This is a genomic window from Parabacteroides sp. D25 (genome assembly GCF_000307475.1).
Classification (GTDB): Bacteria; Bacteroidota; Bacteroidia; order Bacteroidales; family Tannerellaceae; genus Parabacteroides; species Parabacteroides distasonis.
The window spans coordinates 57,672-115,342 of the sequence record NZ_JH976505.1; the positions used below are offsets into that span (position 1 = coordinate 57,672).

Here is a 57,671-nt window from a genome sequence, read left to right on the forward strand (position 1 = left end):
GCCGTTAACCAGCAAAACGCTGAGAGTCCTCTTACGGATACGCATAAACTATTGACAAATGAGCAACCGATACTTGCGGTTAATCCGAACGACTCTGTTCTGTACGTCAAATTGGAAGATTATTTGTTTTTGCCTTCCGCCTGTTGGACAACAAAAGACCGGGCTTTAAATTGGCAACTGACTTATGATCCGACTCAACAACCAGTTGTTGAAAATCGGAAATCAATTTATTCCTTATATTTACGGGCTGCCGCTACGACCGGAAAGCCGGAGGACAAGGCAGAAGAGGCTATCGCGGTTATCAATGCCTTTAATCTGGGGAACTTTATCAAAGATATGCGAGAACAAGGTGGACGTGATGCGGATATGTATGTTCGGATTCATTATATCGATCAAATTAATCCGAAAGATAGTACCCAGTTTACATGGGGAGTAACAGATCCTTTACTTATAAACTAAAAAAGATGAGAAAGCGAATTTTATACGGCTTATTTTTATCCTTGTTTTTCTTAATGACCTCTTGTATGGGGGATGGAAGTAACTCCATCAATTATCATCGGGTAGGAGTGATACGTGAGAATCCTATGCGATGTATCTATACGGCAGATGATCAAGGGAATATCTTTATCGTCTCTTCCTCTGAGTTTGAGAACCGGACGGATTTGAAAGAGGGTGACTGTTGCGTGGTTGATTTCAAGACGAATTTTAGCGAGGAATTGGGCAATGGTGTTTACAACGCTGAGATTTATAAGTATGATTCGGTCGCTGTATGGCCTTTGCATGAGACATTAACTGATACTACGGTCGTATTGGACAAGGAGCGTCTGGTTACGCTGGACTTTAAGAAAAGTATTTATTTGGAAGGACGTTTCTTCTTGCAAACCCAACATATAAATCATCAGGTAGACCAAAAGGATATTTTCAATTTATCCTATAACCCTGATCAGGAGGTGGAAAAAGATGATGACGGACAACGGATCTATAACCTATATCTCCGGGTAACCCAAGAGGGGGGTACCGGCGATTCCACTAAATGGATCAATACGACCGCTTTTACGATCGATAAGTTTTTGGACCAAGCCAAAGCGATAGAGAGCAGGGAGGGGCAAAATGAGATAAACTTTAAAATAAATTATGCCGAACGCTATAATGCGGATACAACCGCATGTGTTTGGGGGGCTACCGACGTATTTACGTTGCGTTTTACGAATTAAATATATACTTTTGCTATTTAAAAGTAAACAGAGATGTATAAGGAGATATTTAGGTGGGTAATCGCTATCATCTCACAGCCAGCGAAGGCGTGGGTCTTGTTAGCGAAAAAAGGAGAGAAGCAGGAGGAGTTCTTATCCCGATTCGTGTATCCTTTGATCGGCTTCGTTACTGTTGCGGCTTTTCTGGGCGTATTGTTTACGCGGAAGGAGTTTGATTTAGAGCTGGCCTTGAAGTCGTCTATCCGGACATTGGTGTCCTCGTTCGGTGGTTTTTACCTCGGGGCTTATCTGATGAACGAGATATGGCAAGGTATATTTAAACGGGAGAAGGATTTGAAACTGTGGTTGCGCTTCGTCGGGTATTCCTCGTCGTTGATGTTCGCTTTGAATATCGTATTGATGTTGCTTCCCGAGTTTTTCTTCTTGCGGATATTTATCCTTTATACATTCTATATTGTTTGGGAAGGCGCTGGTCCGTATATGGGAGTCGAGGAGAAGATCCGCTTGAAGTTCGTAGGATTTACAACCGCCATTATATTACTGACTCCGGCAGTTATCGAGATTTTGTTATCGATGCTGATGCCCGGTTTGAGTTTTTGACAGAATAACACAAGATGAAGGAGAAGATTAGTAATAACATACAGATAAAGAATAAGCGGGCGACGTTCGACTACGAGTTGCTCGACACTTTTACGGCCGGGATCGTACTGACCGGAACGGAGATTAAATCGATCCGTTTAGGGAAGGCGAGTTTGGTAGATACGTTTTGTATCGTGGAAAAAGGGGAACTGTGGGTGAAGAATATGTACATCGCCGAATATTTTTACGGTACGTACAATAATCACAACGCACGGCGGGACCGGAAATTACTTCTTACCAAAAAGGAATTACGAAAGATCGAGGGTGCGGTTCGTGCTAGTGGTTTTACGATCGTTCCCACTCGTTTGTTTATCAATGAGAAAGGATTGGCGAAAGTAGTCGTCGCGATCGCACGAGGTAAAAAGGAATATGATAAGCGAGACTCCATCCGGGAACGTGACGACCGACGGGAGATGGATCGGGCTTTCAAACGATAAGTCGAGATGGAAACAGGGCAAGGCGTGATCGGTAGGGTTTGGGGATGTATCCTGAAAGCTCTGCCTAAAGCAGGCAAGACGTGTTTATGGCTGCTAAAGATTATTTTGCCTATTTCTTTATTGGTCCGTATATTGCAATATTCCGGAATATTAGGTCAGATCTCGGATTGGTTAGTGCCCGTGTTCTCGTTGGTGGGTCTGCCGGGGGAGACAGCCATTGTTTTTATAACCAGTATATTCTCCCCATTATATGCTCCGATCGCTTTGATCACCTCGATGTCTTTAGGAGTCCGTGAAGCTACGATATTGGCATTGATGTGCCTTACTTCCCATAATCTAATGGTAGAATCCTCCGTACAGGCAAAGACCGGGTCTTCTTTCTGGGAGATGACGCTGCTCCGTTTGATCATGAGTTTCGTGATCGCCTTTTCTTTGAATTGGGTAATGCCCCATGAAGGATGGGGACAGGTCGGGATCGCTCAAAGCGCGGCTGTATGCGATAATTGGTTGGAAGTATTCGTACTTTGGTTTACCAGCTCGATGAAGGTGGTGATTTCTATTTTGATAATTGTTACGGCTTTAATGATCCTTCATTATATATTGGAAGAGTTTAATCTAATGAAAGGATTGTCCTCGGTCTTTTCTCCGCTGATGCGATTATTTGGCTTGCCTCAAGATGCCGCTTTTTTGTGGTTGGTAGGTAATGTGGTCGGACTGGCTTATGGCGGGGCTATTATGGTAGAGCAAATGGAGCAGAGGAAGTTGTCTTACGGTGACGGCAACTTGCTGAACCATCATTTGGCCGTGTGCCATTCCCTGTTGGAAGATACGATCATCTTTGCCGCGATAGGGGTACCCGTTCTTTGGGTGGTGCCTACCCGTCTGTTTTTCGCCATCGCTGTGGTATGGATCCTCCGGGGATATAGTTATATGTACGCAAGAAAGGTAAAACATATTTATGAATAAGGAACGATTTCTGCGACTCTTGAATGAGCGCATTTTGATCTTGGATGGTGGTATGGGTACCATGATCCAAAGTTTCAAACTAAACGAACAAGATTACCGAGGCGAACGTTTCGCCGATTTTCCGGGACAGTTGAAGGGGAACAATGATTTATTGTGTATCACCCGCCCGGATGTAATCCAGTCTATTCATCGTCAGTATTTGGATGCGGGAGCGGATATCTTCGCTACGAATACGTTTAACGCGAACGCTATTTCCATGGCAGATTATGCGATGGAGGCCTATGTACGTGAGATAAATCTGGCCGCCGGACGATTGTCGAGGGAAGTGGCGGATACCTATATGGCAGAGCATCCGGATCGTACGATCTTCGTGGCCGGATCGATCGGTCCTACTAATAAGACAGCTTCTATGAGTCCAGATGTAAGTGATCCCGCTTATCGTGCCGTAACTTATAAAGATTTGTATAATGCCTACAAGGAGCAAGTCGAGGGACTTGTTGACGGCGGGGTGGATATCATCCTTTTCGAGACTACTTTCGATACGTTGAACGTAAAAGCGGGATTGGAAGCGGCTGAGGTCGTGTTGAAAGAGAAAGAAAAAGACCTGTCGATTATGTTGTCTTTGACTTTGTCCGCACAAGGTGGACGAACATTTTCCGGACAGACTTTATTGGCCTTCTTAGCTTCCATACAGCATACACATATTGTTTCGGTTGGCTTAAACTGCTCTTTCGGAGCGGCGGATATGAAGCCCTATTTACAAGAGTTGGCGAAGTATGCCCCCTATTATATCAGCGCTTATCCGAACGCCGGATTGCCGAATAGTTTTGGTACCTATGACGAGACGCCGGATAAAATGGCCCAACATGTGAAGCCTTTTGTGGAAGAGGGATTGGTGAACATTATCGGAGGCTGTTGCGGAACGACTCCAGCGCATATCTCCCGGTATCCGGAGTTGGTGAAAGGAGCTAAACCGCATATCCCGGCTCCGAAACCGGATTGCCTGTGGCTGTCGGGCTTGGAACTGCTGGAGGTGAAACCGGAGAATAATTTCGTGAACGTGGGAGAGCGTTGTAATGTGGCCGGTTCTCGGAAATTCTTACGCTTGATAAAAGAAGGCAGTTATGAGGAAGCGTTGACGATCGCTCGTAAGCAAGTGGAGGATGGCGCCCAAGTGATCGATATCAATATGGACGATGGTATGTTGGATGCCGTGAAAGAAATGAAGACATTCTTAAACTTGATCGCCTCCGAACCGGATATTGCCCGTGTACCCGTCATGATCGATTCTTCTAAATGGGAAGTGATCGAGGAAGGCTTGATGTGCGTGCAAGGAAAGAGCATCGTGAATTCCATCTCCTTGAAAGAAGGAGAGGAGGTCTTCCTTAAACATGCCGCCCGTATTAAGCAACTGGGTGCGGCTGCGGTCGTGATGGCTTTCGACGAGAAGGGGCAGGCGGATACCTATGAAAGAAAGATTGAGATTTGTGAACGGGCCTATCGCCTATTGATCGAGAAGATCGATTTCAATCCCCAAGATATTATTTTTGACCCGAACGTATTGGCGATCGCTACCGGTATGGAGGAACATAATGGCTATGGTCTGGCGTTTATCCGTGCCGTTGAATGGATCAAGAAGAACTTGCCGGGTGCGAAGGTGAGTGGTGGTGTAAGTAATTTATCTTTCTCTTTCCGGGGGAACAATCATGTACGCGAGGCTATGCATTCCGTATTTCTATATCATGCGATCGGGAAGGGGATGGATATGGGTATCGTGAATCCGTCTACCTCCGTACTTTATGAGGATATAGAGCCGGAGTTCCGTACCTTGTTGGAAGACGTGATCTTGGCACGCCGTCCGGAAGCTGCCGAGGAATTAATTACTTATGCTCAAAATTTACATGTTCAAGCTTCCGGAGAAACTCCGGAGAAGCATGAGGCTTGGCGTGAGCTTTCATTGAAGGAGCGTTTGGAACATGCCTTAATCAAAGGGATCGGAGACTATTTGGAGGACGATTTACAAGAAGCCTTGCGGATTTATCCGCATGCCGTGGATATAATTGACGGTCCGTTAATGAGCGGAATGAATAAGGTCGGCGAGTTATTCGGTGCCGGAAAGATGTTTCTCCCTCAAGTCGTGAAGACCGCACGTACGATGAAAAAGGCCGTGGCTATTTTACAACCGGCCATTGAATCTGAAAAGAAAGCTTCCGGCTCCGCGAAGGCCGGTAAAGTGATTTTCGCTACGGTAAAAGGGGATGTACATGATATAGGTAAGAATATCGTCTCTATCGTATTGTCTTGTAATAACTACGAGGTGATTGATTTAGGGGTAATGGTTCCCGCAGATGTGATCATAAAGAAAGCGATCGAGGAGAAACCGGATCTGGTTTGCTTATCCGGCTTGATAACCCCTTCTTTAGAAGAGATGGCGCATGTCGCAGACGAGATGCAGAAAGCGGGACTTACGATTCCTATGATGGTGGGTGGCGCTACGACCTCCAAATTGCATACGGCGGTGAAGATCGCTCCGCATTATGATTATCCGGTGATTCATGTGCTGGATGCCTCACAGAATCCGTTGATCGCCGCCAAACTATTGAATCCAGATACCCGTGACGCTTATATCAGGGAGTTGGAACAAGAACAAGAAGCCTTGCGTGCCTCTTTAGGGCAGAAGAAAGAGACCTTGGCTTCTCTTTCAGAGGCTCGTAAGCATCCGATAGAAATAGATTGGACCGGGTATACACCGGTTGTTCCGGCCCGGATGGGGGTACATGTTATCCCTTATATCCCCTTGGAAGAAGTGATTCCTTATATCCACTGGACCTTCTTTTTTAGCGCATGGAAATTGAATGGCCGTTTCTCGGAAATCTCCCAGATACATGGTTGCGATTCTTGTCGTGCCTCTTGGTTGGCCGGATTCCCGGAAAAAGATCGTGCGAAGGCTACCGAGGCGATGCAATTATACAAGGATGCTGTTAGGTTATTGGATCGGCTGGTCAATATGAAGGTTGAATATTGTAAAGCGATTTACGGATTTTTCTCAGCGAATAGTGAAGGGGATACGATCCGAATGGGTGATATAGCGCTGCCTTTATTACGTCAGCAAGTAAAAAAAGAGGAAAATATTTATAAATGTCTTTCCGATTATGTAATACCGGTTTCCGAGGAGCGAACTGATTATGTAGGGGCGTTTGTCGTTACCGCTGGAGCTGGCGCTGATTGTTTGAAGGATAAATTTGAGGAAGAAGGCGATACCTATAATTCAATGTTGCTGCAAACCTTGACCGATCGCCTAGCGGAAGCTACAGCCGAATATCTTCATGAGAAAGTACGTAAAGAATATTGGGGATATGCTAAAGACGAATCCTTGTCTATCCCGGATCTTTACAAGGTGAAATACCAAGGAATCCGTCCGGCTATCGGTTACCCTTCTCTACCGGATCAATTATTGAATTTCACATTGGATGGATTGCTCGATATGTCGCGAATTGGTGTTTCGTTAACCGAGAATGGTGCCATGTATCCTACGGCTTCGGTCAGTGGAATTTATATTGCTCATCCCTCTTCTCAATATTTCATGATCGGTTCTATCGATGAGGAGCAATTGAAAGATTATGCGAGCCGCCGGAATTTAACGGAGGAGCAAGCCCGAAAGTTGTTGAGTAAGAATATTGGATAATTTAGTAGCGTCACTGCAACCCGGGTTGCAGTGATGCTGCAATGCTTGTGCAGTAATACTGCAACACCTATTGCAGTAACACTGCACAGGCATTGCAGTAAAAAACAATCAATACGATCTATCTGCCATAGTAATGCTTGGCGGAAGGAACCATGATAACGTTCAATTCCGGATCAGCCATGTCTGGATCGATCGGGAACATCGGTCTCACAATATTCTTATAGGGAAGTTTCTTGAAGTCCTGATCCACGCCTCCCCTTGTAAAAGCCATCACCCAATCCGCTTGTATATTGTACCATTGGGTTACAAGGTAACCTTGTTTAACCATTACGATATCCATTTCCTTCGGATCGATACCTGAACCCTCTAGGTTTGGAGTGGGAGACGATGTGCCTACTACCACATAAACGCTTCCGGTCTTTACGATAGCGATATCCCTTTTCCGTCTCCATGATTCTGCGTTCTTGTCTTCTTCCGGGCTGACATAAACCACGGTACCCGACAATTTCACGGGACCTTCGTAGGAATTATCGACCATGGCACCTACCATGCCTTCTACGTGTCCGCCTACGCCGACCTTACGTGCCTGCTTAACCACTTCTTCTCCCGGGATGGAGCAATAAAGAACGCTCTTTCCCTTATCGGTCTGGAATTCCGGGCGTTTCAAGAGCCTCGCCAAAGTCCAAGTGACCTCACCTGAACCACCTCCACCGGGATTATCTCCCATATCACTGATAAAGAAAGGCTTCTTTTTACTTGCTACTGCCAGATCGATACATTTCTCGAGCGAATATCCCGGAGCTTCCAGCGAGAACTGCTTACGGACATCCCAGAATTTCTGGGCGAGTTTCTTCGCCCCGGCTTTAACCTGCTCCTCATCGTCACCGTAAACCATCACGGTTCCTTGGTTCCGTGGGTTGTCTCCCCAAACATAACCGATCCAGATCCCCGCGTCTATCACTCCGGGCATGGCTTCAACCTCGGGAACCAATGCGTACAGCGATTTCGCAGGCTCGACACGGGTACTCGACCATTCGCCGGAAACTAGGACAGGAACAGCAACCCATGCCTTGTATGCCGGACGCCCTTTCCCTGATTCAAGACGTTCCAACAAATTGACAACCCCTCGCCGATGTGATTCACGAGAATCCGCATGCGGTGCTTGACGATAAGTCGTAATCAAATCGGAGTTGAGAGCTACCAACCAAGACGTATTTCCGTGAAGGTCCATCGTGGTGGTAGTCAAGACATCGTTTCCGATCAAGCTACGCACCTTCTCCATGAATTCGCCCTCGGGATCGGCTACGCCTTCCACGCTACAAGCTCCGTGGTTATAAAACCAGAAAGCGTCATAGGGCATATTGGCCTTGATCATCTCCAATGTTTTTTCCACAAACGCGTCGTACGATTCTTTTGTCACGGGGCCTCTTCCACCGCCATAGCCAATCTGCGTGGGAAGCCAAGTGGCCGCCTGTCCCATTGCGGAGTCTGGGCTGAGATAGTCCGGCATTCTTACGGGGTGTCCTACGAGCGGCTGCCTATTCGGGACGAACACGCTGTTTTCTATCTGTATACCGGCAATACCGATACGAGGTTTTTTCTTCTGTCCAAAGACCTCTCCAACGAACGATACGGCCAAGAGACAGATTCCGAGCAATACTAAATTCCTATTCATACTATTATGATTTTTGCGAATTGTTATTTCCTTATTAATTAGTTATTAAACCGTCACTAATATCAATCTCGGTTTGAGGTATAGGCAATACTTCCGCACCGGCGCTGAAAGGAGTCTTAGCTCCAAATTCCGCCTTCTTGGTTCCGTTAAATACTTTCTCGCCCCATCCTACACGTACCACGTCAAAGAACCGGAAGCCTTCCATTCCAAACTCCAGATGACGCTCGTTCATGATGTCTTCAAACAATTGGCTTCCTGTATGGTTTTTAGGAGCCAAGTTGACATGGCTTCTTACCTCATTCAGATACTTTTGCGCATTAGCGATATCGCCGCTGAAATAACAAGCCTCGGCATAGTTCAAATATACCTCCGCGAGGCGGATAAGCCTGAGGTTCGTGGGTTGGTTATTTCCCCGGTTCTCCTCTCTTTGTCCGGGCGCAAGATATAATTTGCGATTGTACCAGCCCGTTCGGTCGTCCGTAACGGGTGCCACATCGCCTTTGGCTGCGGTCTCGATCTCTATGGCCTCTTCCGTGGAAAGGAGAGTGGTCTTCTTTCGTATGACATCCCCCTCGGCATCATAAGCGTCCGCCAAGGCCTGTGTAGGTTGCGCGCAACCGAAGCCGATCGTCATGTTTCGGGGCATAGACATCAATACGTGGCGGTTACCGTTATTTACGTTATACGAGCTTTGAGTGGAAGAGTTATACATATTCACTTCTAGGATCGATGAGGAACAATGCTCGCCGTCCAGTGAGAATTGCCAAGTGTAATCTTCCGGAGCTACTAGGCTATACTCTCCCCCGCACTCATTCTGGAATTTCTCGAAAGCCTTTTTTACCTCATCGTATTTTTTCTCATACAGATAAATACGTGTTTGCATAGCGATGGCCGCGCCTTTGGTAATCCTTCCCGCATAGCTTGACTCGTAGTTAGCCACCTCACTTTTCTTAGGTAATACGCTAACCGCATCGTTCAGGTCTTGCTCGATAACCGAGTATATCTCTTCGACAGACGCACGTCCGAGTCTCTCATGATCGAGATCCAAGACTCCCGTATAGCAAGGAACACCACCAAAGGTTTTCACAAGCTCGAAATAAGTATAGGCGCGAATAAACTTGGCCTCACCGATCATCTGTTCCTTGTCATACTTCGAGAATAGGGCATCGTCTGCCATTTCCATATCCCGTATAAACAAATTGGCCTTATTGATACATTGGTAAGAATACCGATATTTGTTCAAGATCTCGGTATGATCCGCTTGATACTGATAATTCTCCAGTAACGTGAAGGTTTGTGCGTCGTTCGAAGAACCGCTGTAGGTCGCATCATTCGACAACACGTCGCCGAAACATTGCATCGACCATGTGTAACGGAAGTCCTTCATGACAGAATAGACAGCGGTCAGACGCAAGAAAGCTTGTCTTTCCTCTGATATCTCTCCAGCCTCCGGACTTCCTAACGGAGCTAAATCCAAATCTGCGCAACTGCTGAATCCTGTTAAAATCGCTAGTACGATTCCTATGATATATTTGTTTTTAAACATGACATTATAAATTTTAAAAAGTAACATTAATACCTCCGGTGAATGAAATGTTCTGAGGATAGATACCGTAATCTATGCCTCTAGACAAAGAGCTGGATTGACCCACTTCCGGATCCATACCCGAGTAACTAGATATCGTAAACAAGTTCTGGCCGCTTACATAAAAACGTACCTTCTGTAGTTTTATCCTCTGCGTGAGAGAAGCGGGCAGGGTATAACCTAGCTGGGCATTTCTCAAGCGGAAATAAGTCCCGTTTTCTACGTACATGTCCGAGAAGCGGTCATTGTCGTTTACGTCCGTAGCCGTCAGGCGAGGGATGTCCGTATTTGTATTATTTGGCGTCCAATAGTTCATTAACGCTCTATCCTTGTTCGTTATATCGTTCGGGAAGTAGGTGTAATAACGCATCGCGTTAAATATCTGATTACCGATTGTTCCACCAAACTGCAAATTGAGGTCGAAGCCTTTCCACGCCATACCCATGTTGATACCGTATATGATATCCGGAATAGGATTACCGATCATGCATCTATCACTTGAGTCTAACTTGCCATCGCCATTCGTATCTACGAACAATACATCGCCCAATTCGGCATTAGGTTGGAAATCCGCCCGCTTAACGGCATTCAACTGTTCCTGTGTTTGGATAAGCCCGTCTGTCTTATAGCCCCAGAACGCACCGATAGGCATACCTTCATTCGTATAGGTGAGGTACATGCTTCCGTTTCGGAATGGTCCATCGGAGATTGGTGTGCCACCATTCAATTTCGTCATGCGGTTACGGATGGTCGACATATTTACTCCCACGTTGTATTCGAAACCGCTTTCGGTCTTGTCTCTCCACTCGAGATTCATCTCGATACCGCGGTTGTTCGCCTCGCCGATATTGGTGTAGGTGTTGCTGGCATATCCCATGTAGATAGGCATAGGAGCGGCCAGCAGCATGTCCTTCGTTGTCTTGTAATAATACTCGAAGCTGAAGACCATGCGGGTGTTAAAGAAGCTTGCGTCAAGACCGATATTCAGAGATTCAGTGGTTTCCCATTTAATATCCGGATTGCCCAATCTGCTCACGGCAATACCTTGATACAAGGTCTCATTCTCTCTCGCTCCGAATAAAGCGCCGTATTGCGTACTCAATGACAGCAAACTACGATCCACATAATTGGTGATATTCTGATTTCCGATCTGTCCCCAGCCCCCGCGGAGTTTCAAGGAGGAAACCCATTCGGCGTTCAATTTCTGGAAGAACGGTTCGTTGTCGATTCTCCAACCTAGAGCGAACGAGGGGAAGTTACCCCAGCGATTCTTGGAAGAGAATTTAGAGGAGCCGTCTCGCCGGAAAGTGGCCGTAATAAGGTATTTGTTATTGTAATCGTAGTGTAGGCGGCCCAGATAAGACATCAAACCATATTCCGTAGCGCTATTGCTGGCCGTGGTCTTGTTCTTGTCCAGCGTAGCGTCTATATAATGCAGGTTATCCGACTCTCCGATAAGATCTCTCGCGTTTACGCTCAAGGTTTCCTGCTTACCCCATTCGTTGGTATAACCTACGAGAGCGGATATGGAGTGCTTCTCGGCAAACGTTTTCTCATACGAAAGGGTATTCTCGAACGTATAGTAGTGCCCTTTGGTCTGCGACTTCGATAAACTACTCTCTAAATTTCTTTGGCTTGAGGATACCTCATAGACAGGCGAGAAGGTTTTATTGTCTACCCTTCTGATTTCCGCTCCGAAGCTACTCTTGAACTTCAATCCTTTTATAATCTGCCATTCCCCATACATATTGCCGATGAAAGCAAGTTTCTCCCGCTGATTATCCCGATACATGATACTTGCCAATGGGTTATAGTAGTCAATATAAGGAGAGTAACCATATGAACCGTCTGCGTTTTGGGCGGGAGTTACCGGATCCAAACGGATTGCGTTACTTACGACACCATAGTCGGAGTCGTACACATTACTACTGTTGCGCTCACTAATACTTGCGTCGGTAGATCTCGCGATCGACGCGTTGGTACCCACTACCAAATGATCTTTGAGCACCGTTTTTTCCGTGCTTTGACGGACACTGAACCGTTCGTAGTTGGATTTCTTGATCGTTCCATCTTGGTTGATATAGTTCAAGCCCAGATTGAATTTATAGTCGTTCTCTTTACCACCGCTTATGCCGACACTGTAGTTATGCATAAAGGCCGTATGCGTAATCTCGTCCATCCAATTGGTGGAAACATTACGATTAACAAGGGCCAAGTTGATGGGAACGCTCCTCACTGTGTTCAACTGTTCCTGATAGTCGTACCATTCTGGACCTGACATCAAATCGAGATTATTCAATATTTTGTTCATACCCCAATACGCATCGAGCGTAACGGTGGTTTTTCCAGCGGCGCCTTTTTTCGTAGTGATAAGGATTACGCCGTTCGCACCGCGGGAACCGTAGATAGCGGAAGCGGAAGCGTCTTTAAGCACCTCCATAGACTGTATATCCGATGTGTTCAGGTAGTTTATATCCGTCACGGGCATCCCGTCCACGACGAACAATGGTTCCGCGTCGTTTACCGTACCGACACCTCTGATACGGATCGTGGCGGCGGAACCCGGAGATCCGGAACTGGAAGTGACGGATACACCGGTAGCCAAGCCTTGCAATGCGGTAGAAACATTGGCCACTGCTTGGCGAGCGATTTTCTCCTCGCTCACGGACGAGATAGCCCCCGTGATATCACTTTTCTTCATCGTACCGTAGCCAATCACTACCACCTCATCCAACTTTTGTGTGTCCTCTTGCAAGGAGATGCTTAAAACCGATTTATTGCCTACCGGAATCTCCTGGTTCATATAACCGATATAGGACACTTGTAAAATAGCGTCTTTGGCTACTTCTAACGTGAATTTTCCATCTATATCCGTTATTGTCCCGTTTGTTGTCCCTTTTACCATCACATTGGCGCCAATTATCGGCATACCGGTAGCATCAATCACGGTTCCGGTGATCTGACGGGTGTTTTGTTGCGGGGTGGATACGATTGATGGTTTCTCTATAATCATGATGTCGCTTTTAATGCGCATGTTTGGGGAGTGTACGGAAGCGTATACACCTGTGGTAAAAACAAATAGCGGGATTGAGGTTAACTTCATGACTCTGCCCAATTTAGTTTTTGTGTTTAATCGGGGGTTAGGATTCCCCTTACAAATTTCATTCATACATTTGTAATGTTTTAGTGTTAGTATTAATTGATTTAAAGGCGTTTAGAAACTTGTTTGGCTGGATTATAAGCCATATCTTCCAGCCAGTTTCCTTGCTAGATATGGTTCATGATGGCTCCTGTTTCATAGGCTCTCCTTTCTTTAAGATTAACTTTAGTAAACTGAATATGTTTATTTGGTTGTTTGATTTGCAATATTCGTGAAAAAAAACGACACCTGCAAGCAAGTCTCTGCTAATTTAATATTGTGTATTCAATTGATAGAAGTCATTAATACGGCTTAATTATGTCAATTTGTCATTTCTCTCTCCTTCTGCTTCTTGTATTTGAGATAGGATAGGGTGTGTGTTTATTATATGCGATTCTCTGGTAGTTAAGCCCTGACGAATAGAATGTGTATGAAGGAAAATACTTGCAGTTTGCCTTCTTTTTATCAATATCCGCCGAATTATTATATCTCTTGTTTCAGAAAACTAATAAATGCTTCCTGAATAGTATTTGAAAATCAATTGACTTTTTTGCCGTTCTAGGGTGCAAAGGCTCTAATATAGTCTCGATTTTCAGTGTACAGAAGATTATGATTAAAAGTAGATCCCAACTAAATTAGAGTAAGTGCCGGATAATTCGAACTAGGTGCCGGGTAGATGTCGGTTATCTGCCGGGAAATAGAAATTATAAGCCGACTAAATACATACAAGTTTAGGATATATCCTAAAAAATGTGCTGTTTTGGGTACTAAATTCCATAATAATCGGTTTAAAAGCAATTGTTTTGAAAAAGTCTGTGTTTGAAATATATTTAAAAAGTTAACATTATGATAGTGTTTCGGTAATTCTTTTTGCATTCAGATAGTATGAGTTACATTTGTCAATTCATTTCAAATATTATTTAAAAACAGAGAGATATGGATGAGAAAGGATTCGTGGAAGGGGTGAGAAGGTATATGTCCCAGTTACGAGAGGAAAAGCGTTATTCCTCCGCCAAAAGTTATCAGGATGCGTTGAACTCCTTTATAAAGTATAGTGGAACAGAGAACATTTCCTATTCGGATATCAATAAGGCCAATCTTCACCGATATGAGGCTTATTTGCTGGAGAAAGGCTGCATGTGCAACACGGTTTCCACTTATATGCGTCGTATCCGTTGCGTCTATAACAAGGCGATCGAAGATGGTGATGCGGAATATATCCCTGGTTTGTTCCAAGGAGTTTTTACGGGAGTGGAGAGTAAGCGCAAGAAATCCCTATCCTTAGAGAACCAACATAAGTTGATGACGGTGAAGGTAGAGAGTGAGGTGCTAAGGGAGACACAACTGGTCGTTTGTCTGTTGTTTCAGTATGCAGGAATGTCGTTCGTGGACTTCGCCCACCTAAAAGAAAGGAATATCAAAAACGGGATATTGGACTATAATCGGCAGAAGACAGGCACACCGATGAGACTGGAAATTTTGGATACGGCAGAATTGATGCGCAAGGAATTAATGGGTGACAAGAGGCCGGCCTCAGGCTATTTATTCCCTTTTTTGAGTGGAACGAAGACGGGCTATGAGGCATATCTCGAATACAATGCGGCCCTATCCCGGTTCAATCGAAATTTGAAGGCGTTGAAAAAGGCCGCTGGAATAGCATCGGATGTTACCTCTTATACGATCCGCCATTCCTTCGCCATGGCATTGAAAGAGCAAAATGTCCCTATAGAAATGATCAGTGAATTATTGGGGCATAAGTCCATCAAGACCACCCAGATTTATCTGAGAAGTTTCTCTTTGGAAAAAATGACAGAGGTGAATAGCACTTGCTTTGGTTGTGTCTATAATTATGTGTCGAAAGTGGGATGAGGCTACTTAGTGAGTAGCGTTTGTTTCACGCCGCAAATGTAGTAAAAAATAACAAAAAACAAGCAATCATTAGGGTTTGTTTGTGTTTCCAGTTGGATTCTCGTTAAATATTCGTTCTTATTTCTGATGTATAGACATGGCAATAGAGACGAAATGGCCTCGTATTTCCGAAATCATCACGTCCCCCCCTAAAATCGAACATACATTCTTGTAGAGATGGGTATACCCCGTCTCATCCCCTCTAAAAGATGTTTTAAATTACTGTCAGACGGTGGGAGATGGAGCATGCTCCGTCTCTACAACTTGGTAATAACCATTCTCCCACCTTTTGCGCTACTCACTAAGTAGCCTAATTTCTCACATGGCGAAAAAGGGTTATGGTGTATATATCAAACTATCTCTTTTAAGCAATCAACGAGATGCGAGCGAATGTTGTAAAAACGGTTGTAAATTCGGTACCTCATGAGGGTATCGACGCCGTAGGCGTTGAAAGAACCATTCCTGAAAACCCGTTACGGCGAAAATCTGATCAGAAACATTGGTACATCGCTATCGTCAACAACAAGTCCGAGAAACTATGCCGTGACAAGCTGGAAAAGCGCATAGCCAGTCAGCCGGAAGGCGAGAAGGACTATGAGGTTTATATAGCCTCCCAAAAAGAGATGTGTCTTCTGCCAAGCGGCAAGCGTAAGCAAGTAGACCGGATCGTCTTCCGTTCCATTGTATTCATCCGTTGCACCGATGTCTTGCGTAGGAAGGAGATCGTGCATCTTCCTTATATCAAACGTTTCATGGTAAACATAGCTGGCGAACGGTCTGGAGGCATACGCCCCGTAGCCTTCATTCCGGATGAGCAGATGGTGAAACTCCGTAGGATGCTGGACGATTCCGAAGAGCCTGTCATTATCGATCCCCGTCCGCTGCCTCTTGGAGCGAGGGTACGCATTAACGGCGGTAAGTTGCATGGTCTAGAAGGTAACGTGCTGGAAGTGGAGGATGGCAATCTTAACTTTGTGATCCGTGTAGATCTACTGGGATGTGCCAAAGTAAATATCACCCGTGACCTGCTAGAGCTATTATGATACACATAGATGGATACGCACTATGGTAAAAAAGAGGATAGATCCGGAGTACGCCTTATCTCGTTGTTAGGAAACCATTTGAAAGAGATTCTTAAGCGAGAGTCGGATAATCGTGCCTTCATCCATCTTTACTGTACGGGTCCGTATTGGGTGGCGTTCGAGAAATCAGCTTACCTGTTACGCCAAATATCTTCCCGTACCTTAGTGACCCCGTTAAGCCTCACCACGTACCCGTTTCCAATCGTGATGGTCTCTTGGACAGATGGCGAGTTACGTTCCTATACACGTAACCATCTTTTCCATTGCGAAGGCAATGACTACGGTCGGTTATCCGTCCCTACTCGTACGCTTGACGGTTACAAGGAGTGGCATAAGGAAGAGGTGAGGTATTTTCCGATGCAGGAAGTAAAAAACACGTCCATGGATCGTGACATGGAGATTGATTAAAGATACTTCTGAGGTTCAAGAGAGCCTCCAATCAAGAATATATTATCGCTAGGTCGCAATTAGAAAATGAGAATTAGGCGGCCGATATCGATCAAGAGGTCAGCTATCTCTAGTAGCGAGGAGAGTCCCTTTTTCTTTAACCGATAGACTAGACTCTTGCTTTAGCTTATACCACTCCAACCACTTGAGAGGTTCGGTCGCTTATTATTATAGTTAGATAGATATGAATAAAACAAATATGGAAAAGGTGAAATATCGTTATAATCGCTGGCGTTTAGCGCTGGGGCGTCTGGTAAATTTGCGGTATATCAACCGCTGGATCATTTTTTGTGCGGATCTTTTCATTTCCCTATGTGTATCTTTGATAGGAGTGCTGGGATTATTGTCCATCATGCATGTATACATAAGCGGGATTAGTGTATTAAAGGTAGGAATAGCTTCCTTTGTGGCCAGTATCCTTTCTTTTCTTACGTTCAAGGTTTATCACGGGGTGATCCGTCATTCCACGCTACGTGGACTATGGAGGATTGGTGGTGTCGCCATCACAAAATCCATCCTCATGTTCATACTGCTTCATCTTTTGAGGGCGGATTTCAATTCCTCTATATATTGGGTGGGAGGGATAACCGATTGTATGTTGACGATTGTTCTGCTGATCACCTTACGTGTATTCGTGATTAATGTATATAATAGCGTGTTGTCCCAACTTGGAAAAAAGCGCAAGCGTGTACTGGTGTTCGGTATGGATGAGGATAGCGTGATGATAGCCACATCACCCAATCGGCAAGTATTCATGCAAAATTATAGCATCATCGGCTTCTTGACGTTTGGTAGCGCTAAAAAGAACCTTCGCATAGCGGAACTTCCCGTTTACCAGATCGAGGACATTGATGACTTGTTGCGTCTGATCCCCAGAAATAACTTGGATGGTATCCTTTTCCCGAATATAAAGACCGTCCGACGAGAACGTGATCGTTTGATTCATTATTGCGAGCAGGCCTCCTTGAAGCCTCTCGTGGTTCCTGATATGGAGGAGGTCCATGAGGGCGGAATGAAGCGTTCAGTCCGTGAGATCCGTATTGAGGACTTGCTGGGTCGTGAGGAGATCAGTATAAATCTGGGCGAGATCGGTCTCTTATTGAAAGATAAGACGATCCTTGTTACGGGAGCGGCCGGTAGCATTGGTAGCGAGATCTGCCGCCAGCTGGCGCATTTCCCGATCAAGAAACTGATCTGCCTTGATGCCGCCGAGACTCCGATGCATGACTTACGCCTGGAATTGGAGGAGAAGTATAAGGAACTGGATTTTGTACCTATCATAGGCGATGTCCGGAATCCGGACCGTGTAGATTACGTATTCCGCAATTGGCATCCCCAGGTAGTATTCCATGCGGCAGCTTATAAGCACGTCCCCTTGATGGAAGAGAACCCTTGCGAGGCTGTTCGTACCAACGTGTTTGGTACCCGAGTGATAGCGGATGCCGCCGTAAGCTATGGTGTAGAGAAATTCGTGATGATCAGTACGGATAAGGCCGTTAATCCAACGAATATCATGGGATGTAGCAAGCGCCTCGCTGAGATATATGTGCAGAGCTTGAGTGTGGCGATCAGTAAGGGGGCTCTAGCGGGAAACACTAAGTTTATCACGACCCGTTTCGGTAATGTATTAGGAAGTAATGGCTCCGTGATACCTCGTTTTCGCGATCAGATCGCCAAAGGAGGCCCAGTTACGGTAACCCATCCCGATATCATCCGCTACTTCATGACAATCCCCGAAGCCTGCCGTTTGGTGTTGGAAGCCGGTACGATGGGCAAGGGCGGCGAGATATTCATCTTTGATATGGGTGAGCCGGTCAAGATCGCTGACTTAGCGAAGCGTATGATCGAGCTTTCTGGTTTGCAGGTGGATAAAGACATAGAGATTAAATACACAGGTCTTCGTCCCGGTGAGAAATTATATGAGGAACTATTGAGCAACAAGGAGAATACGAAGGAAACCCCTCATGAGAAGATTCGTGTGGCAGCAGTCCGGGAGTACGCCTACAAGGATGTGGTAGAGCACATTGATCTATTAGCTGAATTATCCCTTCATGTACATATTCTTCCTATGGTGAAAGAGATGAAATCCTTCGTCCCCGAGTTCAAGAGCCAAAACTCTCAATTCACGAGATTGGACGGAGTGAATTAGTAATTTAGTTGGTAGTTATAAATCTGAATTATAAATGATTATCGCAGTAGATTTTGACGGAACAATCGTTGAGCATAAATATCCGGCGATAGGGAAGGAGATCCCTTTCGCTTTCGAGACATTGAGAAAGTTACAAACAGAACACCACAAGCTGATCTTATGGAGTGTGCGAGAGGGCAAGCTTTTGGATGAGGCTGTCACCTTTTGCCGAGAGCGGGGCTTGGAGTTTTACGCCGTGAACCGAGATTATCCGGAAGAAGAGAAAAACCTGAACAACCATTTCTCCCGTAAGCTGAAGGCCGATATTTTTATTGATGACCGTAATCTTGGTGGTCTCCCGGACTGGGGTATGATTTACGAGATGGTGAGTAAAAGACTTTCCTATGAGGATTTAATGCGGAAATACGAGTCGGAATACGAACCGGAGAAACCGAAAGGCCTTTTCTCTCGTTTGTTTCGCTAAATCCATATCATTCTGTGTTCAATGAAATAAAAAAAGAAAACAAAATAATATGAAAATCAAAAGATTACTACTTTTATTAGCTCTACCTCTATTGGTAGCGAGTTGTACTTCTTACAAGAACGTACCATATCTCCAAAACCCAGAGGCAGTGAACGATTTTGAGGAGACCCTTCCGTTGTATGACGCCAAGATCATGCCAAAAGACTTGTTGAGCATCACGGTCAATACGACAGACCCGAAGGCTGCGACCCCATTCAACTTGACGGTACAGACTCCAATCAATGCGGCTTTGACAAATATCAGTACGACCACGCAACCGACCATGCAGCAATACTTGGTGAATAATAAAGGAGAGATCGATTTCCCTGTTATCGGTCGCTTGGAAGTGGGTGGTCTCACCAAGAACGAGGCGGAGGACTTGATTCGTGAGCGTTTGAAACCTTATTTGAAGGAATCCCCGATCGTTACGGTCCGTATGTCTAATTACAAGATCTCCGTGTTGGGTGAGGTGGCCCGTCCGGGTAGCTTCACGATCGGCAACGAGAAGGTGAACGTTCTGGAGGCTTTGGCGATGGCAGGTGATATGACGATTTACGGTGTCCGTGATAACGTCAAGCTGATCCGTGAGGACGTGAACGGTAAGCGTGAGATCATTAACTTGAATTTGAATAATGCCGAAGTCGTGACTTCCCCGTATTATTACCTGAAGCAAAACGATATTATTTACGTGACCCCGAACAAGACGAAGGCTAAGAACTCCGATATCGGTAACAGCACGACCCTTTGGGTAAGCTCACTCTCGATTCTGGTATCTATTGCCGGCCTGTTGGTAAACATACTTAAGTAATTGAAAATTGAGAATTGAAAATTAAGAGAGATGATAGACGAACGGATAAATAATAACACTGGGATAGAGAACGAGGAACAAGAGATTGATTTGGTCGCTCTTTTATTTAAATACCTTTTTTATTGGCGTTGGTTTGTGGCTAGTATATTGATATGTTGCATCGCCACTTACCTGTTTCTTCGTTATCAAACGCCTGTATATAACATTTCCAGTTCCGTGTTGATAAAGGAGGAGGATAAGCGAAGCGGTTCGGGCAACAATCCGTTGGCGGCCATTCAAGACTTGGGAATGTTTTCCATGACAAATAATTTTGATAACGAGGTGGAGATATTGAAATCCCGTACATTGATAAAAAAAGTCGTGAACGACCTGAATTTATATGTTCGTGTAGCGGAAAAGCGAGCGTTCGGTTATGCGATGCCTCTTTATAAGAATAGTCCGGTGCGGATTTATATGACACCGGAAGAGGCCGATAAATTGGAGGAGCCGATTAAGCTGGATCTTACATTTACAAAAACAGGAAAATTGTCTGTTAAGGCTGAATATGTGCAAGATAAGGAAGAGCAAGAGATAGAACAGGCATTTGATCAATTGCCGGCGGTGTTACCAACACCTGTGGGTGTTTTAAGCTTTACGCAAGGCGATACCTTGTATATGGAAGAAGAGGAAATCGCTTTACGTGTTACCATAAATACGCCGACGGAGACCGCCGAGGATTATATGAAAGACTTGAGCGTGACCGCCTCTTCCCAGACCACGACGATAGCGAAGATCAGCGTGAACAATACAGTAAAGGAGCGAGGCGTGGATTTCGTGAATCGTTTGGTTGCGTTCTATAATCAAGATGCGAACGATGAGAAGAATGAGGTAGCTCAGAAAACCGCTGAGTTCATAGAGGAGCGTATCGGTATAATTAACCATGAGTTGGGTACGGCGGAGAGCGAGTTGGCGGATTTCAAGCAACGATCCGGTCTGACGGATTTGACAAGTGATGCCCGTCTAGCCTTACAAGAGAGTTCCAAGTATGAGCAGCAACGTACGGAGAACGCTACACAGATCAGCTTGGTTCAATTTCTGCGTACCTATATCAACGATCCGGTCAACAAGGAAGAGGTAATTCCTGCAAACGTAGGGTTACAGGATCAAAACCTCACTAGGGTGATTGAACAATATAACACGATGATCATCGAGCGTAAACGTTTATTACGTACCTCTTCGGAAAATAACCCGGCGATGATAAACATGAACACCGGCGTTGAGGCGATGAGACGCAATGTCGAGACAACCGTGAATAGTGTCTTGCGAGGACTACAAATCGCCCAGAAAGATATTGAGCGTCAGGCTAGTAAATTTGAGAGCCGGATTAGTGATGCTCCAAAGCAAGAGAAAGAGTTCATGACTATTTCTCGCCAGCAAGAAATCAAGGCGACTTTATATATCATGCTGTTGCAGAAGCGGGAGGAAAATGCGATCACATTGGCAGCCACGGCTAATAATGGTCGTATTGTAGAGGAACCATTACCCGGGAAGGATCCTGTGGCTCCCAAGAAGCTCGTGTTTTTATTGGCTGCGTTTGTGGTGGGCCTGTTTATTCCGGTGGGAATCATCTTTGTCGTGGAATTATTGAAATATAAGATCGAGAATCGTGGCGATGTGGAGCAATTGACGAATGTTCCGATTTTGGGCGAATTGCCCTTGTGTGGTCATAAATCCTCCGATAAGGGAACGATCGTGGTGCGCGAGAATAAGAACGACATGATGGAGGAGACCTTCCGAGGTTTGCGGACCAATCTGCTCTTTATGCTCCGGAAAGATCAAAAGGTCATACTTTTTTCTTCTACGCAGCCCGGAGAAGGTAAGTCTTTCGTGACCGGAAATCTCGCTGTCAGCTTGGCTTATTTGGGAAAGAAGGTGGTAGAGGTTGGTATGGACATCCGTAAGCCGGGCTTGAATAAGGTCTTCGATTTATCGAAAAGGCAGGAAGGAATATCTAATTATCTGATGGATCCGGAGGATAAGGATCTTTTTGACCTTGTGCAGCCTTCCGGCATCAGTCCGAACCTGGATATCCTTTTAGGAGGAACGATTCCCCCGAACCCGACGGAACTGGTAGCCCGTGATACCTTGGAGAAGGCGATAGAGCAATTGAAATCCCGTTATGACTACGTGTTGCTGGATACAGCCCCGATCGGTATGGTAACTGATACGGCCATAATAAGCCGTGTGGCCGACATGTGTGTTTATGTCTGCCGTGCGGACGTGACCCCGAAAGCCGCGTTCTGCTACATTAATGTTCTTAGGGACGAGCATAAATTTGACAAGTTGGCGGTAGTGATCAATGGAATCGACCTGAGTAAACGTAAGAACACCTATGGTTACGGTTATGGTAAGAAATACGGTTATGGCTATGGTAAACATTATGGTTATGGATACGGCTATGGGTATGGTTTTGAGGCGGAGAATAAGAAAAAGGGGTGAGTCTCTATCGAATTATTAAATTATAATCTTTTTTAATCGCAATTAAATAATATGAATATACCCAAAATCGATATAATTGTACCAGTGTATAAGGTCGAGCCATATTTGAGAAAATGTGTTGATTCTTTATTGAATCAAACTTATGATGATTATATAATCTCTTTGGTAGATGATGGTTCTCCAGATGAGTGTCCTGCCATCTGTGATGAATATGCAATCAACTATCCGGAAAAAATCAGGGTTTATCATAAGCAGAATGGGGGATTATCAGATGCGAGGAATTATGCGGTAGAAAGATCAAAATCAGAGTTTGTGATTTTTGTGGATTCCGATGATTGGGTATCGGAGCATTTTATTCAGAATCTAGTTGAAGGACTCGCCTCTAGTGAAATTGATATGGTGGTTTCTCCGTATTACAGGGCAACAGAAACATCGGAAGGAGTTTCTATACGATTGAGTATGCCAACAAAGGCTCCTTGTTGTATGGGAGTGGAAGAAGCTCTAATAGAGTTATGTAGAGAGGAATATTATGGGAATCATGCTTGTTCTAAACTTATCAAACGAAGCTTGATCCTAGCTTATTTATATCCGATAGGTAAATATTTTGAGGATTCTTATACTACATATAAGCATATTGCTCATTCAAGAAAGGTGTCATATATACCTAATCCCGGGTATTATTATCTCCAACGTGAAGGTAGTATCGTACGCTCTGAATTTCAGAGAAGGCATTTAGATCTCATTTATGCAACTCAAGAAATGGTTGAGTATATGATTGACAATGATTTTTCTCGAAGAACTATATCGTTTGGGGTATATAAATTATTCAGAAGTGCTCATGCGACATTTATCCATGCTAGGAAAGAGTCAGATTTTAATGTAATCTATGATGAGGTGCTTATGATTTTAAATCGATATAAGGAATATTTTTCTGTTATTGATCAATCATTAAAGGAGACGATAATTCATAACATAATGATCTTGAATCGTCCATTGTATCATTTTATGATTCTTGGTAAGAAAAAATGAGTAGTTTTTATTATGATATATATTGATAATGTTTTATATATGATTACATGATAATGGTAAGACGATATATAGGGTTTTGGTTGTTTTTGATCTTAAATATGATTTTTGTGTTGTTTTTCTTGGTTAATCAGTCTGAATTCATAATAAGTGCTCTTTTTTTAGTGTGGGTAAATATGACTATATATTCTGTAAGAGACTTGAAATCAAAAGGTATGCTATTTGCTTTTTGTGTGGCTTTTTTTTCATTTCTTATGGGTAGGCATTTACTATCTTATTATTTTGATTATGAGGTGGAAGCCTTTTCAGAAGACGTTAATACACATGCGGAATTGTGTATGTTGCTGAGTTTGGTGACCGTTTTTTTTTCTTATATGTTCTTTTATGTGCGTAATAAGAGGAAAAATAAACAGAGTCATGGTGGATATGTTTTACCTGATAAATATATAAAATTTATACGCAAATATTCTCTTGGAATATTTTGGTTCGCTTTAGTCTTCTCTGTAATCTATGCAATATTCATTGTAGTTCTGGTACATACGATAGGCTATTTGGCCAGCTATACGATCGAAGGAAAGGAGATGATGAGAGGCAATTATTTATTGTTGACACTCAACAGAATAGAGCAGGCTCTTCCTGTTGCTCTCTGTTGTTATCTAGCAACATTGCCAGATCGGAAGTATTGTAACAAAATCTGTGGGTCTTATTTTCTATACTTGATTTTTACACTGCTAGGAGGGCAAAGAGGACCGTTTATCCTAGGGGCTTTATTTTTGATGATATATTATTTCTATCGAAATAAAAGAGATGGTGAAGTATGGGTAAAGAAAAGCTGGGTAAGAATAGGACTGATATCTTTTCCTTTTTTACTTGTCGGGTTGGGGCTTTTTTCTAAAATACGAACTGGAGATCAGATAGAATTTAAAAATATAGGTGACTCTCTTGTGAAATTTGTATATAATAATGGAGTAAGTGTTAATGTGATAAAAAGATCTTATGAGTTAGACTATAAATTAAGATCTGATCGATTTTATTCGATGCATTTTCTTCATGATGGTATCTTTGGATTAGTTTTTGGTTCTGATGGTACAGGTAATAATGCTGATAAGGCTACCGAAGGTTATCATCTAGCTCATGCGCTTCCATATTTAATGTTCCGTGATAAATATCTTGAAGGAGCAGGGACAGGTACAAGTTATATAGCTGAATTGTATCATGATTTTGGTTATATTGGAATAGTATTTGGAAATATAATTTATGGATTTATGTTGGCGTTATTAGCTAAATTTGATAAAAATAAACCATTTAACACATCGATGAAGCTTTTGATTATAACTCGACTTCTTTGGGCGCCACGTGGAGGATTTACTGAATTTATTACAATATTATCGCTTCCTGCTACAATCTTTATATATGTTGTTGTTTTTGTTAGTGTATTTTTTGTGTTTGGTGTTCCACGGAAACGCTGTGCTAAATTAGTATAGACTAAAAATAATTTTTAATTTTGATAGTTGTGAGTGTTTCTGAAAACAATAGGCGTATTGCTCGTAATACGTTACTGCTTTATGGAAGGAAAGCTGTAACCATGTTGATTGCGCTATATTCATCAAGAGTATTACTGCAATATTTGGGAATTGATGATTTTGGATTATATGGACTTGTTGGTAGTATAATTCTTGTTTTTACGTCACTTAAATCAACATTTGCTGCATCTGTTCAGAGATTTCTAAATGTAAATAAGGAAGAGAGTATTGCAAGGGAAAATGAAATTTTCTGCATGGGGATGATAATTCATGTGCTGATTGCTGTTGTCTTTATTCTATTAGCAGAGATTGGAGGTGCGATATTACTCCCAAATCTTAATTTGAATTCTGAAAAACTAATTGTTGCAGGATGTATACTTCATTTTACTATATTTTCGGCAGCAGTCTCTATAATTACAGTTCCTTTTGATGCTCTTGCTATGGCGAATGAGAAATTTGATGCGTTGGCTGTTATTTCTATTATAGATTCTGTTTTACGACTTTGTGTAATATTTATTCTGTCATTTAGTCCGATTCAAAGAGTTGTATTTTATGCGATATTACTTTTGTGTGTAACTATTGTACATATTCTTATGATAGGAGGGTATTGTTATAAAACTTTTAAAACTACAGTGAAATTTCATTTTGTAAAAGATAAAGTTTTATTTAAACGTATGACAGCTTTTGCAGGATGGAATTTCTTTGGTAATTTGGGGTACTATCTCACGAGTGAAGGTGTGAATTTTATTCTTAATATATTTGGTGGAATAGTAGCTAATGCTTCACGTGCAATCTCTTATCAAGTGAAAAATGCGTTACAGACTTTAGTGAATGATATAACTGTTGCTTTTCAACCTCAGAGCATGATGGTTTTTTCAACAGATAAACAACGTTTTTATAATCTTCAATTTTTAGCGACTAAAGCGAGATTTGCTATATGCGTAGTTTTGGGCTTCCCTCTATTTTTATTCATTCCTGAGATTTTGCAAGTTTGGTTGGGAAAACAACCGGAAGGAGCTGCGACCTTTATAAGATGTATTCTATTGTTTGTGGCCATACGTTGTTGGCATGATGCTATTGACACGACTTTTAAATCGGCTGCATGCATGCGAAATTATCAAATATGTGAAATGTCTATTATGCTATTTAACTTACCTGTATCTTGGCTTATGCTTCATTTGAAATTACCTCTGTATAGTGTGTTTATAGTAATGTCTGTTATTGAATTTGTGAATCTGATAGCAATAATGATGTTAGCATATAAGGAGTTAGATTTTATAATAGGGGATTATATTAAGGAAGTAATTATACCTTCGGTATTTATAATTTGTATCATGGGTATAATATATCTAAGTTGTTCTTTTTTTGATATACGTCCTTTTGGATGGATTGAAATGTTCTTTTTCTTAATAGGTGCATTTAGTATTGCGATTGGATTGATTTTTATGGTCTTGTTCTCTCGGATTGAAAGAGAAAAATTAGTGTCCATGATGAAATATAAATAATATTATTGTTGAATAATACTGTTTTATTGATAGATGGTAAATGTTTTTTGATATAATAATTTGAAAATGAGAAATCTAATCCTTCTTGCAAACTTTTTTCCTTATGGTAATGGTGAACCATATTTGGAAACTGAGGTGAAATATTATGAACAGTATTTTGATCGTATTTATATTTGTTCATTGCAGTTAAGAAAAAGAGATCTACAATCTCGACGAGAATTACCTTCAGATAAATTTGAAGTATTCCCAGTTGAAAAAGCACCTAACTATGTTTATCTATTTAACTCACTTAGAGTTTTAGGAAATGCTAATCTTTATAAGGAATTGTGGAAGCTAGGTAAAGAGAAAAGAATGTCTTTTCAGCGTGTGGTGCGTCTGTTTGTTTATCTTAGTCGTTCGTATTATGAGGCTGGAAAAATAAAGAAATGGTTCAAAAGAAAAGTGACTTTTGATAATCTTGATTGTGGGGTTTTGTATTCATACCGTTTTGAATATCAACCTTATGTTGGATTACTGATTAAACAGGTATTACCCAATTTTAAAATTGTAGCTAGAGGGCATGGATTCGATTTGTATGAAGAAAGACATCAGGAACATTATATTCCTTTGCGTGAGTATTTATTGGAAAATCTTGATAAAACGATTATGATTGCACAAGATGGGGTTAATTATCTTGTGGAAAAATATCCTGTCTATAAGGAAAAAGTAATACTTTCTCGTCTTGGAACTATGGATCAAGGTCTGGCAATTCTTCCACAATCAATGGATGAATTTCGACTTGTCAGTTGTTCTACGGTCTCTCCTATAAAACGAATACATCTTATTGTGGAGGCATTAGCCCAAATTAAGAATATTCGAGTTCGATGGGATCATTATGGTGATGGCCTTTTATTGTCTGATATTAAGTGTCTTGCCGTAAAATTGTTGCATGGAAATATTCACTGGCATTTTCATGGGTATGTAGATAATCAAACTTTGATGTCTATTTATCAAAAGAAACCATACCATTTGTTTCTCAACGTTAGTTCATCAGAAGGAGTTCCTGTTTCTATCATGGAAGCCATGTCTTTTGGAATTCCTTGCGTAGCAACAGATGTTGGAGGAACTAAAGAGGTTATTGAAAATTATAAAAATGGGATCTTATTGTCTTCGGATTTTAAGCCCAAAGAACTTGCAGGTTGGATTATGCTTTTTTTTAAAATGGATGAAAAAGAATATCTGCTGTATAGAAATAACGCTCGGACAGGTTGGGAAGAATTTTATAATGCGGATAAAAATTATCGTATATTTTTGAACTTTCTGAATAATATGTGATTAGATGTGATTTGCTGTAATAAGAAAAATACATATACCCTAAAAATCTTCATATAAGTTTAATACTATATTTATTACTCTAATAGATGAAAAGAATAATGATTTTGGGAGCAAGTCTCCTCCAGCTTCCTGCTATAAAGAAGGCTAAAGAAATGGGTCTGGATGTAATTGCTGTAGACATGGATCCGGATGCTGTAGGGTTTAAAGAAGAGGGGATAACGAAATTGCAGATTAGCACGATAGATACACCCCGAATCGTAGAGGCTGCTCGTACTTATCAAATAGATGGGATAATGACGCTTGCTTCCGATATGCCTATGCAAGCGGTCGCTGCGGTGTGTGAAGAGTTGGGATTAATAGGTATTACCCCTCAAACGGCTCTTAATGCGACAAATAAGGCCGAAATGCGTAGATGTTTTAAGGCGCATGATGTTCCTATTCCTGAGTTTTATATAGTTAGTGAGCTTGATGAATTTATGGAGGCGACCAAACATTTTACGACTAAATTTATAATAAAGCCTGCTGATAATTCGGGGAATCGTGGGGTGAAACTTATAACAGATATAGCGGAAGAACAGGTTTTGATCCAAGCTTTTGATTATAGCAAAAAGTACAGTAGGGATGGGCGAGTTCTACTTGAAGAGTATATGGAAGGCGATGAGTTTAGTGTAGAGACAATGAGTGTTGATGGAGTATGCCATGTGATTCAAGTTACGGATAAACTAACTTCTGGTGCGCCCTATTTTGTAGAAATGGGACATACGCAGCCTTCCATGTTTGCGGAAGATATTAAAATGAGGATATCGGAAGTTGCAAAAGCAGGGATTAAAGCATTAGGTATCAATCATGGTCCTTCGCATACGGAAATAAAACTTACGTCTACTGGGCCTAAAATAGTGGAGATAGGCGCAAGATTGGGTGGAGGATGTATTACAACACATCTTGTTCCGCTATCAACAGGGGTAAATATGGTAGAGGCCAATATACGTATAGCTTTAGGAGAAACTCCTGATCTATGTAAGAAATATGATAAAGGTGCGGCTATTCGCTTCCTGCAACCTCTTCCAGGTATTTTTAAGTCGGTAGAAGGTGTAGATGAAGCCAGAGGTATCTCAGGCGTTATTGAGGTTGGATTTATGAAGAAAATAGGTGAAGTTATTCCGGAGCTATCTAATGGACTTGATCGAGTAGGCTATGTTATAACGCAAGGTAATACCCGTGAAGAAGCTGTAAGATTATGTGGGCAAGCTGTCAAAAAGATTAAATTTGAAATGGTGTAAATTATGTATAAAAGTTTTTTTAAGCGTTTATTTGATATTTGTGGTTCACTTTTAGCTATTCCTTTTGTTGTTATTATCGGCTTATTTGTAGGTTTGGCAATTTATTGGGAGGATAAAGGGGATGTATTCTATCTTGCTTCTCGACGTGGTCGTTATGGAAAGATATTTAAGATGTTTAAATTTCGTTCGATGAAAATGAATGCTCCAGATATTCGTAATTCGGATAATTCAACTTATAATTCTCCGGATGATCCAAGAGTTACTAAAGTGGGTAAGTTTATACGTAGAACTTCTATTGATGAATTACCTCAATTTTTCAATGTGTTGATTGGGGATATGAGTTTTATCGGGCCGAGACCTGTAACAATAGATCGCTCTTTTGAGGAATATGATGAAAAACGTAAGATACGTTTGGATGTACGTCCTGGAATTACTGGATATTCACAAGCTTATTTTCGAAATTCTATTTCAAATGAAAAGAAATTAGAGAAGGATGCTTTCTATGCTCGGAATGTCTCTTTTTGGGGTGATCTAAAAATTATTTTAGCAACAATTAATACAGTTATATTTCGCAGAAATATCTATAATAAAAAGAATCAATAATGAATGCTCAAAGGAAACGTTTACTCATATTAGGGGCCGGGCGTGGTCAAATAGGTTTGTATAAAGCAGCTCGTGAGATGGGAGTGATAAGCATTGCAGGGACAATGCCTAACAATAACCCTCCTTGTATACCATTGGCTGATGAGGTATGTTATATGGATATTCTTGATCCGGATGAGGTAGAGAGTAAGACTGCCGATTTACGATTTGATGGTGTGGCAACTTGCTGTCTAGATCGTGGGTTGAAAGCTCTTGGACGATTATGTGATAAACGCTCATTGCCGGGATATTCAGAGGAAGTCGCAGAGCTTTGTAATGATAAGTCAAAAATGAAACTTCGATTTAGTAAATATGGTGTAAATACGGCTGCATTTAAGCAAATATCTTCGGATGAAGATTTATTAGATGCTATAGATAAAATAGGAGGGTATCCTGTGATTATCAAAGCTACAGATCTAGCTGGTAGCCGAGGTATTTATAAAGCTAATAATGAGGAAGAAGCTTTTGAGGGATTTTATAAAGCAAAGAATGTCACTAAGGTTGATTATGTGCTTATAGAGAAATTCTTACAAGGGCGTGAATTTGGGGCACAGGCTTTTATCTCTAATGGTGAAATTCTTTTCGTCATGCCCCATGGTGATATACTTTACCAAGCAGATACGGCTGTTCCTGTAGGACATTATGTTCCTTATGAATGTTCAGATGTTCTTCGAGAAAAAATGACAGAAGAGGCTCGAAAAGCCATAAAGGCTATAGGGCTTGATGATTGCGCTGTTAATATTGATTTTATCGAAGAAGATGGTGTAATATATGTATTAGAGTTAACAGGACGAATCGGTGCTAATTGCTTACCTGAACTTGTAAGTATTAATTATGGACTAAATTATTACAAGATGGTGATTGCGGCAGCTTTAGGTATTGATCCAGTAGAAATATGGAATCAACGTCAAGTTGGTCAAGCTGGTTTGTCGAAAATGATAATTTCGCCAGAGCAGGAAGGAGTCTTGGAAGACATACGATATGTAGGTGAAAGAGACTCCTATATTTATGATTTGACATTCTTTGTACGTCCAGGTTCAGAGGTGAAGAGATTTGCCAATTCAAGTCATTGCTTGGCCCAAATAGTAGTAGAGGGGCAAAATCTTGAAGAGTGTGAGAGAAAAGTTGATTTAGTCACATCTAAAATAGAGATGAGACTAAAATGAGAATTATAAAGAAACGGGATATTTGATCGAGAAATAATTTTAATAAAGATGAAAAAAATACCTTTTTCACCTCCTGATATAACAGTGAGTGAGGTTGATTTAGTATCGGGTGCCCTTTATTCCAGTTGGATTACAACTGGTCCGAAAACAAAAGAGTTTGAGCGTAAGATCGCTGAATACTGCCATACTGATAAAGCTGTATGTTTAAATTCCGCTACAGCTTGTATGGAGTCTATATTGAGAGTATTAGGTGTTGGTCCCGGTGATGAGGTGATTACCAGTGCTTATACGTATACCGCTACCGCTAGTGTGACTTGTCATGTAGGTGCTAAGGTGGTTATGGTGGATACGGCTCCTGATTCTTTCGAGATGGATTATGATAAATTGGTGGAAGCTATAACCCCTAATACAAAAGTAGTGATCCCTGTGGATCTAGGAGGGGTTATATGCGACTATGATCGGATATATGCGTCGCTGGAAAGTAAACGACATTTATTCAATCCTGCGAATGAGATTCAGAAATTGTTTGGCCGAGTAATTGTTTTGGCAGATGCGGCACATGCTTTTGGTGCTCAATGGCATGGGAGGATGTGTGGCGAGGTGGCTGACTTTACATCTTTCTCTTTTCATGCGGTAAAGAATTTAACGACTGCTGAGGGAGGAGCGTTGACGTGGCGTACTATCCCGGGTTTGGATAATGAGGCTTTATATAAGCAATTCCAGCTTCTTTCGTTGCATGGGCAGAATAAAGACGCTCTTGCAAAAACACAGCTAGGGACTTGGGAGTATGATATCGTGGCACCTTATTATAAATGTAATATGACTGATATCATGGCTGCTATCGGTTTGGCTCAATTTGAACGTTATGACGGGATGCTTGCTAGACGCCAAGAGATTATCCGTCGTTATAACGAGTCTCTGAGATCTTATCATGTGCAAACTCTTAATCATTTAGATGGTGATCATATCTCCAGCGGACATTTATATTTGGTAAGATTGTTGGATAAATCCTTGGAACAACGAAATGATATTGTTATCAAAATGGCTGAACGTGGGATAGCGTGCAATGTACATTATAAACCTTTACCTATGATGACGGCCTATAAGAACTTAGGCTTTGATATCGCGGATTATTCAAATGCTTACAATCAATACCATAACGAGATTACTCTTCCTTTACATACCTTACTTTCTGATGAGGATATTGAGTATGTGATCTCTAATTTTATCGATATAATCTCCCAATAAACACATATAATAGCCCGGGATGATAAATGAGAGCAGTCCGTCGGAAAGATCTGGGAATCGACGACAACAAGCTGCGGTAGTTTTTCATAATTTATTTGGACGTAATAAGGTACTTAAGTATTTTGGCTGAGAAACAATTGTAGAGTAAACTTGTTTCATCAATAAAAAACAAAAGGGACAACCTTTTTATTACTAAGTACAAACCGGGTCATATTAGACTGAAAGTAGTCAACAAAATTCGTTAAACTACATTTAGTGTATAAAACAAAAGTTTAGCAAGCGGAAAACTTTAGTTTTCCTTAAGGGAAACAAAAGTTTTTTCAGCACGAAACTTTTGTTTTCTCTAAGAGAAACTCTTATTCGCTTCGCTTCCTACATCTATTACCTGCGGAATCGACATGCGCTAGATGCACGACACCAGCGAACCATAATTATGATTCTTTTTTTTGAGATTCTCCTTAAAATATGGTAGATGCATACTGATAATTGTAGATGCTTTTTATCTACAACCAATATGCAATCTGTTTATTTATAGAGTTTTGATAGGAAGTGGTAGATGTTGTAGATGTTTTTATAAAATCAATTCCTTACGTAAACTTAGGGAATATCGGATAATTTATTTTATCCTAAAACAATGTGGGCTAAAAAGTATATGATATCTTTGCCTTCCTATGGTAAAGCTTGAATATCTAAAAAAGATATGTGTTCGTTGGATTATATTGGCGATTTTTCTTGTCGCTATATGGATCGTGATGGGAAATCCCAGATTAGGCGAATGGTATTCCCGTTCGATTTATCCATGGGTATCGGGTATGCTATCTCGTTTCTCCTGCTTGTTCCCTTTTTCCGTAGGGGATTGTTTTATTTATGGTAGCATCGCCGGATTATTAGGGTATCTGTCGTATGCGATTATAAGGAGGCGGAGGATCGGGAGGACAATAAGGCATGTTGTGGAATATCTGGCATGGGTGTATGTCTGGTTCTATATCGCTTGGGGATTGAATTATTTCCGGGAAGATTTTTTCACTCGTACGCAAACCACTTATGTGCCTTTTTCCTCGGAACATTTCCAATCCTTCTTGGATGCCTACACGGATTCCCTGAACGCCTCATGGGTTCCGATAGAGACGATCGATCGGGAGGTCGTGAAAGAGGCGGTGCAGGAAGGGTATCGGGAATTGCCTACTCGTTTCGGGCTTACCACTCCCGGAACCTATCTTCATCCTAAAACGATGCTGTTCTCCCGGTTGATGAGTGGAGTAGGGGTGATGGGATATATGGGGCCGTTTTTCACGGAGTTCAATTTGAACGGCCAGCTCTTGCCCGTGCAATATCCCGCCACTTACGCCCATGAGATGGCTCATGTGCTTAGTATATCCAACGAGGCCGAGGCTAATTTATACAGTTATTTAATATGCACGAGTTCTTCCGTGCCGGAAATCCGGTTCTCAGGTTACTTCTCTTTGCTGCCTTATGTGTTGAGCAACGCATATGTGGCTTTGGATAAGGACTCTTTTGAGGCATGGAAGAAAAGATTACGCCCCGAGATCAAGGACTTGTATAACGAGAAAGTAGCCTATTGGCAATCCCTATACAGCCCGCTGATCGGCGAGGCGCAAGACGTGGTCTATAATCTTTTCCTGAAAGGCAATAAGATACCTGCCGGAACCGCTAATTATTCGGAGGTGATCGCCTTATTGATCGCTTTGGAAGGAGAATGATTTATTCATCATTTAACTTCCTCCAAATAAAGCACTCGGCTCGAGTAATCATTCTGCTTGTGATAATCGACAATGTGATTATAAGGGATTTCCAGTCCGTTCGCCATGAGATATTCCCCGGTGAAAGCTTTACCCTCGAAGGCCAGAGGCTCGTTGTCGATCCGGTTCAGTTCGCAGACTCTGTATTTCTTGTCTGGGGATAATCCGTTCATTTTTACACGGGGTAAATGTTGGTTGACAAAATGCTCGGTCTTCCACCAATAAAATACGGCTTTGTCTTTCTCCGGTGAGGTGTACATCAAGGAAGCTACTCCCAAACGATCGTACGGAGAAACCAGACGGTAGATATCGCCGAATTGCACGACGGGACGGATCGTCTTATAATCGGCGATCGCCTTACGGCAAAGTGTTTTCTCTTCTTCTGTCATATTCTTGGGTTGGATCTCCATGCCCAAACGGCCGCTCATCGCTACGTCGATCCGATATTTCAGGGGAATGACCCGGAATGTTTGATGGTTAGGGGCGGCGCTGATATGTGAGGCCATGGCGATAGCCGGGAAAAAATAAGAAGTGCCCCATTGCATATAGATACGCTGTAAGGCATCGGTATTGTCGCTTACCCAAAACTCATCGAAGTAAGGCATGACCCCGTAATTTGCCCGGCCTCCACCGCTGGCGCAAGCCTGTAGGGTTAAATCCGGGTATTTGGCTCGGATACGCTCACAGACTTTCTTGAATCCTTCGTGATATTCGATATACATATGGCTTTGCTGATCCGAAGGCAGGTATTGGGAGCCATGGTTCAGGATGCTCATATTGGCGTCCCATTTGATATAATCGATCTCCGGGTATGTTGTCATCAAGTTGTCGACGATACCGAATATGAAGTCTTGCACCTCGGAATTGGAGAGATCAAGAACGACCTGTGTACCGCCACGCCCCAGGACGATTTCCCTGTTTGGAGCTTTCAATACCCATTCCGGATGCTTCTCGTACAATTCACTTGTCGTGTTGGCCATTTCCGGTTCGATCCAGATACCGAATTTAATACCATGCTTGTTGGCGTCGGCGATCAGGCCCTCGATGCCTCTTGGTAGTTTTCGGGCATCAACCATCCAATCCCCTAAGGACGAGTTATCTTTATTACGAGGATATTTATCGCCAAACCAGCCGTCGTCCATGACGAACAACTCGCCGCCCATAGACTGGATATCACTCATCATTTGGTCCATACCTTCTTGATTGATATCGAAATATACACCTTCCCAACTGTTTAGTAAGATTTTCCGGGCGGTCGCTCCATTCGCTATCTTATGTTTGCGTGCCCATGCGTGGAAATTTCGGCTGCTTCCGCTTAAGCCGTCCTTACTGTAAGTCAGCGCCAATTCCGGTGTACGGAAACTTTCTTTGGCTTTGAGGGTGTAAGCCGAGTTCTCCTCGTTTATTCCCGCAAAGAAATGGTGATAGTCGCTATCATCCGTATCGAAGAATAATTTGTAGTTACCGCTATAGCATAGGGCGGCGCCAATAACGGAACCGGTGTTTTCCTTTGGTTTTCCGTCTAGGGAGATCATCACTTCGGCGTGGGCGGTATGGGAGTTGCGGATACCATCCTTGTTTTTTATCATCTTGATGCCCGGTCGTAACGGTTCTTGTGCCAATTGAGCCTCGTTTGCCCATGAGCCGTATAAGTGGGAAACCCATACGTCTCCTTTCCGGATCGGCAGATAAGCGGAAGCGAAACGATTGAGGGTGATCGCTTTTTTCTCCTCATGCGTGATCTCTGTCCAAGTCTCGATGATATCGGCGTCCGGATAGGTTCTGTAACAGAGATTCATATAAAAAGGATACACTTTATCTTTTAATCGGATCGTTGTGATATCTGCCGTTTGCTCTTTTCGTGTATCTACTTTTATGACTTCCAGTTGAAGGGTCATATTCCCGTCGCCATGGGTAACGGACAATGCGCTTTCGGAGGGGCAATTCAAGCCGTAGACCGGATAAGCGGAAAATGTTTTCTGCTCGGTCTCGAGCAAGGTAGCCGCGTCGGAAGTGGATAACTTGTCTCCATAGTAGATGAATCTTACCTCTCCGCCGACAGGTGCGTCTAGCAATAATGAGGTATTCCTCGTGGAAATCAATACGTCTTGTGCCCATAAACTAGTGGTCAATAGGGAGGCGCAACATAAATAACCGAATTTACTCTTAATGTTCATTTTATTAGTAGGTGTTAGATTTAAATTCAGGGGCAAAAGTAGGAGAGAGCCGGTAGGTTTCCTAATAGGATTTTATCAGATACTGTTACTTTTCTGCTTTAACTAAAATTTGTTTCACGCAGAAGAAACCCGTGCTTTCATTAATGAAAATTCCATATTGTCTAATTCGAAAGAAATCACTAACTTTGCGGCAATTTTTTAGAAGCAAGATAAATACATCGCGATATGAGTAAGAAATTTACCGAATATTCTAAGTTTGACTTGTCGAACGTAAATAAAGAGGTGCTGAAGAAATGGAAGGATGGAGACATCTTCCATAAGAGTCTTGAAACAAGAGAGGGACATCCTACATTCGTATTCTACGAGGGCCCTCCATCCGCAAACGGTATGCCGGGTATTCACCATGTTATCGCCCGTTCGATTAAGGATATTTTTTGCCGCTATAAAACCATGAAGGGATTCTTGGTGAATCGTAAGGCGGGTTGGGATACACACGGTCTGCCTGTCGAGTTAGGCGTGGAGAAGGCTTTGGGCATCACGAAGGAAGATATCGGTAAGAAGATTTCTGTCGCTGAGTATAACGCCGCTTGCCGTAAGGACGTGATGAAGTTCACGAAAGAGTGGGAGGATCTGACGCAGAAGATGGGTTATTGGGTGGATATGGAGAATCCGTATATCACGTATGATAACCGCTATATCGAGACCTTGTGGTATCTATTGAAAGAGCTTTATAAGAAAGGTCTTTTATATAAAGGCTATACGATCCAACCGTATTCGCCCGCCGCAGGTACGGGCTTGAGCACGCACGAGTTGAACCAACCGGGTTGTTACCGTGACGTGAAGGATACGACTTGTACGGCACAGTTCCATATATTGGACCCGAAACCGGAGATGGCACAATTCGGCGATCCTTATTTCTTGGCATGGACAACGACTCCTTGGACGTTGCCTTCCAATACGGCGCTTTGCGTAGGCCCGAATATTACTTATCTGGCTGTACAGACTTATAATCCTTACACGGGTATCCCGATGACTGCTGTTATAGCGAAAGATTTATTGTCTGCTTATTTCAATCCGAAAGCTGCGGAGCTTTCTTTGTCTGATTACAAACCGGGTGACAAGCTGGTTCCTTTCAGCGTAGTAGGTGAGTGGAAGGGTTCCGAGTTGGCCGGTATGAAATATGAGCAATTGATCCCATGGGTAAATCCGGGTGAAGGTGCATTCCGTGTGATCACGGGTGATTTCGTTACGACAGAGGATGGTACGGGTATCGTACATATCGCACCGACGTTTGGTGCGGACGATAACCGTGTGGCGAAAACATTCGGGGTTCCTCCTTTGATGATGCAGGATAAGGATGGAAATATGCGCCCTATGGTGGATATGACCGGTAAGTTCTATAAGCTGGAAGACTTGGCTCCGGAGTTTGTACAAAATTGTATGAACGCCTCTGATTATGATCCATGGCAAGGAAAATTCGTGAAGAACGCTTACGATGATACGAAGACGGATAAAGATGAGACGTTAGATATAGAGATCTGCATGATGCTGAAGGCCCAGAACCGGGTGTTCAAGATCGAGAAGCATGTCCACAATTACCCGCATTGCTGGCGTACCGATAAACCGGTATTGTATTATCCGTTGGATAGCTGGTTCATCCGTACGACCGCTTGCCGTGAGCGTATGATCGAGTTGAACAATACGATCAACTGGAAACCGCAGAGCACGGGTACGGGACGTTTCGGCAAATGGCTGGAGAACTTGCAAGACTGGAACTTGAGCCGCAGCCGTTATTGGGGTACTCCGTTACCGATCTGGCGTACGGAAGATGGTAGCGAGGAGAAGTGTATCGGTTCCGTGGTAGAGTTGTTTGGCGAGATCGAGAAATCGGTGAAGGCCGGCTTTATGGAGTCTAACCCTTACAAGGACTTCGCTCCGGGAGATTATACGAAGGAGAATTACGAGAAGATCGATTTGCACCGTCCGTATGTGGATGATATTATCTTGGTTTCCGCTTCTGGTAAGCCGATGAAGCGTGAGACAGACTTGATCGACGTATGGTTCGATTCCGGCGCTATGCCTTATGCCCAGATCCACTATCCGTTCGAGAACTTGAAGGAGTTCGATAATCGTCAGATCTATCCGGCTGACTTTATCGCTGAGGGTGTTGACCAGACACGCGGTTGGTTCTTTACCCTGCACGCTCTGGGTACCATGATTTTTGATAGCGTGGCTTACAAGGCTGTCGTGTCTAATGGTCTGGTATTGGATAAGAACGGAAACAAGATGTCTAAACGCTTGGGCAACGCTGTTGATCCATTCTCTACGATCGAGAAGTATGGTTCGGACCCGTTGCGTTGGTACATGATCACGAACGCTTCTCCATGGGATAATATTAAGTTTGATATCGATGGTATCGAGGAAGTTCGCCGTAAGTTCTTTGGTACATTATATAATACGTATTCATTCTTCGCTTTGTACGCGAACGTGGATGGCTTCGACTACTCCGATCCGGATGTGGAATGGAGCAAGCGTCCGGAGATTGACCGTTGGATCCTTTCTCTGTTGAACAGCTTGGTGAAGGATGTGGATGGCTACTTGGAGGCTTACGAGCCGACTCGTGCCGGACGTGCTATCTCTGATTTCGTAAATGATAACTTGAGTAACTGGTATGTGCGTTTGAACCGCCGCCGTTTCTGGGGTGGTGGTATGACGGAGGATAAGTTATCCGCTTACCAGACTTTATATACTTGCTTGGAGACAGTGGCTAAGTTGATGGCTCCGATCGCTCCGTTCTATGCCGATCAGTTATTCTTAGACTTGGTCGCTGTTACGGGACGTGAGAACGTTGAGTCCGTACACTTGTCCGATTTCCCGGTTTACGACGAGTCTAAGATCGACAAGAATTTGGAAGAGCGTATGCAAATGGCTCAAGATGTTTCTTCTATGGTATTGGCTCTTCGCCGCAAGGTGAATATCAAGGTTCGCCAGCCGTTGCATACGGTAATGATTCCGGTTGTAGACGCTCATCAACAAGAGAGTATCGAGGCTGTTAAGAACCTGATCTTGAACGAGGTGAACGTGAAGGAGCTGAAGTTCGTGGATAATACGGCAGGTATCTTGGTGAAGAAGATCAAACCGGACTTTAAGAAGTTGGGCCCGCGCTACGGAAAGATCATGAAGGCGTTGGCCGCCACGATTCAATCGATGAGCCAAGAAGATATCAACGCTTTCGAGAAAGCCGGAACGTTTACCTTGATGGTAGATGGACAGGAGGCCGTTTTGGAGCGTACAGATGTAGAGATCATCTCTGAGGATATCCCGGGTTGGTTGGTCGCTAATGAAGGTCGCTTGACAGTCGCTTTGGATATTACCGTAACCGAGGATTTGCGTAAGGAGGGGCTGGCCCGTGAGTTGGTGAATCGTATCCAGAACTTGCGTAAGAGCAGCGGTTTCGATATAACGGATAAGATCCATGTATCCATTCTTTCTTGCGAGGAGATGGATGAGGCGATCTATGATTATAAGGATTATATCGCTAACCAAGTATTGGCGGAATCTATCGAAATCATGGATAATGCGATCAGCGACGCTACGGAACTCGATTTCGAGGACTTTAAATTGTCCGTAAAGATCGAGAAAGCTTAAAAATAGAATAGCATTTCTTGCGGAAGAATTAGGAATGAAATATAGGAAAATCGATAATTATATTATCTTTGCATGCAAAGAAGAAATAATATGATTTTATATTCATTCTTAATTCTTCTTTTTGATTGATATTTGAACGATTGTTGAACCTAAATTTTTTTAGAACCATGGCAGAGAAGACAAGATATTCAGACGCTGAGCTCGAGGAGTTCCGCGCTATTATATTAGAGAAACTGGAAATCGCGAAGAGGGATTACGAGCTTTTGCGATCAGGGGTTACGAATTCCGACGGTAACGACGTGGCTGATACGTCTCCTACATTCAAGGTGCTGGAGGAAGGCGCTTCTACGTTATCGAAGGAAGAGGCGGGCCGTTTGGCGCAACGCCAGATGAAATTCATCCAGAATTTACAGGCCGCTTTGATCCGTATCGAGAATAAGACCTACGGTATTTGCCGGGAGACTGGTAAATTGATCCCGAAAGAAAGGCTACGTGCTGTGCCTCATGCGACTTTAAGTATCGAAGCAAAACAAGGAGGTGCAAAGTAAATGAGATATTCTAAAGGTTGGGGAGCAGTGTTAATCATAATACTGCTCCTTCTTCTTGACCAAGCGCTGAAAATATGGATTAAGACCCACATGCAGTTGCATGAGAGTATAGAGATAACTCCGTGGTTTTATCTCTATTTTACTGAGAATCCGGGTATGGCATTCGGTATAGAGGTGATTGGGAAATTATTCCTTTCCGTATTCCGTATCGTGGCTGTATTGTTTATCGGATATTATTTGTATAAGCTGGTTAAAGAAAATTATAAATTCGGTTTTATTGCCTGTATATCTTTGGTTTTTGCGGGAGCGGTGGGTAATATAATCGACTCGATATTCTATGGCGTGATCTTCGACCATAGTTTCGGGCAACTCGCTACTTTTATGCCGGAGGGAGGTGGTTATGCCTCTTGGCTGCATGGTAAGGTGGTGGATATGTTCTATTTCCCATTGATAGAGACCGTATTCCCGGATTGGGTTCCGATCTGGGGTGGACAGGAGTTCGTTTTCTTCCGTCCGATCTTTAATTTGGCGGACTCGGCGATTTGCGTGGGAGTTTTCCTTTTGTTAATATTTTATCGGCATACTTTGTCGGCTAGCCTTTCGAAAGAAGAGAAATAAATGCGGAGAAAATTACGGATATATGGTATGGCTTTATTAGCCACGACGTTGCTGGCGGCATGTAGTAAGGTTCCGGATGGTATTCTGTCGGAGAAAAAGATGCAGGGTGTTTTGATGGATATGTTGCTGGCTGAGGCCATGGTAAATGTGGATTATAATACTTATAAATCCGATACCATGAAGCTTGCCTTGTATGAGTCTGTATTCCGTAAGCATGATATTACACAGGCGGTGTATGATAGCTCGTTGGTGTGGTACGGCCGTAACTTGGATATTTATATGGAGGTCTACAACCGGGTCTTGGCCGATCTTAATAAACGGATCAATAACTTAGGGGATGTGCAGGCGGACGCTGCGCCGGTATCGAACCGGGATTCTGTGGATATTTGGCCTCGCCGTTCTTATCTGGTCTTGTCTCCTACCTCTGTATTTAATGGGGTGACTTTCGATATACGTCCGGAAACGAATTATTCCTCGGGCAGTAGTTTCGTGCTGGGCGTGCGTGTCTGGGGATTGAATAACAAAATGGCTTATAAGCCGGAGGTACGTTTAAGCGCGGACCAAGGTGATACGACCTTGACTGTGAATAGTAAGATCACGAAAGATGGATATCACGAGACGATCTTGAAGACTATACCAACTAAGAAAGTAAAGCGTGTGTTTGGATATATCCGTATGGATAATATGGATACGACTTATTATAAGGTGTATATAGATAGCTTAAGCTTGATGAAATATAACTATGGTAAGGAGCTTGCCGAATTACCTAAGGATTCTATTAAGTAATCTCTCTATTTGTTTATTATACTTATGAGAAGAATTGCCGCTCATTACGTTTGGTGTAAGCAGGTTTATCGTATGCATTATATCGAACTGGATGATAATGGTGCGTTTCATGGTGTTTACCCGTTGAATGAGGAGATAGCTGGAACCGCTTTTTATGATGGAGTGCTGGTGCCGGTTCTTTCCTCGGAACCGGCGATTGGTTTTAAGCAGGTGATGGGATCTTGGCCGGCGTTAACCGAAAAGATTACGCCGGGTTGTTCAGTCCATATATATCGTTTAAGCGGGATTCCCTTGGCGTCTGCGAAACTCGGCACAGACCACAGCTGTAGCGATGGCCACATTGAGAGACTCTGAGGTGTCTCTTCCTTCCGGATAGTTCGGGATATATAATTTTTCGTTTACAAAAGCCTCTATGGCGGGACGTATTCCATTTCCTTCATTACCCATTATCAAGATACCGTTTCCGGATAAGGTTTTCTCATATAAGTTTTCTCCGCCAAGGAAGGTGCCGTATAAAGGTATGGCTTGGGCTGATTGGGCCTGTAAGAACGTTTCCAGATCGGTGTAATGTATTTTTACGTGGGCGAGCGCACCCATAGTGGCTTGTACGGTTTTTGGACTGAAAACATCGGCGGTATCTTTGCTGCATACGATATGGGAAATACCGAACCAGTCCGCTAACCGGATGATCGTACCTAAGTTGCCCGGATCTTGGATTCCGTCTAATGCGAGAACAAGCTCCTTTTCCGGCGTTATTTCCGTTATATCCCAATTGGGGCGTTTAAAGATCGCGAGTACATCTTGGGGATTTTTCAGGAAGCTGGCTTTACGAATATCATCTTCTTCCGCTACCAATAACTCCTTGGCCGGAATATCGCCTTGTGTAGCCATCCACGATGGCTTGGCTATTAATAACTCACATTCAAAGGCCGGTAACATATCGGCTACCAATTTATTTCCTTCGGCTACAAAAACATTATTTTCATTCCGGAATTTCTTTAATTCCAGAGAATGGATGTATTTGACTTTGGTCTTGCTTAGCATCTTAGTTCTTTTTACAAAACAAAAGTACGGTAAATTCTTTAAATTCCAGTACATTCGCGATCGTAAAAAGCTTGGAATGATGAATCGATCTCTACGTATATGCTATTTTATCTGTATCGTACTACTGCTAGCCTCTTGTAGTACGACCAAGTTTGTGCCGGATGGGGAATATTTGCTGGATAAGGTGGAGATCGTGTCGGATAACAAGGATTATAAGTCTGCGGATTTAAAATCTTATCTTAAGCAGCAACCAAACTTCAAGGTGTTTGGTCTGATGAAGTGGCAGTTGTTTGTCTATGATTGGTCTGGTAAGAATGAGAAGAAATGGATCAATAAACAGTTACGTAGGATTGGTGAGCCTCCCGTGGTGCTGGATACGATGTTGGTGGAACAGTCCGCCATGGAACTAGAGCGTTTTTACATTAATAAAGGGTATGTCCATGCGGATGTATCAACGACGATCGATACGGCACGCCATAAGAAAGCGGTTGTAACTTACCATATAAAGGCGAACGATCCGTATAGGATACGCAATTACACGATGAAGTTCCCCGATCCGAAAATTGATAGTTTGGCACATCTGAAAGCGCCTCGCCGTTCTCCCTTAGCTTCTGCGTTCCGGTCCTCACAGGAAGAGTATAACCAATTAGTTAAGGAAGGAACTTTATTTGACCGGGATATATTGGACAAGGAGCGGGAGCGTATTACGACCTTACTTCGCTGGAACGGGTATTATGGTTTTAATCGGGATTATTTAGGATATATCGCTGATAGTTCTTTTAACCAAAATGTCGTGGATCTTGATATGTCCATGAAACCTTATCGGAAGGTGTTGCCCAATGGGTCGGTAGAGGATCAGCCGCATCGTCAGTATTATATTAAGGATGTAACGGTCTTAACCGATTATAATCCGATGGGGGTAGGAGAGGACGCTAGTTTCATGGCTACAGATACGATGCTCAGCGCAGGGGTGAATATCGTATATGGCCGGAACGGGAAGAGTATCCGTCCGAGCGTGCTCCGGAGGAGTACTTATATTCGGCCGGGGCAATTATTTAGTGAGAAGAATATAGAGCAGACCTATTCGGCGTTCGCTTCTCTAAGGGCTTTGAGGAACGTAAATATACGTTTTACGGAAGTAGAGGAGCGGGATACGATGAAGTTGGATTGTTACATTCTCACTTCTCCCGCGAAGATAAATACGGTGGGAGTGGATTTGGAAGGTACTAACTCGGCGGGTGACTATGGGTTTGCCTCCAGCTTGAATTATCAGCATAGGAATATCTTCCGAGGATCGGAGCTGTTCTCGGCGAGGGTGAGAGGGGCTTACGAGGCGTTATCCGGAAATAAGGCGAATGGCTTTGGTAATTACTGGGAGTTAGGTGCGGAAGGGTCTTTGCTGTTTCCTCGTTTTTTGTTCCCGTTCTTGAGTTCGGATTTTCGTAGGCGGCTACGTGCGTCAACTGAAGCGAAAATAAGTTACAACCTGCAAAAACGTCCGGAGTATACGAGGGCGATTCTATCTGGTGGTTGGAGTTATATTTGGCAAGATCGGGGCAATACACAGGCACGCCATACCTTTAAGCTTGTAGACTTGAATTATGTGTATTTGCCGGATAAGAATATGGACTTTATCAATAGCTTGCCGGATTATATGGTGTTGTATAACTATACGAACCATTTTATCATGAGTTCGGGATATACTTATTCCTTCAGTAATTATTCTCCCCAGAATCGTTTGAGAAACACGCATTCCCTACGTGCGTCGGTCGAGGTCGCAGGGAATTTGTTGAGTGCCTTTTCGCATCTTACGGGGGCGAAGAAAAATGATGACGGTTATTATGAGTTGTTTGGTACGGAATATGCGCAATATGTGAAATTGGATTTCGATTTTAGTAAAGGAATCGTGCTTGACAGTCGTAACAAGTTAGCTTTCCATATAGGAGTGGGAGTGGGGATGGCTTATGGTAACTCAAACTATTTACCTTTTGAGCGTGCTTATTTCTCGGGGGGAGCGAATAGTGTCCGGGGATGGTCTGTACGAGAGTTAGGTCCGGGTAGTATGGAAGTTGACAGCACGACTTCTTTCGCTCTTCAATCGGGGGATATCCGCTTGGATTTGAACTTGGAATATCGAACGAAACTTTTTTGGAAGTTTGAATTGGCGGCTTACATAGATGCCGGAAACATATGGACCCGGAATGTATCAGATGAACGCTATAAGGCTGGAAACTTTGATTTCTCTCGTTTTTATAAGGAGATCGCTGTTTCCTATGGTTTGGGACTTCGTTTGGACTTTGATTTCTTTCTACTACGTTTAGATACAGGCTTCAAGGCTTATAATCCTCAGGAGAAAAAGTCTAGGCGTTGGGCGATAACCCGTCCTAATTTCAAGGATAATTTCGCCTTGCATTTTGCCGTTGGTTATCCATTCTAAATTCAATATGTAAAAAAGTGTACTAAAAGTTTGCAAGGAAAAGAAAAATCCTTACCTTTGCACCACGAAAATAAGGATGGTCAGGTAGCTCAGCTGGATAGAGCAACAGCCTTCTAAGCTGTGGGTCCTGGGTTCGAATCCCAGCCCGATCACGAGGGAGATTCTAAAAGAGTCTCCCTTTTTTTGTTATAATCAGATGCCAGTTTTTTTCTTTTGCTTGTTTTGATCGTTGTTTATTGATCTTTTATAGAAAACTTTGAGTGTTATCTATCGGTTATTATATAGAAGATTTCGAGATAGAATTTCATAATTTTGTTTTTGATGGGATAAGGGCTATTAAGCAGGATTCCTGTATTTGAGATTAAACAGATTGTAAATATTAAAAAAGTAGATAAGATGGAAACATTTGACGATATCATTAAAGGGGATAAACCTGTATTGGTGGATTTTTTTGCGACATGGTGCGGCCCGTGTAAGGTGTTGAGTCCGACGGTCGAGGCATTGGGGAAGGAGCTGGCGGGACAAGTGCGTGTCCTTAAAATTGATGTAGATAAGAACGAGGCACTTGCCACACAGTTGAGGATCCAATCCGTACCCACTTTGATCATCTTTAAGAAAGGTGAGATCGTATGGCGCTCTTCCGGCGTGATGGATCACGGAAGCCTATTGCGGAAGGCGCAAAGCTATATCGATTAAAAGCCGTTCATCGGGATCAATACCGTTGGGATCAATAATAGGAATCCTAGGATCACTAGGACAAGGATGAATTTCCATGCCCATTTGAACCATTTATCATACGGAATACGGCTTACTCCTAGAACCGCTATCAGAACACCAGATGTGGGAGTTATCAGGTTCGTGAAGCCATCGCCAAACTGAAAAGCCATGACGGTGGCTTGCTTGGATAAACCGATCAACTCTGAGAATGGGGCCATGATAGGCATGGTGAGGGCCGCTTTGGCACTTCCGGAAGGAATAACTAAATTGATAAGCGTTTGAATAACGTACATCATCCCGACCGTAGCTACTTGTCCCAAACCTTCCATCCCTTTCGCTAGGTTAAAGAGAATCGTATCGATCACTTTACCGTCTTGCAGGATTACGATAATACCTCCAGCTAAGCCGACAACCAAGGCGGCGCTCATGATATCCTTGCAACCTTCCAAGAAAAGTTTCACAAGCTCATTCGGATTGCGTCCATTGGCGATTCCCGCCGCTATACCCAAGGCGAAGAACAAGGTCGCTATTTCCATAATGTACCACCCATAGCCCATTACGCCTGTTATCAAGAAAAAGATCGTGAAGAATAAAAGGTTCAATATATACAAATGTACGGTTTTCCGTAGGGTAAATATCGAGCTGATCACGAAAGCTACGCTAAGAATCGGGATTAAGGGTAGTCCCTTGATTACGCTATTTCCTATTTTTAAGGATGTCTGGGGGTAATAGATCGAAAAGATAACTAGTACGATTGCCAATAGGACGAAACTGATCCATGCGGCTTTCGGGGTTCTGTATACGATTTCTAAGGAATTGGTACTATGCAAATCTCTCCAATATTGATCATCCTCATAGACGGGCGATAGTTGAGGGTTCTTTTTTACCTTGGCGGCATAACGCAATATCCATGTGAAGCCTACCACATTGATAATACACCAACAAACGATACGATACTCGATGCCGGAAAAAAGAGGAATTCCTGCTAAGCCTTGCGCTATACCGATAGTGAAAGGGTTTAAAATCGCTCCGGCGAAACCTAATCCCGCCGCTATAAAAACCATACATACGCCGGTTATGGAATCGTATCCCATAGATATCGCCATCGGGACCAAGACCAGACAAAAAGCGATGGTCTCCTCACTCATCCCGAATACGGCCCCGAATATACTGAAAAGTAGCATGATGGCGGTCAATAAGAAATTATCTATGCCTATTTTACGAAGGATGGGGTTGTTCTCCATTTTGCGTGCTTTTCGTAGGAAACTGACTGTCCCGATATCAAATGCCTTACTGTCGTTCACGATCCAGAATGCACCACCGATGATGAGGATGAAGACGATGATATCCGCCTTGTCCACAAATCCTTTATAAAAGGCGGAGAGTACCTCCCATGTTTGAGGTACGCTTTCCACGGATTCATATACAACGGTCCGCTCTCCATCTGGGCTGATATTTTCCGTGTATTGCCCACCGGGGATAATCCATGTCAATGCGGCGCAAAATAAGATGATGTAAAAAATGATTACGTAAGTGTGGGGTATTTGTCTCTTTTTCATGATTCTGCTTTTTCGTCTTCTTCAGTTAATATTCCGATCTCGGGAAGGATAGCTCGGGCCTCACGGTCGCTAAGCGTATCTACGTCTTTGAGTTTACGTTGGATGGCACGGGTACGGGTACCTAAAACCTCTTCTATTTGCCCGCTGGCGGTTTGCAAGTTCTTTTGGGCTTTCTCGAGCATACCGCCTACTTTCTCGAATTCTTTTTTCACGGCCCCTAAGATCGTCCATACCTCCCCTGAGTGCTTTTGGATCGCCAATGTACGGAAGCCCATTTGTAAACTGTTTAGTATGGCCGCTAGGGTAGTGGGACCTGTTACGACTACCTTGTAGTTTCGTTGCAAGTCCTCCAATAAAGCGGAACGGCGTACGACCTCGGCGTAAATGCCCTCGAACGGCAGGAACATAATGCCGAAATCGGTCGTGGCGGGAGGTGCCAGATATTTGTCCGAAATATCTTTAGCCATCTTCTTGATCGTTGTCTCCAATAATTTTCCGGCTGTCTCGATCGCTTGGGAATCTGCGGCATCGTAAGCGTCTAGGAGCTGTTCGTATACATCTTTCGGGAATTTAGCGTCTATGGGAAGGTATACGAATTCTCGGGCATCATCCCGCCCGGGGAGCTTGACTGCGAATTCAACGACCGCATCCGAACCTTTCCGGGTATGTACATTCGCCTCGTATTGCTCTGGTGCCAATAACTGCTCCAATAACATACTGAGTTGGATCTCCCCGATATTTCCCCGGGTCTTAACATTACTAAGTACCCGTTTTAATCCTCCTACATCCTGTGCTAAGGTTTGCATCTCGCCCAGTCCTTTTTGTACACTTTCTAATTGTTCGGTGACTAAACGGAAAGATTGCCCGATACGGTCATTCAATGTCTTTTGAAGTTTCTCGTCTACGGTGACTCGGATCTCTTCCAGCCTTTTTTCCGTGTTATCCACTAATCTCTGTTGGCGTTCGTCCAAGGCGGCGAATTTCTCTTTCTGCAACCTGTTAAAAGAATCGATTCCACGTTCGAAGGCTTCCTTGAACTCATTCATGGAACGAGCCAGCTCTTCTCGGTTATCTTTTGCTACTAACCGGCTTTCTTCCCGGTTCAGGCGGAAGTCCTCCCTAAAGTTTTTCTCGATACGGTCGAACGAGCGTTGTATCTCGTTTAGTAACTTTTCTAGGTCTTCTTTATTATTATTTAGCTGTTTAGGACGCAAAAGGATTTGCGTCACGATGATTATAAGAAGTCCGCCGATAATAATCCAATCCATCTGTTTTTAATTTTGACGTCAAAGATAGGTAATCTGTATTTTGCAACAGTAGTTAAATAGAGTTAAATGAAAAAACATTGTTTATTTTCGTTTGTTTTATCGACAGAAAGCTGCTTATATTTGCGCAGCCAACTTAAAGTAAGACTATTTAATTTACATACAAAGATGGCAAAAGTAACATTAAAAGGTAACGAGATTCATACGAACGGCGAGTTGCCAAAAGTTGGGACAGAGGCTCCGGACTTTAAGGGTGTAAAAAGTGATTTATCCGAATTGTCGCTAAGCGACTTGAAAGGAAAGAAAGTGGTGATAAATGTTTTTCCGAGCTTGGATACAAGTGTATGTGCGGCATCGGTAAGACGCTTCAATAAAGAAGCCGCTTCGCATCCGGATACGGTGGTATTAGCTGTTTCTAAAGATTTACCTTTTGCGCATGGACGTTTCTGTACTACGGAAGGTATTGATAAAGTGATTACATTGTCAGTGTTCCGGTGTTCATGTTTTGAGGATAAGTATGGGATGCTTCTGGTAGACGGTCCGCTGAAAGGGTTATTAGCCCGTGGCGTGATAGTGGTCGATGGAGCTGGTAAGGTGGTTTATGAGGAACTTGTTCCCGAGATTACTACCGAACCGAATTACGATGCGGCTTTAGCTGCATTGAAATAAATGTAGTAGATTATTGTTTTTCATTGGTTAAAGTTAAGGGTTAGTGTAGGAGGCCGTCGGATGTGAATCCCGCGGCCTTCGTTTTTTTAATACAAACACGTTTATATGGATAACTGGAAGCGAGTATTTGCCATTATTTGGACGGGGCAGTTCTTATCTATACTGACAAGTTCGATTGTTAATTTCGCGATAGTCTTGTGGTTGAGTCTGGAGACAGGTTCCGCTGAGGTATTGGCATTTGCTACGATGGCCGCTTTGTTACCTCAATCTGTTTTGGGGCTTTTCACGGGGATCTTTATCGACCGGTGGAAAAGGAAGCGGGTGATGATTATGGCAGATAGCTTTATTGCTTTTTGTACGTTGATATTGGCGGTCTTGTTTTATTTTGATTTGGCTAAGATTAGTCATATATATGTGTTATTGGCCCTTCGTTCCGTAGGTTCTGCCTTTCATATGCCCGCTATGCAAGCTTCTGTTCCTTTGCTGGCTCCAAAATCGGAGTTGATGCGCATAGCTGGGATTAATCAGGTGATCCAGTCGGTGTGTAATATCGCCGGGCCCGCTTTGGCCGGTCTATTCATAACGATGATGAAGATGACGAATATCCTCTTATTGGATGTGGCTGGAGCGGCGTTCGCTTGTCTATCGCTCTGCTTTGTCTTTATTCCCGATCCTTCTCATGAGGAACGAAATTCAGAATTGCATCTTTGGAGAGAGGCGAAAGAGGCGATTATGGAAGTCCGTAACCAATATGGGCTATCGTGGTTATTCCTATTGTCTATATTGGCTACATTCGTGATTATGCCGGTAAGTGTCTTATTCCCGTTGATGACGTTGAATCACTTTGCCGGAAATGCTTTCCAAGTGAGTTTGGTCGAGGTTTCATGGGGTGGAGGAGCCTTGCTCGCGGGTGCTTTACTGGGGCTTAAGAAATATCGTTGGAATGAGATACTGTTGATTAATGGGATGTATATAGCGTTGGGATTGACATTCTTGTTTTCCGGGTTGTTACCGGTATCCGGTTTTATCTGGTTTGCGGTGCTGACGGCTTTAGGAGGTGTTTGTGGTTCCCTGTATTTTGCTACTTTTACTACGGTTATCCAATCTCGCATTGATCCGGGAGTTATGGGAAGGGTATTCTCTTTTTACATGAGCTTTAGTATGCTTCCTTCGATGATCGGTCTTTTGAGTACCGGCTTTTTGGCGGATTCTATCGGGCTTGGAAATACCTTTATAATAAGTGGGGGCTTTTTATGTTTGATAGGTATTATATCCTTTTTTATCCCTTCGTTGATCAGTCTGAAAGAGAGTTTTAAGAGATAACGATATCGTATTTAGACACTATTTAATATGAATAAGAAAATACTTCAACTGGCGATACCTTCTATTATTTCCAATATAACCGTACCTTTATTGGGATTGATAGATGTGGCGATCGTGGGACATCTTGGATCTGCTTCGTACATCGGGGCGATCGCTGTAGGCGGGATGCTGTTTAATATTATCTACTGGATATTCGGGTTTCTCCGTATGGGGACAAGCGGTATGACTTCCCAAGCGTACGGGAAACGGGATTTGACGGAAGTTACCCGGATCTTATTCCGGTCTGTCGGGGTTGGTTTCCTGATATCTTTGGGGCTTTTGATACTTCAATACCCTATCTTGAAGGTTGCGTTTACTTTGATCGACGCAACGGAGGAGGTAAAACAATGGGCCTCTCTCTATTTTAATATCTGTATCTGGGGAGCGCCGGCTGTATTGGGGTTATATGGCTTTGCCGGTTGGTTTATCGGTATGCAGAATTCTCGTTTCCCGATGTTTATCGCTATCACGCAGAATATCGTGAATATTGCGGCCAGCCTATGTTTCGTGTTTGTGCTGGGTATGAAGGTGGAAGGCGTAGCGTTGGGAACACTGATCGCCCAATATGCGGGTCTCCTCATGGCGTTTGCTCTTTGGTTGAAATATTATAAACGTTTGAAAGCGTATATTGATTGGAACGGGCTTTGGGGTAGGGAGGCGATGCGTCGCTTCTTCTCAGTCAATAGTGATATATTTTTCCGGACCTTGTGCTTGGTCGCTGTTACGACTTTCTTTACTTCTACAGGTGCGAGACAAGGGGATGTGATATTAGCCGTAAACACCTTGTTGATGCAGTTATTTACCTTGTTCTCTTATATAATGGATGGATTCGCTTATGCGGGAGAGGCATTAGCCGGTCGCTTTATTGGAGCCAAAAACGATGTGGGGTTACGTAAATGCATTCGCTTATTGTTCCTATGGGGAATCGGCCTCTCATTGTCTTTCACGATCCTTTATGCGTTGGGAGGGAAGAATTTTCTGGGATTATTGACGAACGATACCTCAGTCATTGAAGCTTCCGGGGATTATTTCTATTGGGTGTTGGCGATTCCTTTATGTGGATTCTCCGCTTTCCTTTGGGACGGTATCTTTATCGGTGCCACGGCCACACGCCAGATGCTTTACTCGATGCTTGTGGCCTCGGGCACTTTCTTTATTATGTATTACTTGTTTTATCAATCGATGGGGAATCATGCCTTATGGATGGCTTTCCTTTGGTATCTGTCTTTACGTGGCGGTATGCAATGGGTACTTTGGCGGTTAAAAAAATAAGGCGAGAACCTGTAACTGATCCTCGCCTCATTTTATCCTAGGAAAACCTATTTACTGTTGTTTGTAATAAGCTAAGTCCTCACGATTGAAGTTGTTGATGAAGGATTCGATCTTATCAATCTCAGCTTGTCCGTAGTTTACATAAACCTCGGCGGAACGGCGGAAGCTGTCATCTTTGTTTGCGTCTTGCAATAGCAAGTAGCCGAATACGCAATGAGCGGCTGCCTCGACCATACGGCGAGCTTGGAAGTCAATATATTCGTTATCCTTTGTCTCCGTAACCTTGGCTACCACTTTCTCATACTTCTCGGTCATAGCGGCAAGTTTGTTCTTCAGAGCCTCTAATTCCGGCTTATACTCGATCGCTTGGTATTCACGAATCTGGTTCAAGTAAGTACCCGTGGTGACGTGGCGGATGGCCGCTACGACTTGCAATTGGGTGGTACCCTCATAGATATTCGTGATGCGGGCATCCCGGTAGATACGTTCGCAAGCGTAGTCTTTCATGAAACCGGAACCTCCGTGAACTTGGATAGCGTCGTAAGCGTTCTGGTTTGCGTACTCGGTAGTCATGCCTTTACCCATCGGGGTGAAAGCATCCGCGAGCTTGCTGTACTTCTTGAATTCTTGACGTTCTTCCGGAGTCAGTTTACGTTCCTTGGATATATCATCCAACGCTTTGTAGACGTCAACGAAACGGGCGGTCTCGTATAACATAGAACGGGAAGCATCCGCTTTCGCACGCATCAAGGCGATAATCTCAGCGATCGCCGGGAACTCGATGATAGACTTACCAAACTGTTTACGATCCAAGGCGTAAGCATAAGCCTCACGATAGGCAGCCTCGCTAAGTCCTACGGCTTGAGCCATGATACCCAGACGGGCACCGTTCATCAAAGCCATTACATATTTGATCAAACCTAGCTTACGATCACCGCAAAGCTCGGCTTTCGCGTTCTTGAATACCAACTCGCAAGTAGGAGAGCCTTTGATACCCATTTTGTTCTCGATACGACGGACATTCACGCCACCATTGCGCTTGTCGTAGATGAACATGGAAAGGCCACGTCCATCCTTCGTACCTTCCTCGGAACGGGCCAATACCAAATGGATGTCAGCGTCGCCATTCGTGATGAAACGCTTTACGCCGTTCAGATACCAGCAACCGTCAGCCTCGTTGTAAGAAGCTTTCAACATAACGGATTGAAGGTCGGAACCTGCGTCCGGCTCCGTCAAGTCCATAGACATGGTCTCTCCGTCGCAAACACGAGGGATGTAACGTTGGCGTTGATCCTCGTTGCCGAACTCGTATAAGGTCTCGGCACAATCTTGTAGACCCCAAAGGTTCTCGAAACCGGCGTCGGCACGGGAAACCAAGTCGGCGGCCATGATGTAAGGGACGATCGGGAAATTCAACCCATTGTAGCGGCGAGGCATAGCGATACCCATCAAGCCGGCCTTGCGAACGGCATCGAGGTTTTGCTGTGTCCCGGAAGCGTACGTGACACGTCCGTTCGCTACCGTGGGGCCCTCATGGTCTACGCCCTCAGCGTTCGGGGCGATAATTTCCCCGCAAATCTCACCAACGATCTCCAATACTTTCTCGTAGCTATCCATTGCGTCCTCGAAATCGATCGGAGCATAATCGTATGTATCCTTGTCGGCATAGCCGCGCTCTTTCAGCTCTACGATACGCTTCATCAACGGATGGTGAAGATGATGCTTCAAGCTGGGATTATCTGTATAGAAATTAGCCATAATCTTACTTACTGTTCTTTTTGTAATACTTAATCATCTTAGGAATCACCTCTTCTACCGTACCATTGATTACGTAATCGGCGATCGTGTTGATCGGGGCGTTCTCATCATTATTGATCGAAATGATGATACCGGCGTCTTGCATGCCGGCGATATGCTGGATCTGCCCGGAGATACCGCAAGCGATATATAATTTCGGACGCACCGTGACACCGGTCTGACCGATCTGACGGTCGTGGTCGCAGAAACCGGCATCGACAGCCGCACGGCTGGCACCTACCTCGGCGTGAAGCTCTTTCGCCAAATCGAACAATAAATTAAAGTTCTCCTTAGAGCCTACGCCATAACCTCCGGCTACTACGATCGGAGCGCCTTTCAGGTTGTGCTTCGCTTTCTCTACATGACGGTTGATCACTTTCACCACATAGTCTGTCTCGGGGACATACTTCGCTACGTCGTGGTGGATCACTTCGCCTTTATAGTTCTCGTCCAAAACCTCCTTTTTCATCACGCCCTCACGAACGGTCGCCATTTGCGGGCGATGTTCCGGGTTGATGATCGTGGCTACGATGTTACCACCGAACGCCGGACGGATCTGATATAATAAGTTCTCGTAGGTGATACCCGCTTTCTTGTCCTCGTGCGAGCCGATCTCCAAAGAGGTACAATCGGCCGTCAAGCCGCTTGTCAAGGCCGAGGATACACGAGGGCCCAAGTCACGACCGATCACCGTAGCGCCCATCAAGCAAATCTGCGGTTTCTCCTCCTTGAACAAATTGATCAAGATAGAGGAATGAGGAAGTGACGTATAAGGGAACAGACCCGGAGCGTCGAACACATGAACCTTGTCGACGCCAAAAGGCAATACTTGTTTCTCTACACCCTCAAGGCCGGACCCGGCAACGATCGCCTCCAGCCCACAGCCCAATTGATTGGCTAGCTTACGACCTTTAGTCAGAAGCTCAAGACTTACATCGGCAACGTTCGTGCCTTCTGTCTCACAATATACAAATACGTTGTTCATAATCTTATCCGATGGTGTGGTTAGCTAACAGTTCGACAATCAAATCCTCTACTTCTTGGTCGGCGCTGGAGATGGTCTTGCTTTCCTTGGCTTGGAAGACGATATTCTCGATCGCTTTTACCTTCGTCGGCGAACCGCTAAGGCCGCATTGAACCAAGTCACCATTCACGTCGGCTACGCTCCATTCTTGAATATCCAAATACGGGCGGGTCTCGTACAATTCCGGGTAGCGAAGAGTCGGCGTACCGTCCTGGTGACAGGCGGGTTGCACGGCCCGTTCCTGTTTACCCATGGCGTGTTTGTACTTTTGTACCAACTTCGCGTTGCGGGGACGGCAGGGAGCGGCGGAGCCGTTCACGGTGATAACGATAGGAAGCGGACCTTCCACGGTCTCGACACCCCCGTCGATATGACGTTTTACGGTGATACGTCCGGCCTCCTTATCAACGTTTAGGATTTCCTCGGCATACGTGATCTGGGTCAGTCCTAATTTCTCAGCGACTTGCGGACCTACCTGTGCCGTATCGCCGTCGATCGCTTGGCGACCACCGATGATAATATCATAATCGTTGATTTTCTTGATAGCCGTGGCAAGCGCATAGGATGTGGCTAACGTGTCGGCTCCGGCAAACGCACGGTCGGTCAACAAAAAACCGCCGTCAGCACCACGATACAAACCCTCGCGGATGATTTCGGCGGCACGTCCCGGGCCCATCGTCAGCAGCGTAACTGTCGTCCCGGGGTAAGCGTCTTTCAAGCGTAACGCTTGTTCCAACGCGTTCAGGTCTTCCGGGTTAAAGATCGCGGGCAAGGCGGCGCGATTGATCGTACCGTCCGCCTTCATGGCGTCCTTTCCCACGTTTCGTGTATCCGGGACCTGTTTCGCTAAAACTATAATTCTTAAACTCATATTATATAGGAATATTAGATTTTTATATTGATGTAATACTTCTACTTTCTTGTTAATCTCGAGGTGCAAAAGTAATCAAACATTCTTTATAACAAAGAACTTTGCGGAGGAAATTGCACACTTGGCGTGTGTTTGAGCATGTATTGCCTGCTGATTACTCGTAGCAATGATAGGTTCTCTTCCGGTTTGAGCCCGGTTTTTTTTTCTCGATGCGCCATTCCCAAGGCTGCGATTTCGTCAGCGTGCGGAAGAACTTGGAGAATACCGAGGGCTGCGAGAAACCCAGCTTGGCGGCGATCGCGGTGATGCTCATGTCCGTCCGCTCCATCAGCTCCTGAGCTTCGAGGAGAAGGTAGCGGTTGCGCCATTCCATCGCCGACATGCCGCCGATGGCGAGGATGGCGCCCCGGAGCTCGCTGGTCTTGAGTTGCATTATGCGGGCGTATTCGCTGGTGTCCATCCGGCCGTACTTGCGGATGAGATAGGCGAAGAGATCGATCAGGTTGTTGCCCGAGGGGCGGTTGCCGTCGAAGTCGGGAGGGACGCCCATCCAAAGCTCTTCTTCGGTGGGTTTACGCTTGAAGACGGTGATAAAGACATCTTCCGGGGGGATTCTCTTGAATGTTTCTTCCATGATGATCTGTTTTAAGGTTGTTTTTTCTCAAGGATTTGATCTTGCGATTCTTCCGGGTCAAATCTACGGATTATGATTGGATATCGCAAGCCTTAAAGGTCAAATTCATGTGTTTGGATTAGATATTTTAGAACTACGAGGTCAAATCAAAGGTAATGGATTTGACCTCGTAGTTTTATCGGGTCAAATCTTTTGGCTATCCAGCCTCTTTACGACTTGTCCATACACGATCAACGCTACGGCGGATACCAAGGCGATCGCACCGAAGTAATACCAGATGTAATGGGCGTTCGCGCTTGCCGCCAGCCATTCCTCGTGAGAGGCGAACAGGGTTGGCTCCGGGCAATACTTGCTTAAAAGGAAACCGGATAGCCCGAATCCGAAGATAGAGGAGAGGAAAGAATGCAAATGGCTGAATCCAAGATAGAGACCTTCCTCTCCCTTGGGTGCTTGCAAGGAGAAATACTCGAGAAAGCGAGGGGAAATGAACGTCTCCGCCAGCCCTTGGAAGACGATACCCACCACCATCATGAAGGCTACGGGATGCATCCCTAGGATCAAGGAATTAGTATCCAGCATATTACCGGATGCCATGCAAAGAGCGGACACCGGCATGATAAACATACCCACCGTCATGGAGGTAAGCGCTGTCCGCTTCCGCATCATCTGTGTTACTAGATTGACTGTCAGAACTACGACTAAAGGGTTTACGTTGGCATACCAAGAAGGAGAGGCTCCCTCGCCGGCCAAACGAAGCACATATTTTGGCATCGTGGCATACAGCTGGTGTTGTACCATCCAGAATCCGGTGATAATGATGATTAATGTAATGAGCCGTCCGTTACTACAAACCTTGATCAAGGCGTTCCAGATCTGCCCGAACGTCTTGCCCTCGCCCGAATGCTGAGCGCTTTTGTAGAAGAACCAGATGGCTAGCAAGGCAAGGAAGGTCATGCTCGCCGAGAAATAGTTCAAGGTAATCAAACCTTCGTTGCCCAACGCCTCACGAAGCGGCTTCACGATGGTCTTCCCGGAGAAGGCCCCGATATTTACCATCGCGTAGAA

43 protein-coding genes and 1 tRNA gene (2 of these 44 cut by a window edge) are annotated in these 57,671 nt (G+C 43.8%); 32 read left to right on the top strand and 12 right to left on the bottom strand.

The features are described 5' to 3' along the window. The 6 genes in view from HMPREF0999_RS14775 to metH are tightly spaced (at most 33 nt apart) and all read left to right on the top strand, a layout consistent with a single transcriptional unit that may run on beyond the window. On the top strand, window positions 1-459 hold the 3' portion of the coding sequence (locus HMPREF0999_RS14775) for a hypothetical protein (RefSeq protein WP_009276264.1). Its footprint begins 303 nt before the window's first position; the window shows 459 of its 762 coding nt (coding positions 304-762); the start codon falls outside the window, past its left edge; the stop codon is at window positions 457-459. A 5-nt stretch (window positions 460-464) separates the two neighbouring features. Further along, a complete protein-coding gene (locus HMPREF0999_RS14780) occupies window positions 465-1,214 on the top strand; it encodes a hypothetical protein (RefSeq protein WP_008778525.1) in 750 nt (249 codons plus the stop codon). Window positions 1,215-1,247: 33 nt separating this feature from the next. Beyond that, window positions 1,248-1,814, top strand: coding sequence for a YIP1 family protein (locus HMPREF0999_RS14785; protein WP_005865193.1), 567 nt, complete (start codon window positions 1,248-1,250; stop codon window positions 1,812-1,814). A 14-nt stretch (window positions 1,815-1,828) separates the two neighbouring features. Beyond that, window positions 1,829-2,290 (top strand): SsrA-binding protein SmpB, encoded by a 462-nt coding sequence (gene smpB, locus HMPREF0999_RS14790; RefSeq protein WP_005855460.1) that lies wholly within the window; start codon window positions 1,829-1,831, stop codon window positions 2,288-2,290. 6 nt (window positions 2,291-2,296) lie between these two features. Further along, the gene (locus HMPREF0999_RS14795; RefSeq protein WP_005855462.1) at window positions 2,297-3,256 is read left to right on the top strand and encodes a nucleoside recognition domain-containing protein; all 960 of its coding nucleotides are present in this window, start codon (window positions 2,297-2,299) and stop codon (window positions 3,254-3,256) included. Beyond that, complete coding sequence (gene metH, locus HMPREF0999_RS14800) at window positions 3,249-6,941, top strand: methionine synthase (RefSeq protein WP_009276265.1); 3,693 nt, start codon at window positions 3,249-3,251, stop codon at window positions 6,939-6,941. Before HMPREF0999_RS14795 ends, metH begins: the two co-directional genes overlap by 8 nt. A gap of 118 nt (window positions 6,942-7,059) precedes the next feature. Here metH and HMPREF0999_RS14805 read toward each other — a convergent pair whose 3' ends face one another. From HMPREF0999_RS14805 to HMPREF0999_RS14815, 3 genes are read right to left on the bottom strand one after another with little or no spacing between them, the layout of a single operon-like run. Further along, window positions 7,060-8,616, bottom strand: coding sequence for a M81 family metallopeptidase (locus HMPREF0999_RS14805; protein WP_009276266.1), 1,557 nt, complete (start codon window positions 8,614-8,616; stop codon window positions 7,060-7,062). Between the two features lie 34 nt (window positions 8,617-8,650). Continuing rightward, window positions 8,651-10,162, bottom strand: coding sequence for a RagB/SusD family nutrient uptake outer membrane protein (locus HMPREF0999_RS14810; RefSeq protein ID WP_009276267.1), 1,512 nt, complete (start codon window positions 10,160-10,162; stop codon window positions 8,651-8,653). A gap of 13 nt (window positions 10,163-10,175) precedes the next feature. Further along, window positions 10,176-13,370, bottom strand: coding sequence for a SusC/RagA family TonB-linked outer membrane protein (locus HMPREF0999_RS14815; RefSeq protein ID WP_009276268.1), 3,195 nt, complete (start codon window positions 13,368-13,370; stop codon window positions 10,176-10,178). A gap of 906 nt (window positions 13,371-14,276) precedes the next feature. On the opposite strand from HMPREF0999_RS14815, the gene HMPREF0999_RS14820 reads away from it, so the two are divergent. From HMPREF0999_RS14820 to HMPREF0999_RS14895, 16 genes are all read left to right on the top strand, one after another. Then, window positions 14,277-15,209 carry a tyrosine-type recombinase/integrase gene (locus HMPREF0999_RS14820; protein ID WP_005855471.1) on the top strand — a complete coding sequence of 311 codons (933 nt, stop codon included), beginning with the start codon at window positions 14,277-14,279 and terminating at the stop codon, window positions 15,207-15,209. A 419-nt stretch (window positions 15,210-15,628) separates the two neighbouring features. Continuing rightward, window positions 15,629-16,291 carry a transcription termination/antitermination NusG family protein gene (locus tag HMPREF0999_RS14825; RefSeq protein ID WP_005865210.1) on the top strand — a complete coding sequence of 221 codons (663 nt, stop codon included), beginning with the start codon at window positions 15,629-15,631 and terminating at the stop codon, window positions 16,289-16,291. Between the two features lie 9 nt (window positions 16,292-16,300). Continuing rightward, window positions 16,301-16,738 carry a hypothetical protein gene (locus HMPREF0999_RS14830; protein ID WP_009276270.1) on the top strand — a complete coding sequence of 146 codons (438 nt, stop codon included), beginning with the start codon at window positions 16,301-16,303 and terminating at the stop codon, window positions 16,736-16,738. Between the two features lie 238 nt (window positions 16,739-16,976). After that, window positions 16,977-18,926 (top strand): polysaccharide biosynthesis protein, encoded by a 1,950-nt coding sequence (locus tag HMPREF0999_RS14835; RefSeq protein ID WP_009276271.1) that lies wholly within the window; start codon window positions 16,977-16,979, stop codon window positions 18,924-18,926. A gap of 34 nt (window positions 18,927-18,960) precedes the next feature. Next, on the top strand, window positions 18,961-19,389 hold the full coding sequence (locus tag HMPREF0999_RS14840; RefSeq protein ID WP_005855481.1) for a BT0820 family HAD-type phosphatase: 429 nt from the start codon (window positions 18,961-18,963) through the stop codon (window positions 19,387-19,389). A gap of 49 nt (window positions 19,390-19,438) precedes the next feature. Then, window positions 19,439-20,236 (top strand): polysaccharide biosynthesis/export family protein, encoded by a 798-nt coding sequence (locus tag HMPREF0999_RS14845; protein ID WP_008780891.1) that lies wholly within the window; start codon window positions 19,439-19,441, stop codon window positions 20,234-20,236. A gap of 30 nt (window positions 20,237-20,266) precedes the next feature. Then, entirely contained in the window at window positions 20,267-22,714 is a 2,448-nt protein-coding gene (locus HMPREF0999_RS14850) for a GumC family protein (RefSeq protein ID WP_009276272.1), read from the top strand. A gap of 51 nt (window positions 22,715-22,765) precedes the next feature. Continuing rightward, window positions 22,766-23,743, top strand: coding sequence for a glycosyltransferase family 2 protein (locus HMPREF0999_RS14855; RefSeq protein WP_009276273.1), 978 nt, complete (start codon window positions 22,766-22,768; stop codon window positions 23,741-23,743). Between the two features lie 53 nt (window positions 23,744-23,796). Then, on the top strand, window positions 23,797-25,224 hold the full coding sequence (locus tag HMPREF0999_RS14860; RefSeq protein ID WP_009276274.1) for an O-antigen polysaccharide polymerase Wzy family protein: 1,428 nt from the start codon (window positions 23,797-23,799) through the stop codon (window positions 25,222-25,224). Window positions 25,225-25,253: 29 nt separating this feature from the next. Further along, window positions 25,254-26,768 (top strand): oligosaccharide flippase family protein, encoded by a 1,515-nt coding sequence (locus HMPREF0999_RS14865; RefSeq protein ID WP_009276275.1) that lies wholly within the window; start codon window positions 25,254-25,256, stop codon window positions 26,766-26,768. 66 nt (window positions 26,769-26,834) lie between these two features. Continuing rightward, window positions 26,835-28,082: a glycosyltransferase gene (locus HMPREF0999_RS14870; RefSeq protein ID WP_009276276.1), complete on the top strand. Its 1,248-nt coding sequence runs from the start codon at window positions 26,835-26,837 to the stop codon at window positions 28,080-28,082. Between the two features lie 86 nt (window positions 28,083-28,168). After that, the gene (locus tag HMPREF0999_RS14875; protein WP_226766751.1) at window positions 28,169-29,362 is read left to right on the top strand and encodes an ATP-grasp domain-containing protein; all 1,194 of its coding nucleotides are present in this window, start codon (window positions 28,169-28,171) and stop codon (window positions 29,360-29,362) included. 3 nt (window positions 29,363-29,365) lie between these two features. Continuing rightward, entirely contained in the window at window positions 29,366-29,965 is a 600-nt protein-coding gene (locus tag HMPREF0999_RS14880) for a sugar transferase (RefSeq protein ID WP_009276278.1), read from the top strand. After that, the gene (locus HMPREF0999_RS14885; RefSeq protein WP_009276279.1) at window positions 29,965-31,170 is read left to right on the top strand and encodes an acetyl-CoA carboxylase biotin carboxylase subunit family protein; all 1,206 of its coding nucleotides are present in this window, start codon (window positions 29,965-29,967) and stop codon (window positions 31,168-31,170) included. Before HMPREF0999_RS14880 ends, HMPREF0999_RS14885 begins: the two co-directional genes overlap by 1 nt. A 48-nt stretch (window positions 31,171-31,218) precedes the next feature. After that, window positions 31,219-32,418, top strand: a complete 1,200-nt coding sequence (locus HMPREF0999_RS14890; protein WP_009276280.1) for a DegT/DnrJ/EryC1/StrS family aminotransferase — start codon at window positions 31,219-31,221, stop codon at window positions 32,416-32,418. A gap of 671 nt (window positions 32,419-33,089) precedes the next feature. Then, the gene (locus HMPREF0999_RS14895) at window positions 33,090-34,139 is read left to right on the top strand and encodes a DUF3810 domain-containing protein (RefSeq protein WP_009276281.1); all 1,050 of its coding nucleotides are present in this window, start codon (window positions 33,090-33,092) and stop codon (window positions 34,137-34,139) included. Window positions 34,140-34,147: 8 nt separating this feature from the next. On the opposite strand, the gene HMPREF0999_RS14900 is transcribed toward HMPREF0999_RS14895, so the two are convergent. Continuing rightward, window positions 34,148-36,355 (bottom strand): alpha-galactosidase, encoded by a 2,208-nt coding sequence (locus tag HMPREF0999_RS14900; protein ID WP_009017640.1) that lies wholly within the window; start codon window positions 36,353-36,355, stop codon window positions 34,148-34,150. Window positions 36,356-36,580: 225 nt separating this feature from the next. Here HMPREF0999_RS14900 and ileS point away from each other — a divergent pair, with 225 nt between their 5' ends. The 4 genes from ileS to HMPREF0999_RS14920 all read left to right on the top strand — a co-directional run bounded on the left by ileS (window position 36,581) and on the right by HMPREF0999_RS14920 (window position 41,955). Then, the gene (ileS, locus tag HMPREF0999_RS14905; protein ID WP_005855534.1) at window positions 36,581-40,003 is read left to right on the top strand and encodes an isoleucine--tRNA ligase; all 3,423 of its coding nucleotides are present in this window, start codon (window positions 36,581-36,583) and stop codon (window positions 40,001-40,003) included. A 167-nt stretch (window positions 40,004-40,170) separates the two neighbouring features. After that, the gene (locus tag HMPREF0999_RS14910; RefSeq protein ID WP_005855535.1) at window positions 40,171-40,551 is read left to right on the top strand and encodes a TraR/DksA family transcriptional regulator; all 381 of its coding nucleotides are present in this window, start codon (window positions 40,171-40,173) and stop codon (window positions 40,549-40,551) included. After that, window positions 40,552-41,169, top strand: a complete 618-nt coding sequence (locus tag HMPREF0999_RS14915) for a lipoprotein signal peptidase (RefSeq protein WP_005865261.1) — start codon at window positions 40,552-40,554, stop codon at window positions 41,167-41,169. It abuts the gene before it with no gap. Then, window positions 41,170-41,955 (top strand): DUF4296 domain-containing protein, encoded by a 786-nt coding sequence (locus HMPREF0999_RS14920; protein WP_010184716.1) that lies wholly within the window; start codon window positions 41,170-41,172, stop codon window positions 41,953-41,955. 276 nt (window positions 41,956-42,231) lie between these two features. Here the strand turns inward: HMPREF0999_RS14920 and HMPREF0999_RS14925 are convergent, their stop codons facing one another. Continuing rightward, on the bottom strand, window positions 42,232-42,999 hold the full coding sequence (locus HMPREF0999_RS14925) for a TrmH family RNA methyltransferase (RefSeq protein ID WP_009276283.1): 768 nt from the start codon (window positions 42,997-42,999) through the stop codon (window positions 42,232-42,234). Window positions 43,000-43,075: 76 nt separating this feature from the next. On the opposite strand from HMPREF0999_RS14925, the gene HMPREF0999_RS14930 reads away from it, so the two are divergent. The 3 genes from HMPREF0999_RS14930 to trxA all read left to right on the top strand — a co-directional run bounded on the left by HMPREF0999_RS14930 (window position 43,076) and on the right by trxA (window position 46,132). Then, window positions 43,076-45,436 (top strand): BamA/TamA family outer membrane protein, encoded by a 2,361-nt coding sequence (locus HMPREF0999_RS14930; protein WP_009276284.1) that lies wholly within the window; start codon window positions 43,076-43,078, stop codon window positions 45,434-45,436. Window positions 45,437-45,514: 78 nt separating this feature from the next. After that, window positions 45,515-45,588: transfer RNA gene (locus HMPREF0999_RS14935), tRNA-Arg, on the top strand. Window positions 45,589-45,832: 244 nt separating this feature from the next. Further along, complete coding sequence (gene trxA, locus HMPREF0999_RS14940; RefSeq protein ID WP_005855547.1) at window positions 45,833-46,132, top strand: thioredoxin; 300 nt, start codon at window positions 45,833-45,835, stop codon at window positions 46,130-46,132. On the opposite strand, the gene HMPREF0999_RS14945 is transcribed toward trxA, so the two are convergent. After that, window positions 46,129-47,712: a YfcC family protein gene (locus HMPREF0999_RS14945; RefSeq protein WP_009276285.1), complete on the bottom strand. Its 1,584-nt coding sequence runs from the start codon at window positions 47,710-47,712 to the stop codon at window positions 46,129-46,131. The two genes, trxA and HMPREF0999_RS14945, sit on opposite strands and share 4 nt — an antisense overlap. Then, window positions 47,709-48,980, bottom strand: coding sequence for a DNA recombination protein RmuC (locus HMPREF0999_RS14950; protein WP_005855549.1), 1,272 nt, complete (start codon window positions 48,978-48,980; stop codon window positions 47,709-47,711). The genes HMPREF0999_RS14945 and HMPREF0999_RS14950 overlap by 4 nt, the downstream gene beginning before the upstream one ends. Window positions 48,981-49,145: 165 nt before the next feature. On the opposite strand from HMPREF0999_RS14950, the gene tpx reads away from it, so the two are divergent. From tpx to HMPREF0999_RS14965, 3 genes are all read left to right on the top strand, one after another. Beyond that, window positions 49,146-49,646, top strand: coding sequence for a thiol peroxidase (tpx, locus tag HMPREF0999_RS14955; RefSeq protein ID WP_005865275.1), 501 nt, complete (start codon window positions 49,146-49,148; stop codon window positions 49,644-49,646). A gap of 105 nt (window positions 49,647-49,751) precedes the next feature. Beyond that, window positions 49,752-50,969 carry an MFS transporter gene (locus HMPREF0999_RS14960; RefSeq protein WP_005855551.1) on the top strand — a complete coding sequence of 406 codons (1,218 nt, stop codon included), beginning with the start codon at window positions 49,752-49,754 and terminating at the stop codon, window positions 50,967-50,969. Window positions 50,970-50,996: 27 nt separating this feature from the next. Further along, window positions 50,997-52,280 carry an MATE family efflux transporter gene (locus HMPREF0999_RS14965; protein WP_008780917.1) on the top strand — a complete coding sequence of 428 codons (1,284 nt, stop codon included), beginning with the start codon at window positions 50,997-50,999 and terminating at the stop codon, window positions 52,278-52,280. 51 nt (window positions 52,281-52,331) lie between these two features. Here the strand turns inward: HMPREF0999_RS14965 and HMPREF0999_RS14970 are convergent, their stop codons facing one another. The 5 genes from HMPREF0999_RS14970 to HMPREF0999_RS14990 form a co-directional block, all read right to left on the bottom strand. Then, the gene (locus HMPREF0999_RS14970) at window positions 52,332-54,038 is read right to left on the bottom strand and encodes an acyl-CoA dehydrogenase family protein (RefSeq protein ID WP_008780918.1); all 1,707 of its coding nucleotides are present in this window, start codon (window positions 54,036-54,038) and stop codon (window positions 52,332-52,334) included. 4 nt (window positions 54,039-54,042) lie between these two features. Beyond that, window positions 54,043-55,062: an electron transfer flavoprotein subunit alpha/FixB family protein gene (locus HMPREF0999_RS14975; RefSeq protein ID WP_009017714.1), complete on the bottom strand. Its 1,020-nt coding sequence runs from the start codon at window positions 55,060-55,062 to the stop codon at window positions 54,043-54,045. Window positions 55,063-55,066: 4 nt separating this feature from the next. Next, window positions 55,067-55,972, bottom strand: coding sequence for an electron transfer flavoprotein subunit beta/FixA family protein (locus HMPREF0999_RS14980; RefSeq protein WP_005855555.1), 906 nt, complete (start codon window positions 55,970-55,972; stop codon window positions 55,067-55,069). A gap of 154 nt (window positions 55,973-56,126) precedes the next feature. Further along, window positions 56,127-56,606 carry a helix-turn-helix domain-containing protein gene (locus HMPREF0999_RS14985; protein ID WP_009276287.1) on the bottom strand — a complete coding sequence of 160 codons (480 nt, stop codon included), beginning with the start codon at window positions 56,604-56,606 and terminating at the stop codon, window positions 56,127-56,129. Window positions 56,607-56,789: 183 nt separating this feature from the next. Beyond that, on the bottom strand, window positions 56,790-57,671 hold the 3' portion of the coding sequence (locus HMPREF0999_RS14990; RefSeq protein ID WP_005855557.1) for an MFS transporter. It continues 498 nt past the right edge of the window; the window shows 882 of its 1,380 coding nt (coding positions 499-1,380); its start codon lies beyond the right edge, outside the window — the gene reads right to left on this strand; its stop codon occupies window positions 56,790-56,792.

Bases quoted from the DNA above. Each gene is read 5' to 3' on its own strand.
- trxA (WP_005855547.1), top strand. From the start codon at position 45,833: ATGGAAACATTTGACGATATCATTAAAGGGGATAAACCTGTATTGGTG.
- HMPREF0999_RS14795 (WP_005855462.1), top strand. From the start codon at position 2,297: ATGGAAACAGGGCAAGGCGTGATCGGTAGGGTTTGGGGATGTATCCTG.
- HMPREF0999_RS14915 (WP_005865261.1), top strand. From the start codon at position 40,552: ATGAGATATTCTAAAGGTTGGGGAGCAGTGTTAATCATAATACTGCTC.
- smpB (WP_005855460.1), top strand. From the start codon at position 1,829: ATGAAGGAGAAGATTAGTAATAACATACAGATAAAGAATAAGCGGGCG.
- HMPREF0999_RS14980 (WP_005855555.1), bottom strand. From the start codon at position 55,972: ATGAGTTTAAGAATTATAGTTTTAGCGAAACAGGTCCCGGATACACGA.
- HMPREF0999_RS14890 (WP_009276280.1), top strand. From the start codon at position 31,219: ATGAAAAAAATACCTTTTTCACCTCCTGATATAACAGTGAGTGAGGTT.
- HMPREF0999_RS14895 (WP_009276281.1), top strand. From the start codon at position 33,090: ATGGTAAAGCTTGAATATCTAAAAAAGATATGTGTTCGTTGGATTATA.
- metH (WP_009276265.1), top strand. From the start codon at position 3,249: ATGAATAAGGAACGATTTCTGCGACTCTTGAATGAGCGCATTTTGATC.
- HMPREF0999_RS14820 (WP_005855471.1), top strand. From the start codon at position 14,277: ATGGATGAGAAAGGATTCGTGGAAGGGGTGAGAAGGTATATGTCCCAG.
- HMPREF0999_RS14850 (WP_009276272.1), top strand. From the start codon at position 20,267: ATGATAGACGAACGGATAAATAATAACACTGGGATAGAGAACGAGGAA.
- HMPREF0999_RS14855 (WP_009276273.1), top strand. From the start codon at position 22,766: ATGAATATACCCAAAATCGATATAATTGTACCAGTGTATAAGGTCGAG.
- HMPREF0999_RS14900 (WP_009017640.1), bottom strand. From the start codon at position 36,355: ATGAACATTAAGAGTAAATTCGGTTATTTATGTTGCGCCTCCCTATTG.
- HMPREF0999_RS14815 (WP_009276268.1), bottom strand. From the start codon at position 13,370: ATGAATGAAATTTGTAAGGGGAATCCTAACCCCCGATTAAACACAAAA.
- HMPREF0999_RS14965 (WP_008780917.1), top strand. From the start codon at position 50,997: ATGAATAAGAAAATACTTCAACTGGCGATACCTTCTATTATTTCCAAT.
- HMPREF0999_RS14870 (WP_009276276.1), top strand. From the start codon at position 26,835: ATGAGAAATCTAATCCTTCTTGCAAACTTTTTTCCTTATGGTAATGGT.
- HMPREF0999_RS14835 (WP_009276271.1), top strand. From the start codon at position 16,977: ATGGAAAAGGTGAAATATCGTTATAATCGCTGGCGTTTAGCGCTGGGG.
- HMPREF0999_RS14805 (WP_009276266.1), bottom strand. From the start codon at position 8,616: ATGAATAGGAATTTAGTATTGCTCGGAATCTGTCTCTTGGCCGTATCG.
- HMPREF0999_RS14875 (WP_226766751.1), top strand. From the start codon at position 28,169: ATGAAAAGAATAATGATTTTGGGAGCAAGTCTCCTCCAGCTTCCTGCT.
- HMPREF0999_RS14860 (WP_009276274.1), top strand. From the start codon at position 23,797: ATGGTAAGACGATATATAGGGTTTTGGTTGTTTTTGATCTTAAATATG.
- HMPREF0999_RS14885 (WP_009276279.1), top strand. From the start codon at position 29,965: ATGAATGCTCAAAGGAAACGTTTACTCATATTAGGGGCCGGGCGTGGT.
- HMPREF0999_RS14910 (WP_005855535.1), top strand. From the start codon at position 40,171: ATGGCAGAGAAGACAAGATATTCAGACGCTGAGCTCGAGGAGTTCCGC.
- HMPREF0999_RS14985 (WP_009276287.1), bottom strand. From the start codon at position 56,606: ATGGAAGAAACATTCAAGAGAATCCCCCCGGAAGATGTCTTTATCACC.
- HMPREF0999_RS14970 (WP_008780918.1), bottom strand. From the start codon at position 54,038: ATGGCTAATTTCTATACAGATAATCCCAGCTTGAAGCATCATCTTCAC.
- tpx (WP_005865275.1), top strand. From the start codon at position 49,146: ATGGCAAAAGTAACATTAAAAGGTAACGAGATTCATACGAACGGCGAG.
- HMPREF0999_RS14845 (WP_008780891.1), top strand. From the start codon at position 19,439: ATGAAAATCAAAAGATTACTACTTTTATTAGCTCTACCTCTATTGGTA.
- HMPREF0999_RS14780 (WP_008778525.1), top strand. From the start codon at position 465: ATGAGAAAGCGAATTTTATACGGCTTATTTTTATCCTTGTTTTTCTTA.
- HMPREF0999_RS14830 (WP_009276270.1), top strand. From the start codon at position 16,301: ATGGATACGCACTATGGTAAAAAAGAGGATAGATCCGGAGTACGCCTT.
- HMPREF0999_RS14785 (WP_005865193.1), top strand. From the start codon at position 1,248: ATGTATAAGGAGATATTTAGGTGGGTAATCGCTATCATCTCACAGCCA.
- HMPREF0999_RS14925 (WP_009276283.1), bottom strand. From the start codon at position 42,999: ATGCTAAGCAAGACCAAAGTCAAATACATCCATTCTCTGGAATTAAAG.
- HMPREF0999_RS14825 (WP_005865210.1), top strand. From the start codon at position 15,629: ATGCGAGCGAATGTTGTAAAAACGGTTGTAAATTCGGTACCTCATGAG.
- HMPREF0999_RS14920 (WP_010184716.1), top strand. From the start codon at position 41,170: ATGCGGAGAAAATTACGGATATATGGTATGGCTTTATTAGCCACGACG.
- HMPREF0999_RS14945 (WP_009276285.1), bottom strand. From the start codon at position 47,712: ATGAAAAAGAGACAAATACCCCACACTTACGTAATCATTTTTTACATC.
- HMPREF0999_RS14960 (WP_005855551.1), top strand. From the start codon at position 49,752: ATGGATAACTGGAAGCGAGTATTTGCCATTATTTGGACGGGGCAGTTC.
- ileS (WP_005855534.1), top strand. From the start codon at position 36,581: ATGAGTAAGAAATTTACCGAATATTCTAAGTTTGACTTGTCGAACGTA.
- HMPREF0999_RS14930 (WP_009276284.1), top strand. From the start codon at position 43,076: ATGATGAATCGATCTCTACGTATATGCTATTTTATCTGTATCGTACTA.
- HMPREF0999_RS14810 (WP_009276267.1), bottom strand. From the start codon at position 10,162: ATGTTTAAAAACAAATATATCATAGGAATCGTACTAGCGATTTTAACA.
- HMPREF0999_RS14840 (WP_005855481.1), top strand. From the start codon at position 18,961: ATGATTATCGCAGTAGATTTTGACGGAACAATCGTTGAGCATAAATAT.
- HMPREF0999_RS14975 (WP_009017714.1), bottom strand. From the start codon at position 55,062: ATGAACAACGTATTTGTATATTGTGAGACAGAAGGCACGAACGTTGCC.
- HMPREF0999_RS14880 (WP_009276278.1), top strand. From the start codon at position 29,366: ATGTATAAAAGTTTTTTTAAGCGTTTATTTGATATTTGTGGTTCACTT.
- HMPREF0999_RS14950 (WP_005855549.1), bottom strand. From the start codon at position 48,980: ATGGATTGGATTATTATCGGCGGACTTCTTATAATCATCGTGACGCAA.